Annotated in this window: 54 protein-coding genes and 1 riboswitch (1 of these 55 running past the window's edge); of the genes, 39 read left to right on the top strand and 15 right to left on the bottom strand. The window is 69.7% G+C overall.

The window, feature by feature from the left end:
* Window positions 1-730, bottom strand: a 730-nt coding sequence (locus tag ACIBJG_RS16830; protein WP_399308547.1) for a terpene synthase family protein, incomplete at its 3' end; no start/stop codon positions are given.
* 594 nt (window positions 731-1324) lie between these two features.
* Entirely contained in the window at window positions 1325-2323 is a 999-nt protein-coding gene (locus tag ACIBJG_RS16835) for an alpha/beta fold hydrolase (protein ID WP_399308286.1), read from the bottom strand.
* A gap of 334 nt (window positions 2324-2657) precedes the next feature.
* Between ACIBJG_RS16835 and ACIBJG_RS16840 the strand changes: the two genes are divergently transcribed.
* The 6 genes from ACIBJG_RS16840 (at window position 2658) to ACIBJG_RS16865 (ending at window position 10337) form a co-directional block, all read left to right on the top strand.
* Window positions 2658-3551: a helix-turn-helix domain-containing protein gene (locus ACIBJG_RS16840; RefSeq protein WP_399308548.1), complete on the top strand. Its 894-nt coding sequence runs from the start codon at window positions 2658-2660 to the stop codon at window positions 3549-3551.
* 165 nt (window positions 3552-3716) lie between these two features.
* On the top strand, window positions 3717-4580 hold the full coding sequence (locus ACIBJG_RS16845) for an ABC transporter ATP-binding protein (RefSeq protein ID WP_399308287.1): 864 nt from the start codon (window positions 3717-3719) through the stop codon (window positions 4578-4580).
* A gap of 70 nt (window positions 4581-4650) precedes the next feature.
* Complete coding sequence (locus tag ACIBJG_RS16850; RefSeq protein ID WP_399308288.1) at window positions 4651-5715, top strand: iron-siderophore ABC transporter substrate-binding protein; 1065 nt, start codon at window positions 4651-4653, stop codon at window positions 5713-5715.
* Window positions 5712-7844, top strand: coding sequence for an iron ABC transporter permease (locus tag ACIBJG_RS16855; RefSeq protein WP_399308289.1), 2133 nt, complete (start codon window positions 5712-5714; stop codon window positions 7842-7844). Before ACIBJG_RS16850 ends, ACIBJG_RS16855 begins: the two co-directional genes overlap by 4 nt.
* 73 nt (window positions 7845-7917) lie before the next feature.
* Window positions 7918-9057 carry a peptidase C39 family protein gene (locus ACIBJG_RS16860; RefSeq protein ID WP_399308290.1) on the top strand — a complete coding sequence of 380 codons (1140 nt, stop codon included), beginning with the start codon at window positions 7918-7920 and terminating at the stop codon, window positions 9055-9057.
* Window positions 9058-9119: 62 nt separating this feature from the next.
* Window positions 9120-10337, top strand: a complete 1218-nt coding sequence (locus ACIBJG_RS16865; RefSeq protein WP_399308291.1) for a GNAT family N-acetyltransferase — start codon at window positions 9120-9122, stop codon at window positions 10335-10337.
* Window positions 10338-10383: 46 nt separating this feature from the next.
* On the opposite strand, the gene ACIBJG_RS16870 is transcribed toward ACIBJG_RS16865, so the two are convergent.
* The 4 genes from ACIBJG_RS16870 to gcvT form a co-directional block, all read right to left on the bottom strand.
* A complete protein-coding gene (locus ACIBJG_RS16870) occupies window positions 10384-11766 on the bottom strand; it encodes an L-serine ammonia-lyase (protein WP_399308292.1) in 1383 nt (460 codons plus the stop codon).
* A gap of 156 nt (window positions 11767-11922) precedes the next feature.
* Window positions 11923-13182, bottom strand: coding sequence for a serine hydroxymethyltransferase (gene glyA / locus ACIBJG_RS16875; protein ID WP_399308293.1), 1260 nt, complete (start codon window positions 13180-13182; stop codon window positions 11923-11925).
* Window positions 13183-13201: 19 nt separating this feature from the next.
* Complete coding sequence (gcvH, locus tag ACIBJG_RS16880; RefSeq protein ID WP_399308294.1) at window positions 13202-13579, bottom strand: glycine cleavage system protein GcvH; 378 nt, start codon at window positions 13577-13579, stop codon at window positions 13202-13204.
* Window positions 13580-13680: 101 nt separating this feature from the next.
* On the bottom strand, window positions 13681-14796 hold the full coding sequence (gene gcvT, locus ACIBJG_RS16885; RefSeq protein WP_399308295.1) for a glycine cleavage system aminomethyltransferase GcvT: 1116 nt from the start codon (window positions 14794-14796) through the stop codon (window positions 13681-13683).
* A 145-nt stretch (window positions 14797-14941) separates the two neighbouring features.
* Window positions 14942-15034, bottom strand: a riboswitch (glycine riboswitch).
* A gap of 169 nt (window positions 15035-15203) precedes the next feature.
* Between gcvT and ACIBJG_RS16890 the strand changes: the two genes are divergently transcribed.
* From ACIBJG_RS16890 to ACIBJG_RS16940, 11 genes are all read left to right on the top strand, one after another.
* A complete protein-coding gene (locus ACIBJG_RS16890; RefSeq protein ID WP_399308296.1) occupies window positions 15204-15890 on the top strand; it encodes an AAA family ATPase in 687 nt (228 codons plus the stop codon).
* 103 nt (window positions 15891-15993) lie between these two features.
* Window positions 15994-16764: an enhanced serine sensitivity protein SseB gene (locus tag ACIBJG_RS16895; protein WP_399308297.1), complete on the top strand. Its 771-nt coding sequence runs from the start codon at window positions 15994-15996 to the stop codon at window positions 16762-16764.
* A 166-nt stretch (window positions 16765-16930) separates the two neighbouring features.
* The gene (locus tag ACIBJG_RS16900; RefSeq protein ID WP_399308298.1) at window positions 16931-17737 is read left to right on the top strand and encodes an enhanced serine sensitivity protein SseB C-terminal domain-containing protein; all 807 of its coding nucleotides are present in this window, start codon (window positions 16931-16933) and stop codon (window positions 17735-17737) included.
* Window positions 17738-18157: 420 nt separating this feature from the next.
* The gene (locus tag ACIBJG_RS16905) at window positions 18158-19156 is read left to right on the top strand and encodes an ABC transporter permease (RefSeq protein WP_359314104.1); all 999 of its coding nucleotides are present in this window, start codon (window positions 18158-18160) and stop codon (window positions 19154-19156) included.
* Between the two features lie 117 nt (window positions 19157-19273).
* The gene (locus tag ACIBJG_RS16910) at window positions 19274-20992 is read left to right on the top strand and encodes an ABC transporter substrate-binding protein (RefSeq protein ID WP_399308549.1); all 1719 of its coding nucleotides are present in this window, start codon (window positions 19274-19276) and stop codon (window positions 20990-20992) included.
* 142 nt (window positions 20993-21134) lie between these two features.
* Window positions 21135-22145, top strand: a complete 1011-nt coding sequence (locus tag ACIBJG_RS16915) for an ABC transporter permease (RefSeq protein ID WP_399308299.1) — start codon at window positions 21135-21137, stop codon at window positions 22143-22145.
* Window positions 22142-23236: an ABC transporter ATP-binding protein gene (locus ACIBJG_RS16920; protein ID WP_399308300.1), complete on the top strand. Its 1095-nt coding sequence runs from the start codon at window positions 22142-22144 to the stop codon at window positions 23234-23236. The genes ACIBJG_RS16915 and ACIBJG_RS16920 overlap by 4 nt, the downstream gene beginning before the upstream one ends.
* Before the next feature lie 50 nt (window positions 23237-23286).
* Window positions 23287-24501: a dipeptide ABC transporter ATP-binding protein gene (locus ACIBJG_RS16925; protein WP_399308550.1), complete on the top strand. Its 1215-nt coding sequence runs from the start codon at window positions 23287-23289 to the stop codon at window positions 24499-24501.
* An 18-nt stretch (window positions 24502-24519) separates the two neighbouring features.
* A complete protein-coding gene (locus tag ACIBJG_RS16930) occupies window positions 24520-25179 on the top strand; it encodes a trimeric intracellular cation channel family protein (protein WP_399308301.1) in 660 nt (219 codons plus the stop codon).
* Window positions 25180-25462: 283 nt separating this feature from the next.
* Complete coding sequence (locus tag ACIBJG_RS16935; protein WP_399308302.1) at window positions 25463-26329, top strand: thioesterase family protein; 867 nt, start codon at window positions 25463-25465, stop codon at window positions 26327-26329.
* A 37-nt stretch (window positions 26330-26366) separates the two neighbouring features.
* Entirely contained in the window at window positions 26367-27356 is a 990-nt protein-coding gene (locus ACIBJG_RS16940; protein WP_399308303.1) for a helix-turn-helix transcriptional regulator, read from the top strand.
* Here ACIBJG_RS16940 and ACIBJG_RS16945 read toward each other — a convergent pair.
* Window positions 27304-28167, bottom strand: a complete 864-nt coding sequence (locus ACIBJG_RS16945) for an alpha/beta fold hydrolase (protein WP_399308304.1) — start codon at window positions 28165-28167, stop codon at window positions 27304-27306. The genes ACIBJG_RS16940 and ACIBJG_RS16945 overlap by 53 nt on opposite strands.
* A 10-nt stretch (window positions 28168-28177) precedes the next feature.
* Window positions 28178-28831, bottom strand: coding sequence for a TetR family transcriptional regulator (locus ACIBJG_RS16950; RefSeq protein ID WP_399308305.1), 654 nt, complete (start codon window positions 28829-28831; stop codon window positions 28178-28180).
* An 87-nt stretch (window positions 28832-28918) separates the two neighbouring features.
* On the opposite strand from ACIBJG_RS16950, the gene ACIBJG_RS16955 reads away from it, so the two are divergent.
* The 3 genes from ACIBJG_RS16955 (at window position 28919) to ACIBJG_RS16965 (ending at window position 30977) form a co-directional block, all read left to right on the top strand.
* Entirely contained in the window at window positions 28919-29161 is a 243-nt protein-coding gene (locus tag ACIBJG_RS16955) for a hypothetical protein (protein WP_399308564.1), read from the top strand.
* Window positions 29158-29505 (top strand): DUF4190 domain-containing protein, encoded by a 348-nt coding sequence (locus ACIBJG_RS16960; protein WP_399308306.1) that lies wholly within the window; start codon window positions 29158-29160, stop codon window positions 29503-29505. The genes ACIBJG_RS16955 and ACIBJG_RS16960 overlap by 4 nt, the downstream gene beginning before the upstream one ends.
* 302 nt (window positions 29506-29807) lie before the next feature.
* Entirely contained in the window at window positions 29808-30977 is a 1170-nt protein-coding gene (locus tag ACIBJG_RS16965) for a cysteine desulfurase family protein (RefSeq protein ID WP_399308307.1), read from the top strand.
* Window positions 30978-30995: 18 nt separating this feature from the next.
* Here the strand turns inward: ACIBJG_RS16965 and ACIBJG_RS16970 are convergent, their stop codons facing one another.
* Complete coding sequence (locus tag ACIBJG_RS16970; protein ID WP_399308308.1) at window positions 30996-31673, bottom strand: N-acetylmuramoyl-L-alanine amidase; 678 nt, start codon at window positions 31671-31673, stop codon at window positions 30996-30998.
* Between the two features lie 61 nt (window positions 31674-31734).
* Between ACIBJG_RS16970 and mnmA the strand changes: the two genes are divergently transcribed.
* The 5 genes from mnmA (at window position 31735) to ACIBJG_RS16995 (ending at window position 39019) form a co-directional block, all read left to right on the top strand.
* Window positions 31735-32865: a tRNA 2-thiouridine(34) synthase MnmA gene (gene mnmA, locus ACIBJG_RS16975; RefSeq protein ID WP_399308309.1), complete on the top strand. Its 1131-nt coding sequence runs from the start codon at window positions 31735-31737 to the stop codon at window positions 32863-32865.
* Between the two features lie 112 nt (window positions 32866-32977).
* Window positions 32978-34246 (top strand): ATP/GTP-binding protein, encoded by a 1269-nt coding sequence (locus ACIBJG_RS16980; RefSeq protein ID WP_399308310.1) that lies wholly within the window; start codon window positions 32978-32980, stop codon window positions 34244-34246.
* Complete coding sequence (locus tag ACIBJG_RS16985; RefSeq protein WP_399308311.1) at window positions 34243-35076, top strand: RloB family protein; 834 nt, start codon at window positions 34243-34245, stop codon at window positions 35074-35076. Before ACIBJG_RS16980 ends, ACIBJG_RS16985 begins: the two co-directional genes overlap by 4 nt.
* Before the next feature lie 108 nt (window positions 35077-35184).
* Window positions 35185-37779, top strand: coding sequence for an N-6 DNA methylase (locus ACIBJG_RS16990; protein WP_399308312.1), 2595 nt, complete (start codon window positions 35185-35187; stop codon window positions 37777-37779).
* Window positions 37769-39019 carry a restriction endonuclease subunit S gene (locus ACIBJG_RS16995; RefSeq protein WP_399308313.1) on the top strand — a complete coding sequence of 417 codons (1251 nt, stop codon included), beginning with the start codon at window positions 37769-37771 and terminating at the stop codon, window positions 39017-39019. Before ACIBJG_RS16990 ends, ACIBJG_RS16995 begins: the two co-directional genes overlap by 11 nt.
* Here the strand turns inward: ACIBJG_RS16995 and ACIBJG_RS17000 are convergent.
* Entirely contained in the window at window positions 39016-39213 is a 198-nt protein-coding gene (locus ACIBJG_RS17000) for a DUF397 domain-containing protein (protein ID WP_399308314.1), read from the bottom strand. The genes ACIBJG_RS16995 and ACIBJG_RS17000 overlap by 4 nt on opposite strands.
* Before the next feature lie 11 nt (window positions 39214-39224).
* The gene (locus tag ACIBJG_RS17005) at window positions 39225-40079 is read right to left on the bottom strand and encodes a helix-turn-helix transcriptional regulator (RefSeq protein ID WP_399308315.1); all 855 of its coding nucleotides are present in this window, start codon (window positions 40077-40079) and stop codon (window positions 39225-39227) included.
* A gap of 285 nt (window positions 40080-40364) precedes the next feature.
* Here ACIBJG_RS17005 and ACIBJG_RS17010 point away from each other — a divergent pair, with 285 nt between their 5' ends.
* The 3 genes from ACIBJG_RS17010 to ACIBJG_RS17020 all read left to right on the top strand — a co-directional run bounded on the left by ACIBJG_RS17010 (window position 40365) and on the right by ACIBJG_RS17020 (window position 41957).
* Window positions 40365-40853 (top strand): ATP-binding protein, encoded by a 489-nt coding sequence (locus tag ACIBJG_RS17010; RefSeq protein ID WP_399308316.1) that lies wholly within the window; start codon window positions 40365-40367, stop codon window positions 40851-40853.
* Window positions 40854-40919: 66 nt separating this feature from the next.
* A complete protein-coding gene (locus ACIBJG_RS17015; RefSeq protein WP_399308317.1) occupies window positions 40920-41123 on the top strand; it encodes a hypothetical protein in 204 nt (67 codons plus the stop codon).
* Between the two features lie 270 nt (window positions 41124-41393).
* Window positions 41394-41957, top strand: coding sequence for an HD domain-containing protein (locus ACIBJG_RS17020; protein ID WP_399308318.1), 564 nt, complete (start codon window positions 41394-41396; stop codon window positions 41955-41957).
* Here ACIBJG_RS17020 and ACIBJG_RS17025 read toward each other — a convergent pair.
* Together ACIBJG_RS17025 and ACIBJG_RS17030 are read right to left on the bottom strand one after the other, a co-directional pair.
* Complete coding sequence (locus ACIBJG_RS17025; RefSeq protein WP_399308319.1) at window positions 41945-42412, bottom strand: NUDIX hydrolase; 468 nt, start codon at window positions 42410-42412, stop codon at window positions 41945-41947. The two genes, ACIBJG_RS17020 and ACIBJG_RS17025, sit on opposite strands and share 13 nt — an antisense overlap.
* Window positions 42399-43172, bottom strand: coding sequence for a helix-turn-helix domain-containing protein (locus ACIBJG_RS17030; protein WP_399308320.1), 774 nt, complete (start codon window positions 43170-43172; stop codon window positions 42399-42401). The genes ACIBJG_RS17025 and ACIBJG_RS17030 overlap by 14 nt, the downstream gene beginning before the upstream one ends.
* A 96-nt stretch (window positions 43173-43268) precedes the next feature.
* On the opposite strand from ACIBJG_RS17030, the gene ACIBJG_RS17035 reads away from it, so the two are divergent.
* The 7 genes from ACIBJG_RS17035 (at window position 43269) to ACIBJG_RS17065 (ending at window position 51336) form a co-directional block, all read left to right on the top strand.
* Window positions 43269-43961: an HAD family hydrolase gene (locus ACIBJG_RS17035; RefSeq protein ID WP_399308321.1), complete on the top strand. Its 693-nt coding sequence runs from the start codon at window positions 43269-43271 to the stop codon at window positions 43959-43961.
* 107 nt (window positions 43962-44068) lie between these two features.
* On the top strand, window positions 44069-44971 hold the full coding sequence (locus ACIBJG_RS17040; protein ID WP_399308322.1) for a radical SAM protein: 903 nt from the start codon (window positions 44069-44071) through the stop codon (window positions 44969-44971).
* Complete coding sequence (locus ACIBJG_RS17045; RefSeq protein WP_399308323.1) at window positions 44964-45605, top strand: hypothetical protein; 642 nt, start codon at window positions 44964-44966, stop codon at window positions 45603-45605. The genes ACIBJG_RS17040 and ACIBJG_RS17045 overlap by 8 nt, the downstream gene beginning before the upstream one ends.
* On the top strand, window positions 45523-46176 hold the full coding sequence (locus ACIBJG_RS17050; protein ID WP_399308324.1) for a class I SAM-dependent methyltransferase: 654 nt from the start codon (window positions 45523-45525) through the stop codon (window positions 46174-46176). Before ACIBJG_RS17045 ends, ACIBJG_RS17050 begins: the two co-directional genes overlap by 83 nt.
* Window positions 46177-46196: 20 nt before the next feature.
* Window positions 46197-46784 (top strand): class IV adenylate cyclase, encoded by a 588-nt coding sequence (locus tag ACIBJG_RS17055; RefSeq protein ID WP_399308325.1) that lies wholly within the window; start codon window positions 46197-46199, stop codon window positions 46782-46784.
* Between the two features lie 207 nt (window positions 46785-46991).
* Window positions 46992-50552 carry a type I restriction endonuclease subunit R gene (locus ACIBJG_RS17060; RefSeq protein WP_399308326.1) on the top strand — a complete coding sequence of 1187 codons (3561 nt, stop codon included), beginning with the start codon at window positions 46992-46994 and terminating at the stop codon, window positions 50550-50552.
* 49 nt (window positions 50553-50601) lie between these two features.
* Window positions 50602-51336 carry a M48 family metallopeptidase gene (locus tag ACIBJG_RS17065; RefSeq protein WP_399308327.1) on the top strand — a complete coding sequence of 245 codons (735 nt, stop codon included), beginning with the start codon at window positions 50602-50604 and terminating at the stop codon, window positions 51334-51336.
* A 105-nt stretch (window positions 51337-51441) separates the two neighbouring features.
* On the opposite strand, the gene ACIBJG_RS17070 is transcribed toward ACIBJG_RS17065, so the two are convergent.
* Together ACIBJG_RS17070 and ACIBJG_RS17075 are read right to left on the bottom strand one after the other, a co-directional pair.
* Window positions 51442-52242 carry an alpha/beta fold hydrolase gene (locus ACIBJG_RS17070; protein ID WP_399308328.1) on the bottom strand — a complete coding sequence of 267 codons (801 nt, stop codon included), beginning with the start codon at window positions 52240-52242 and terminating at the stop codon, window positions 51442-51444.
* 106 nt (window positions 52243-52348) lie between these two features.
* Complete coding sequence (locus ACIBJG_RS17075; protein ID WP_399308329.1) at window positions 52349-52684, bottom strand: DUF427 domain-containing protein; 336 nt, start codon at window positions 52682-52684, stop codon at window positions 52349-52351.
* Window positions 52685-52761: 77 nt separating this feature from the next.
* Between ACIBJG_RS17075 and ACIBJG_RS17080 the strand changes: the two genes are divergently transcribed.
* The 4 genes in view from ACIBJG_RS17080 to ligA are tightly spaced (at most 59 nt apart) and all read left to right on the top strand, a layout consistent with a single transcriptional unit that may run on beyond the window.
* Window positions 52762-53301 (top strand): TIGR00730 family Rossman fold protein, encoded by a 540-nt coding sequence (locus ACIBJG_RS17080; protein ID WP_399308330.1) that lies wholly within the window; start codon window positions 52762-52764, stop codon window positions 53299-53301.
* 38 nt (window positions 53302-53339) lie between these two features.
* Window positions 53340-54029 (top strand): SDR family oxidoreductase, encoded by a 690-nt coding sequence (locus tag ACIBJG_RS17085; protein ID WP_399308331.1) that lies wholly within the window; start codon window positions 53340-53342, stop codon window positions 54027-54029.
* 59 nt (window positions 54030-54088) lie between these two features.
* A complete protein-coding gene (locus ACIBJG_RS17090) occupies window positions 54089-55114 on the top strand; it encodes a methionine synthase (protein WP_399308332.1) in 1026 nt (341 codons plus the stop codon).
* A 30-nt stretch (window positions 55115-55144) separates the two neighbouring features.
* Window positions 55145-56870, top strand: the 5' portion of a protein-coding gene (ligA, locus tag ACIBJG_RS17095) for an NAD-dependent DNA ligase LigA (RefSeq protein ID WP_399308333.1). Its footprint extends 485 nt past the window's final position; 1726 of the gene's 2211 nt are visible here — the first part of the coding sequence; its start codon is at window positions 55145-55147; the stop codon falls past the right edge of the window.

A 56870-nucleotide genomic window follows, 5' to 3' on the forward strand; every position in this document is an offset into this window, starting at 1 on the left:
CGGCTTCCTGGAGTGTGCCGCCGCGGTCCCGCTGGATGAGCCGGACGGTGTTGTGTTCGTATCCGAGCACGGCCTCCTTCTCGAAGGAGCAGATGTCGTTGCAGAGCCCTGAGTGGTCGGCCACCGCATTGCGCAGGGCTATATAGGCGGGAAGGCTCCGGGCGGATTCCGGCAGGTCGATTCCTGCCGTGATTTCGTGCAGATCGAGAAACGGCTGCATGGCCACCGAATCACGGCGGTGCTTCACGAAGTCGGCCGTGCTCGGAACGTGCCCGGCGGCCCGGTCGACGGCCTCCGCGTAGTACGTCCACAGCCAGGCGGCCGTGTCGCGGCGGAACTGCCGGACCCAGCGCGGCGACCTGTCCGTACAGGTGCGGACCAGTAGTTCGTCCAGGGCGTTCTCCATGGGGCCGACCGGCGCCCGCGCCCCGTCGAGTACGTCGACGAGGCGGGCGATCGCGCTCTCGCACAACTGCGGGTCGCGGCCGGCCGGGCCGTCGTCGAACTCGTCGTCGACGAGGAAGGCCCAGAACAGCCACTGGCAGAAGAGGTCGAGATGTTTCTGCGAAGCCTCCGGGAATATCAGGGATATCCAGAGTTCGGGGCGGGTCCGGATCATCTTCTTGTGGGCCACCGGTGACAGGACGAGATCACTGGCCGCCGCCCATTCCCAGGCGGCTTGTCTGGTCTGCTCGACTCCCGGATGACATCCCGCGCTCTCGAACGGCATGTGGAATTCTGGAAGCGCCAACTTGCTCATGGTGCACCTCGTCTGAACGGTACGAACAGGGAAGGGGGATGCGCGAAAAGGCCGCGCACGCACAGGCCGGAGCGGCAGACGGTGAACGCGAGGTTGTCGATCGGCGCTTCGACAAATCCGTGTCATCGCAGGACAGTTGCCCGCACCGGTGTAGCGAAGGGGCGGTACGGCCCTGATCCGGCGGCGGCGATCGCCGCAGGAGTGGATCAGGGCCGGCGGGGCGGACGGTCGCAGCGGGCAACCCATGGCGCTCCTGGCGCGCCATGGCCGGGCCGGACGGCCGGATCCCGCCGGGGAAGCGTCACGGGAGGGGCGGCTGTCATCGCTGTCCTCTTTCTTCCGCAGGCCCAGGGCAGCGGACCGCCTGACGTGCACGGCGATCGCGTCACCACTCGTCACGACCAGTGAACTCCCAGTATGCAGAGGAGGGAACCCGCTGGTGACCGAAAATGTGTGTTCACCATGAACAGCTGCTCAGTTATGAGCAGTTGGTGCACTCCTGGGTTGACCGGGGCGGGGGTCGCAGTCGTGGATCTGGCCGATTAGCCTCCGGGCGGGGCGGGTTCAGCCCGGAAGCGAGCCGAGCCAGTGGGTCAGGATCCGGTTGACCTCGTCGGGCCGCTCCTGCTGGATCCAGTGACCGCAGCCGTCCAGGATGTGGGAAGCGGCCAGGCCCGGCAGCGTCGTCGGATACGCGGCGAGGGCGTCGGCCAGCCAAGTGGTGGAGGCGTCCAGGGAGCCGCCGAGGAAGAGCGAGGGCTGGGTGACGGGCGCGCCGTCGAAGTCGGCGAGATCCTCCCAGTCCCGGTCCATGTTCCGGTAGCGGTTGAGCGCGCCGCTCAGGCCCGTACGCTCGAACTCGCCCGCGTAGAAATCGAGTTCCTCGTCCCCGAGCCAGCCGGGACGGCCTGTGGGGAACCGCTCGCGCAAGGTCCCGCCGCGGTGGGCGAAGTGCGGGTCCGGGGCGTCGGGTGCGGGCATGGTGTCGGCCGAGAGCGCGGCGTAGAAGCCGGCGAGCCAGCCACGGACGTCCGGCTCGATCTCGGCCTCGGCCCGCCCGGGCTCCTGGAAGCGCGAGACGTAGAACTCCTCGTCCCCGCCCATCCCCGCGAAGACCTCGCTGGGCCGCGGACCGCCGCGCGGGCTGTACGGCACGCTGAGCAGCCCGACCGCCCGGAAGACGTCCGGCCTGACGAGGGCGGAGTTCGCCGCGATCGTCGCCCCCCAGTCGTGGCCGACCACCACCGCGCTCCGCTCGCCGAGCGCGTGCACCACGGCGACGTTGTCCTCGACCAGTTCGAGCATCCGGTACGCGGCGACGTCCCCGGGCCGGGAGGAGCGGCCGTAACCGCGCACGTCCACGGCGACGGCCCGGTATCCGGCGGCGGCCAGCGCCGGCAGCTGGTGGCGCCAGGAGTACCAGGACTCGGGGAATCCGTGCACCAGCAGCACCAGGGGCCCCGTGCCCTGTTCCACCAGGTGGATCCGGCCGGCCGGTGAGGGCACCAGGTGGTGGGTGAGGTCGGGGGAGCGGTCGGGGGAGCGGTCGGTCGGATGGGGCATGGTTCCTCCTCGGCTGTGGGCCGGCGCCCGTCCGTGGTCGTGCGCCCGGCGCCGCCCACGATCATGGGACGCCCACGCATCCCGTGCGAGTCCGTTTGCCGCTTCGGCAAACGGAGCACCGGCGCTTCGAGGCCGGCCGGGATGCCGCGGGCGGCCCGGCGCGGAGAGCCGCCCTCGCCGCCGGACGCTTCCCGGTACACGAGGGACGTGCTGTTCCGGGCTGTCCGCGCACGACGGTTCGCAGCGCGTCCGGCCCCGGCCGGCCCTTCGGCGAGCTCGTCCATCGCTGCCGGCGACCGGCGCCGACCAGGCTAAACTCGTCCGCATGGTCCGAATGGTCCGATCGTCCCGCGGTGAGGCGAACCCCGGGATGTGGCGGCGCGAGGCGGGCACCGTGGTGCGCCGGGACGTGGCGCCCCCGGAGCGGACGGTAGCCTCCGGTGCCATCGTCGCCGAGTTCCGGATCGTCCCCGCTCCCACGGAATGGGCGTCGCACGCGCATCCTCTGCATGAGCTCGTCTGGGTGCGCGGGGGGACGCTGACGTCCCGGGTGGGTGACCGCGTCTTCACCGTGTTCGAGGGGCAGGGGCTGTGGATGCCTGCCGGAGTGGTGCACGCGGGCCGGGCGACGGCGGGTGCGCAGTTCCACGACGCCTTCTTCGCCCCCGACTGCACGCCGATCGCGTTCGGAGAGCCGAAGGCGATCGCGATGACGCCGTTGCTGGAGTCGCTGCTGACTCATCTGTCCCGTACGGATCTCGACGCGGCGGCCCGGCGGCGGGCCGAATCCGTCGTGTTCGACGTGATCCGGCCCGCGGAGCACCAGCTCGCGTTGCAGCTTCCCGGCGACCCCCGGATCGACGCGATCGCCGAGGCACTGCTGGGCGATCCCGCCGACGGCCGTTCACTGGAGGAATGGGCGCGGCAGCTGGGGAGCAGCGACCGCACGATCACCCGCGCGTTCCGCCGGGCGACAGGTCTCTCCTTCGCGCAGTGGCGGCAGATGCTGCGTGTGCACCGGGCGCTGGTGCTCCTCTCCGAGGGCTTCGATGTGATGTCGGTCTCCGAGAGCCTCGGCTACGCGCAGCCCAGCTCCTTCATCGCCGCCTTCCGGCGCGTCATGGGAACCACGCCGGGCGCGTTCTTCGACGGGGCCGACGCGGCAGACGGGGCGAACGCGGCGGACCGGGATGTCCGGAATTCCGTATCGGGTGGCTGGAACGCCTGATTGTCGGCGTGGCAAACGGGACGTACTCTTCTTCGAGTTAGGTAACCCTTAGTTGTGGCTCGCCGGGCACGGTGCTGTCCGTGCCCGGAAGAGTGTGCGGCCTGTCCGGTGAAGGCCGGACGGGGGTGCCGCAGTCCGCGCCCCTGCGATCATCCGGATCCCTTCATGTTCACAAGCCTCTTCCGGCGTGCCGGAAGGCCCCCGGCGGGCCCCGCCACCCCGGTGGCCGCGCTCAACGGGCACGACCTGGTGCTGCACTACAGCGGCAAGCCGGTCGTCCACGGTGTCTCGGTCGCCCTGGAACCCGGCCGGGCGACCGCCCTGGTGGGGCCGAACGGCAGCGGGAAGTCCACGCTGCTGCGCGCGCTCTCCCGGCTGCATCAGGTGAACGGCGGCCGGGTGACGCTCGGCGCCCCCGAAGGACAGGCCGCGCGTGACGCGGCCCTGCTCACCTCCCGCGAGTTCGCCCGCGAGGTCACCCTGTTCTCGCAGTCGAGGCCCGCGCCCCAGGGGCTGACGGTCGCGGAGGTCGTGGCGTTCGGACGCCACCCCTACCGGCGCGGCTTCGCCGGGCCGACCGCCGAGGACCGCGGCGCCATCGACCACGCCATGGGTGTCACCGGAGTACGGGACATGGCGGGCCGGCAGGTCGGGGAACTCTCCGGCGGGGAGATGCAGCGGGTCTGGCTCGCTGCGTGCCTGGCCCAGGACACCGGCGTCGTGCTGCTGGACGAGCCGACCAACCACCTGGACCTGCGGTATCAGTTCGAGACCCTCGACCTGGTGCGGGATCTCGTCGAGGAGCACGGCATCGCGGTCGGGATCGTGTTGCACGACCTCGACCAGGCATCCCGTGTCGCGGACACCCTGGTGCTCATGCGCGCCGGCCGTGTGCACGCGGCCGGCGCGCCGGCCGACGTCCTCACCGCCGAGAACATCGGCGAGGTCTACGACATCCGCGTCGAAGTCGGCGTCGATCCCCGCACGGGCCGGCTGCGTATCGACCCACTCGGACGCCACCTCGCCTGACGAGGCCGGCACACCTTCCGGAGCAGGCCGTTCGCCGCTCCGACGAACCGTCTCAGAAAGAGAACCCTTCATGAACCGTGCACGTTGCCTGGCGGCTTCGGCCTCCACCGGGCTCGCCCTCCTCGCCGTGACGTCCTGCGGTACGACCGATGTCGACAAAGTCACGTCCAGCAGCAGCGCCGCCGCCTCTCCCGCGTCGAAGAGCTGTACGGACGACACCACGACCACCTCGACGAAGCCGGTCTCCTTCAAGGACGGCGTCGGCCGTCAGGTGAAACTCGACAAGCCCGCCAAGCGGATAGCGGTCCTGGAATGGCAGCAGGTCGAAGACGCGCTGACCCTGTGCGTCACCCCCACCGCCGTCTCCGACGCGAAGGGCTACAGCACCTGGGTCAGCGCGGAGAAGCTGCCCAGTGGGGTGACGGACATCGGCACCCGTGAGGAGCCCGACCTCGACACCCTCTACGCGGCCAAGCCCGATCTCATCGTCGTGGAGGCGTTCGACGCCAAGGACGAGACGATCAAGAAGCTGGAGAAGAGAGGCGTCCCCGTGATGGCCACGCGGGGGGCGAACCCGAAGGACCCGATCGGGAACATGCGGGAGGTGTTCAGCATGATCGGCGAGGCGACGGGACGCACCGAGCGGGCCGACCAGGTCCTGGGGGAGTTCGACCAGCACCTCGCGACGGCGAAGCAGAAGGTCGCCGACGCCGACCTGCCGACGAAGGACTTCGTGTTCTTCGACGGATGGCTCGAGGCCGGCAACCTCACCGTGCGCCCCTACAGCGACGGCGCCCTGTTCACCGAGCTCGGCAAGGAACTCGGCATGACGCCCGCGTGGACCAACAGCGTCAACAAGAAGCACGGTGACGGGGGTGTCGACCCCGACTACGGCCTCGCGCAGACGGACGTCGAGGGACTCGTCGCGGTGGGCGACGCCAACATCTTCTACGCCAACGACGAAGGCGCCGGCGGATACGTCGAGGCGCTGCAGAAGAACCCGATCTGGAAGACCCTCCCGGCCGTCAAGGAAGGCCGCGCCCACGCGTTCCCGGCGCGGGTGTGGGGCGCCGGCGGTCCGCGCTCCAACGAGCAGGCGATCGACGCCTACGTCGACGTACTCGACAAGAAGTGAGCACCGTACGCACCGCGTCACCGGAAGCAGCGTCACCTGAAGCAGCGTCACCTGAAGCGGGGGCGCTGCCGCGTGCGGAACGCGGCGGCGGCCCCGCCGGGGCGGCCGTCCTGGCCGTCCTCCTCGTCGCGACCGTCCTGGTGGGCCTGTGGCACCTGACCCAGGGGACGTCGGGCGTCGGCGTCGGCGACCTGGTGCGCCATCTCGCCGGGGAACGCGACAACGCCGGCGGAGCGCCGGTCGGCGAGATCCTCACCGGCTCACGCCTGCCGCGCCTGTTCGCGGGCGTGGCGGTGGGCTTCGCCCTCGGCTGCGCCGGCACGCTGCTCCAGTCCGTCACGCACAACACGCTCGCCTCGCCGGACACCCTCGGGGTCTCGGCCGGGTCCTACTTCGCCGTCACGATCGTCGCCGCCTTCGGCCTCGCCGTCCCGCTGTGGGCGTCGGGCGTCATCGCCTTCGCCGGCGGCCTGGTCGCGGCGGCACTCGTGCTGCTTCTCGCGGGCCGGGCCGCGGGCACCGCGGGCACCCGCCTCATCCTCGCCGGATCGGCGATGGCGATGGCCCTGGACTCCGCGACCGGGATGCTCCTCATCCTGTTCAACCAGAACACGACCGGCCTCTACGCCTGGGGGAGCGGTTCACTGGCCCAGGTGAACATCGACGCGTCGGTGCGCGCCGTCCCCGTCGTCGTCGTGGTGCTGTGCGTCGCCCTGGCACTGTCCCGGCGGCTGGACGTGATGAACCTGGGCGACGACGCCGCATCCACCCTCGGCGTGCCGATCCGGAGCACCCGCATCATCGCCGTGGTCTGCGCGGTACTCCTGACCAGCACCTCGGTGACCCTCGCGGGCCCGATGGCCTTCGTCGGTCTCGGCGCCCCCGTCCTGGCCCGGCTGATCGCGGGGCGGGTCCGCGCGCTGCGCCGCCACCTGCTCCTGATCCCCGTGGCCGGCCTGCTCGGCGCGCTGCTCATCCTGCTCGCGGACGCGGTTCTGCGTGCGGTGCAGGGGGCGGACGGGGCTGCCTCCATCCCCACCGGTGTGCCGACCGCGCTGCTCGGCTCCGTCGTCATCGTCGTCCTCGCGCTGCGACTGCGGGACACGGGCGGGCTCCGGCAACCCCCGCGCGCACGGGTCGCCGCGCGCTCCCGCCGCGCGTACCTCCTCGTCGTGTCCGGCTCGGTGGCGCTGCTGGCCGTGGCGGTTCTCGTGGCGGTCCTGGCGGGGAGCCTCTGGCTGCAGACGGGGGACGTCGTCCTCTGGGTCCAAGGCGCCGCCCCGGACCTGATCGGCCAGGCGCTCGACGACCGGGTGCCGCGCGTGACTGCCGCGGTGCTCGCCGGTGCGGCGCTCGGACTGGCCGGATGCGTCGTGCAGAGCACCGTACGCAATCCGCTCGCGGAGCCCGGGGTGCTCGGCATCTCGGCGGGCGCCGGGCTGGGTGCGGCGAGCGTCGCCACGTCGGGGCTGGGCGGCGGACAGCCGGTGCTCATCGCCGTCGCCGTCGCGGCCGCACTCGCCACGTTCGCGGTGATCGCCCTGCTGGCCTGGCGGGGTGGCTTCCTGCCCGACCGGTTCGTACTGATCGGCATCGGCATGGGGTACGGCCTCAGCTCCGTGACCACGTTCCTGCTGCTGCGCGCCGACCCGTACAACACGCCCCGGATCTTCACCTGGCTCTCCGGCACGACCTACGGACGTACGTTCTCCGACGTCGTACCGGTCGCGGTGGCCCTTGCGCTCGCCCTTCCCGTACTGCTGTCCATGCGCGGCCGGCTCGACCTGCTCGCCGTCGACGAGGACACCCCGCGCATCGTCGGCGTCAGGGTGGAGCGCACCCGCCTGTCCGCACTGGCGATCGCCGCGGTGCTCGCGGCGCTCAGCGTGATCGCCGTCGGCGTCGTCGGCTTCGTGGGACTCGTCGCCCCGCACCTCGCCCGTTCACTGGTGGGCGCCCGGCAGGGCCGCGCGATCCCGGTCGCGATGGTGCTCGGCGGACTGCTGGTGTGCGTGGCGGACGCTCTCGGCCGCACGCTCGTCGCCCCTGCCCAGGTGCCGGCGGGCCTCATGATCGCGCTGGTCGGCGCACCGTACTTCGTCTGGGTGCTCCGGCAGTCCCGCGCATGACCCCGGACCGCGCATGACCCCGGACGAGCCCGCCGACAGGCCACCACCACCGCGCACCTTCAGGAGCACTCGAATGCCGTCCCCGCAGGAAACGCCCGTGCAGCCCGTGAAGAGCATCGTCGTGCCGTACGACCCCGACACCGCAGCGGTCCGACTGGCGCGGCTCGGACACCACGACGTGTCGGAGCGCTGGCGCTCGGCCGACCGCTCCGCCCACGCCCCGCACATCGTGGCCGTTCCCGGTGACGACGGGGAGGACTGGACGGCCGCCGCGCTCGTGACCGCCCGCCCGGGCACGGCCTATCTGAAGATCGTCGACGCCGTCGGCGACGTGCCGGCGGCCGTCGGGGCCGTCGTCGCCCACGCACGCCGTCGGGAGCTCGCCCAGCTGAAATGGGAAGGATGGACGGCAAGCCCCGAGGACGCCGCCACCGCGGGCTTCTCTGCCCTGAGCCCCCCGCTCACGCAGTCGGAGGGTGCGGCCGGACCGGCTGCCGGTTACGTGCGCTGGTTGCGCGGGGGCGTGGTGACCGCGCCCCCGTACTACGGGCAGACCACACACTTCACCTGCGGCGCCGTCACCGCCCTGGTCGCGCAGGTGCACGCCGGGGCGCTGCCGCGGGAGGCCCTAGACCGCCGGGCGGAGCTGACGCTGTGGCGCGACGCGAACAACTTCATGGCGTGCGAGCCCGTCGGCCTGGGTGTCGCCCTGCGCCGAGCCGGGACGTCGTCCCAGGTCACGGTTCACCTCGACACGGACCGGCCCGTCCTGCTCGACCACTACTCTTCGAGCGACCAGGAGTGGCGTGCCCTGCTCCAGCGCGCGTCCCGTACGGACGCTGAACGCATGGGCGTCCCGATCGACCCACGCCACCTCTCCCTGGCCGAGGTCCGGGACGCGATCGGCCGGCAGGAGCACGTACTGCTCCTGCTCTCGCTCGCCGGGATGCAGGGGTTCGACGTGCCGCACTGGGTGCTCTGCCACGGCGTCGTCCCCGGCGCCGTCGTGATCGACGACCCCTGGGCCAACGTGGCGACGGGAGACACCTGGGTCGACGCCCACCTCCTGCCGGTGCCGGACCCGTCGCTCGACACGATGTCGACGATGTCGCCGGAGGGCTTCCGCGGGGCCGTGACCATCGGCCACCCGCATGGGCGAGACGCGCCCCCCACCGCTCAGGCCGCTCAGCGTTCGCCCTGTTCAGAGGGCTAATCTGCCCTGTCACCCGACACCACGACCCGGGGTGCCGGCACTCCGAGGAGGAAACGGCAGCAATGGAGATCCGTTCCACGACCGATGAGGACCTGGAGGTCTTCGTCGACACGGTCCACGCGGCATTCGGGCACTTCCCCGAAACCCCGATCGCGGACGGCGGGCGCTGGTGGTCGGCGCTGGAGATGGACCGCGGGCTGCTCGCCGTGGCACCGGACGGCAGGCCCGTGGGCACCGCCGCCGCATACTCCTTCGAGCTCACCCTGCCCGGCCGGATACCCGTCCCGGTTGCCGGAGTGACCGCCGTCGGCGTCCTGCCCTCGCACCGGCGGCGTGGCGTGCTCAGCGCGATGATGCGGCAGCAGCTCACCGAGGTGCGGGCCCGGGGCGAGTTCCTCTCCGTACTGCTGGCCTCGGAGGCCCCGATCTACGGCAGGTTCGGATACGGCCCGGCGACCTCCACGGCCCGGCTGACGGTGCCGCGCCACAAGGCGGCCCTCGCCGTTCCCCGGGCGCACGCGGCTACCGGCTCCGACAGCGGCTCGGTCGAGGTACTGCGGCGTGCCGACTGCGGCGAGATCCTGGAGGCGGTCTACGACCGGTACCGCCGCGCCCAGCCCGGCGCACTCTCCCGCCCGCACCGCTGGTGGGCCCTGGGCGCGGGGCACGCCCCGATCTCGCCGGCGCCGCGCTATGTCGCCGTCCACCGGGACGCCGACGGCGCTGCGGACGGGTACGCCAGCTACTCCATCGGCGAGCAGAGCACCTTGACGGTGGACGAGACCATCGCCGTCGACGACGCGGTCTTCACTGCCCTGGCCCGGTTCGTACTCGGACATGACCTGGTCTCCCAGGTCGTGTTCCGGCATGTCCCGCACGATCACCCGCTGCGCTGGCAGCTCGCCGACCTCCGGGCCGGCGAGGTCGGCGGCCACGCCGACTGGCTCTGGGTGCGTCTTCTCGACATCCCGCGTGCGCTGACCGCACGTGGCTGGTCTACGGACGGTGAACTCGTCCTGGACGTCGACGATCCCTTCCTGGGCGAGCACGGCCGCTACCTGCTGACGATCCGCGACGGCAAGGCCGACTGCCTCCCCACGGACCGGCAGCCCGACCTGTCCCTGGATGTGCGCGACCTGGGCTCGGTCTACCTGGGCGGCACCACCCCGAGCACGCTCGTGCGCGCCGGACACATCCGGGCTCATCACCCGGGTGCCGCCGCCCTCGCGGACGCGCTCTTCGCCACCGAGCGTGCCCCGCACTGCCTGCACTGGTTCTGACCGCGGCCCGCTGAACGGCCGCTGCCCCGGCGCCGCTCAGCGCCTGCTAGCACTCGATGATGTTCACCGCGAGCCCGCCGCGCGCGGTCTCCTTGTACTTGACGCTCATGTCGGCGCCCGTCTCCTTCATGGTCTTGATGACCTTGTCGAGGGAGACCTTGTGGCTGCCGTCGCCGCGCAGCGCCATCTTCGCCGCGGTGACGGCCTTCACCGCCGCCATGCCGTTGCGCTCGATGCACGGGATCTGGACGAGGCCGCCGACCGGGTCGCAGGTCAGGCCCAAGTTGTGCTCCATGCCGATCTCGGCGGCGTTCTCGACCTGTTCCGGGGTGCCGCCCAGGACCTCGGCGAGCGCGCCCGCGGCCATGGAGCAGGCGGAGCCGACCTCGCCCTGGCAGCCGACCTCGGCGCCGGAGATGGAGGCGTTCTCCTTGAAGAGCATGCCGATGGCGCCGGCCGCCAGGAGGAAGCGGACGATGCTGTCGTCCTTCTCCGCCTCGGTGGCGCCGCCGGCCGCGAAGTTCATGTAGTAGTGCAGCACCGCCGGGATGATGCCGGCCGCGCCGTTCGTCGGGGCGGTGACGACGCGGCCGCCCGCGGCGTTCTCCTCGTTGACCGCCATCGCGTAGAGGGTGATCCACTCCATCGCGTGGGTCTGCGGGTCGCCCTCGGCGCGCAGCTGGCGGGCGGTGTTCGCCGCGCGGCGGCGGACCTTGAGGCCGCCGGGGAGGATGCCCTCGCGGGCCATGCCGCGGGAGACGCACGCCTGCATGGCGCGCCAGATGTCCAGCAGGCCGGAGCGGATCTCGTCCTCGGTGCGCCAGGCGCGCTCGTTCTCCAGCATCAGGGAGGAGATCGACAGGCCGGAGTCCCGGGCGAGGCGCAGCAGCTCGTCGCCGGTGCGGAAGGGGTGCTTCAGGACGGTGTCGTCGAGGACGATCCGGTCCTCGCCCACCGCGTCCTCGTCGACGACGAAGCCGCCGCCGACCGAGTAGTACGTCTTCTCCAGGAGCGGGGCGCCCTCGTGGTCGTACGCGAAGACGGTCATGCCGTTGGCGTGGTACGGCAGCCTCTTGCGGCGGTGCAGGACCAGCTGCTTGTCGGCGTCGAAGGCGATCTCGTGCATGCCGAGGATGTTGATCCGGCCGGTGGAGCGGATGGCGTCCACCCGGTCGTCCGCCGTCTCGACGTCGACGGTACGGGGGGACTCGCCCTCCAGGCCGAGCAGGACGGCCTTGGGGGTGCCGTGGCCGTGGCCGGTGGCGCCGAGCGAGCCGAAGAGTTCGGCGCGTATCGAGGCGGTGTGGGCCAGCAGGCCCTCGTTCTTCAGCCGGCGCGCGAACATACGGGCCGCGCGCATGGGGCCGACCGTATGGGAGCTGGACGGGCCGATGCCGATCGAGAACAGGTCGAAGACCGAGATGGCCACGGGGTGACTCCTAAGGGGTTGGTAGACGCCGTTGTCTGCCGGGTGGTGCGGTACGGGCAGGGTGGGCCCGAAGAGCGGGGACAAGGGATGGGGCACCGCGCTCACTGTTCAGTGTGCGTGGTGCCCCTGCCCAAAGTGCAAATTGCGCCGGTTCGGCTACTTCACACCGGGGTACAGCGGGAACTTCTCGGCGAGCGCGACGACGCGGGCCTTCAGGTCGTCCGCGTCGTACGACGGCTTCAGCGCCGACGCGATGATCTCGGCGACCTCGGTGAAGTCCGCCGCCTGGAAACCGCGGGTGGCGAGCGCCGGCGTGCCGATCCGCAGACCCGAGGTGACCATGGGCGGCCGCGGGTCGTTGGGGATGGCGTTCCGGTTGACCGTGATGCCCAGCTCGTGCAGCCGGTCCTCGGCCTGCTGGCCGTCCAGCTCGGAGTTGCGTAGGTCGACGAGGACCAGGTGCACGTCCGTACCGCCGGACAGGACGGAGACGCCGACCTCGGTGACGTCCGGCTGCACCAGACGCTCGGCGAGGATGCGGGCGCCGTCCAGGGTGCGCTGCTGGCGCTCCTTGAACTCCTCGGTCGCGGCGACCTTGAACGAGACCGCCTTGGCCGCGATCACGTGCTCCAGCGGACCACCCTGCTGACCCGGGAAGACCGCCGAGTTGATCTTCTTGGCGAGCTCCTGGGTGGAGAGGATCACACCGCCGCGCGGACCGCCGAGGGTCTTGTGCGTGGTGGTCGTGACGACGTGGGCGTGCGGCACCGGGTTGGGGTGCAGGCCCGCGGCGACCAGACCGGCGAAGTGCGCCATGTCGACCATCAGGTACGCGCCGACCTCGTCCGCGATGCGGCGGAAGGCGGCGAAGTCCAGCTGGCGGGGGTAGGCGGACCAGCCGGCCACGATCAGCTTCGGCTTGGACTCCTTGGCGAGGCGCTCGACCTCGGCCATGTCCACGGTGCCGGTCTCGTCGACGTGGTACGGGACCACGTTGTAGAGCTTTCCGGAGAAGTTGATCTTCATGCCGTGGGTCAGGTGACCGCCGTGCGCCAGGTTCAGGCCCATGATCGTGTCGCCCGGCTTCAGCAGCGCGAACATCGCGGCGGCGTTGGCCTGCGCACCGGAGTGCGGCTGCACGTTCGCGGCCTCGGCGCCGAAGAGCGCCTTGACGCGGTCGATCGCGATCTGCTCGACCACGTCGACGTGCTCGCAGCCGCCGTAGTAGCGGCGGCCGGGGTAGCCCTCGGCGTACTTGTTGGTCAGGACGGAGCCCTGGGCCTCCATGACGGCGACGGGAGCGAAGTTCTCCGAGGCGATCATCTCGAGGGTGGACTGCTGACGGTGGAGCTCGGCGTCGACAGCGGCGGCGACGTCCGGGTCCAGCTCGTGGAGGGAGGAGTTGAGAAGCGACATCAGGTGGTCCCTTGGGGTCTCAGTTGCCGGAGAACGCGGTGTACTCGTCGGCGGAGAGCAGGTCCTCCGGCTCTCCCGCGACGCGTACCTTGAACAGCCAGCCGCCTTCGAACGGGGCGGAGTTCACCAGCGACGGGTCGTCCACGACGTCCTGGTTCGCGGCCGTGACCTCGCCGGTCACCGGCGAGTACAGGTCGCTGACCGACTTGGTCGACTCCAGCTCGCCGCAGGTCTCGCCCGCGGTCACCGTGTCACCGACCTCGGGGAGCTGGGCGTAGACGACGTCACCGAGCGCGTTGGCCGCGTACTCCGTGATGCCGATCGTGGCCACGCCGTCCTCGACGGCCGACAGCCACTCGTGCTCCTTGCTGTACCGCAGCTGCTGGGGGTTGCTCATGACCTGAATTCTCCTGTACGCGGGGGAGTGCTGATGAACGATGGTCTTACGGTGTGAGACAGGACTGCGTCACGTACGCAGCGCCGGGTCCGCTCGCGGTTCTACTTCTGCCGCTTGTAGAACGGCAGCGCCACGACCTCGTACGGCTCGTGGCTGCCCCGGATGTCCACGCCGACGCCCTCGGTGCCGGGCGTGGCGTGCGCGGCGTCGACGTACGCCATGGCGATCGGCTTGCCGAGCGTGGGCGAGGGCGCGCCCGAGGTGACCTCGCCGATGACCTGGCCGTCCGCGACGACCGAGAACCCGGCGCGCGGCACCCGGCGGCCCTCGGCCACCAGGCCGACAAGCTTGCGGGGCGGGGCGGTCTCGGCGCGCTCGGCGGCGGCCTCCAGCGCCTTGCGGCCGACGAAGTCGCCCTCCTTCTCGAACTTCACGACCCGGCCCAGACCGGCGTCGAACGGCGTCAGCGCCGTGGTCAGCTCGTGCCCGTACAGCGGCATGCCCGCCTCCAGGCGCAGCGTGTCGCGGCAGGAGAGCCCGCACGGGATCAGGCCATGGGAGGCGCCCGCCTCGGTGAGGGCCTTCCACAGCTGCTCGGCGTGCTCGGGGGCGACGAACAGCTCGAAGCCGTCCTCGCCGGTGTAGCCGGTACGGGCGATCAGCGCGGGGACCCCGGCGACCGTGCCGGGCAGGCCGGCGTAGTACTTCAGGCCGTCCAGGTCGGCGTCGGTCACGGCGGCCAGGATGGCGGGGGACTCGGGGCCCTGGACGGCGAGCAGCGCGTACGCGTCGTGGTCGTCGCGCACCTCGGCGTCGAAGCCGTCGGCGCGGGCGGTCAGCGCGTCCAGCACGAGCTGGGCGTTGCCCGCGTTGGCGACCACCATGTACTCGGTCTCGCCCAGGCGGTAGACGATCAGGTCGTCCAGGATGCCGCCGTCCTCGGCGCAGATCATGGTGTAGCGGGCGCGGCCCACGGAGACGGTGCCGATGTTGCCGACGAGCGCGAAGTTCAGCAGCGCCACGGCCTCGGGGCCGGTGACGGTGATCTCGCCCATGTGCGAGAGGTCGAAGAGCCCGGCCTTCGTACGGACGGCGTTGTGCTCGTCGCGCTCACTGGCGTAGCGGAGCGGCATGTCCCAGCCCGCGAAGTCGGTCATGGTCGCGCCCAGCGAACGGTGCAGGGCATCGAGTGCTGTGAGGCGGGGGGCAGTGCTCATGGATAAGGCTCCCAGGGCATGACGACGAGGACGATCCCTCCCCATCTGTCATCGGAACCTGAGAGGTTCGCCGAGAGACCCCACAGGGGTTCGTTCGGCTTGCACCTTGGGTGGAGCCGCAGCGCGGCTCGCTTTTCAGATCTGCCTCATCCACGCGGTACGGGGCCTGAGAGATTCAAGGGAGGATCTTGCTCCTTCGGCGCCCGGCACGGGGCCGGGACTCTCCCGCGCGGATTCGAGCGGCCTTTATGCAGTTGACGGGGTCATCATCGCACGCATTGCGGGAGAGTGGGGGGCCGGTCCCGATGCCGGTTCCCCACGGGTTCCGGCGGGTCGGACGGTTGTGCCGCATTACCTTTTCTTTACACTTCTTGGGCAGGTGTGGGTCAGCCGACAGGGGGATGGCGATGACGTTGCAGCGGTACGCGACGACCGCGGGGGTCGCGCACGGCGCACTGCCCGCGCAGCAGGGTGCGCCGGCCAGGGAGACGGTGGGCCCGCACGCGCCGGTCGTACGGGACCTGCGGGCGCGGGACGGACGCAGTCCGCGCAGCCTGCACTTCGCGGCGGGTGACGTGGTGGTGGTCTCCGGACTGCCCGGCAGCGGGAAATCGACCCTCATCGCACGGGCCGTCTCGGCGCACGCCGTCGACTCCCAGCAGACCAGGGATCGCTGGGCGGCCCTGCTGCCCCGCTTACTCCCGTACGCCCTTTACCGCCCGCTCGTCCGCGTCGCCCACTACGGGGGGCTGTGGCGCATGCTGCGCTCCGGCGCCTCCGTCGTCGTCCACGACTGCGGCACCCAGACCTGGGTGCGCGCCTGGCTGGCCCGTGACTCCCGGCGCCGCGGCCGCACCCTGCACCTCGTGCTGCTCGACGTCACCCCGCAGACGGCGCGGGAGGGCCAGCGCGAGCGCGGGCGCGGAGTCTCCGGGTACGCGTTCGCCCGGCATCGCAGGGCAGTGGGCCGGCTGCTGCGGGACACGGAGTCGGGCCTGCTGCCGCTCGGGTGCGCCTCGGCGGTGCTGCTGGACCGGGAGGCGGCGGGGCTGCTGAAGCGGATCACGTTCGCAGACGCACAGAACGAGGCCTGAAAGAGGGGCGTCCGATGGCTGGACAGCGCGGGTGCGACGGGCCTGCCTTCCGGCGCGCGGCGTTAACCTCTTGCTGCACGACATGGGGTGAGAGAGGGAGACAGTGGACATTCCGGCACAGGGTCAGGCCTTTCCGCAGGGCGGATGGCCGGCGAACGAGCTCGAAGAGGTGCTGAGCGCCTCGATCGGCAGCCCCGAGGCGGGCGGCAGGCTGGTGGAGGTGCTCGGCCGCAGCCACCTCTGGGTGCCCCTGCCCAACGGCGGCTCGCCGGACTCCACCGACCTCGATCTGCCGACGCTGGACATCGAGGGAGCCCCGTACGTCCCCGTGTTCAGCTCCGAACAGCAGTTCCACGCCTGTGTCGGCGTGCGCATGTCGTTCACCGTGGCCCCCGCCCGCGAGTTCGCCCGGGGCCTGCCCCCGCAGCTCGGCCTCGCCGTGAACCCGGACGGCGCGGTCGGCGTGCCGCTGCCGCCGACCGCCGTCGCCGAGCTCTGCCGGACCGGCCGCACCGCGCTGGACGGACCGGCAAGCGGCGGCCGGGTCCGGCTGTACGAGCCGGACTGGCAGGAGGATCCCGTCGACTTCCTCTCCGCCGCGGCCGGGGAGTTCGAGGAGAGCGGCGTCGTGCTGAGCGCCCGCCGCTGCCTGGCCAGCGTCGAGGGCGGCGACCCCGTCCTCTTCGTCGGCGTCGAGTTCTCCACCTGGGACGGAGCCGGGCGCAACGCCCCCATGGACGCCCTGGGGCGGGCCCTGGGGCGCGTCGAGGTGCCGTGGCCGGTCAACCTGGTGCTGCTCGACGTGACCCAGGACCCGGTCGCCGACTGGATGCGCGCACAGGTGCGGCCCTTCTACCGGCGCGCCGCCGAGTAGCGGTGGGGCGGCGGGCCGGGGGCCGACGGCTCCGGCCCGTGGAGTCAAGTCGGTGTCAGGGCCGCCGCATAAGCTGGTTTGATGGCTGGTGCTCGGCACCGTGCCGCCCCGAGAGCCCCGGGAGCGGCGGGCCGACACGTTGGATCGAAGAGGGGCGGAACCCAGGGTGAGTGCGTCAGGCACCGCGGAGGCCGGGCAGGTCGAGCACATGCTGCGCCAGGTGACGCCCGGGCGCTACGACGCGTACGAGGCACTCCTCCAGGCGCTGGCGGCCGACCGGGTCTGGATGCTGCTGTGGCACGGCCGGGCCGGCTCGCCCGACGCCCAGTACGGCAACATGGAGATCGACGGCCTCGGCTACGCCCCGTGTGTCACCTCCGCCCAGGAGCTCTCCGCCAGCGGCTGGAACCGGGACCACGAGCTCGTGGGCGGTCGCGACATCGCCCGCGCCCTGTTCCCCGACCGCTGGGGCATCTGGCTGAATCCGCACGCCCCGGGCGGCGGCGTGGGCATCCCGTGGCTGGACCTGCGCCGGATCGCCACCGGTCTCGACCGGATGCCCGCCGGCCCGTTGCGGATCAGCGACCCCGCCATCGAGATCCCGCAGTTCTACGCCCAGCTCACGCAGAACGCCCACCACACCCCCGCGATCCGCTCGTTGCGCCGCGCCTGGGTGCAGCCCGCGCTCGGCGTCCCGTACCTCGCCATCGGCCTCGACCTGTACGACACGAGCGGGCCCTCCGTCGACGCCGTGCGGGCGATGATGCAGCAGTCCATCGGCACGGTCCCGGAGGGTCTCCCGGTCTCCACGGTCGCGATGGCCGACGAGTACGACCCGGTCACGATGTGGCTGCGCGCCAACTCCCGTCCGTTCTACGACCGCGAGCCGCACGCCCCGGCCGGCCGTGGTGCCGCCGTCGCTCCCGGTTACGGCTACCCGCAGCCCCCCGGCCCCGCCCCGCGCGCCTACTAGGCCCGCCCGGGCCCGGTCCCAAGACCGGACAAACGACTCCCCGACGGACAAGACATCCGCCACGGTCACCCAAATAGCCACCCAATAAGGGTCGTTGGGCGTCATGTCCGTTCTGTTGGATTAGCGGCCGAGTGGTCCGCTCACTCGATCAAGCTGTCCGGATAACGGAAGCTCACTGACCGCATCACGTTTGAGCAAACATTCCCCGTCAGGTCTGGCGGGTGATCGCAACGGCGTTGAAGACTCCCGGCTAGTGGGGATCGTCCGCCCTTTGTACGAGGTTGCACCGGCGGTCATTCCACAGACGCATTCATCGCACCGAAAACATCAGCCGCAGCAAGCACCGCGGCTGACACGCGCCAGGCCGTCACCGCGGCGAGTAGGGGCCGGCCACCGCCGGCGGGAGGGGTCAGAGGCACTGTGACCGCACCGATCGAGACCACCGGTTCGGCTGCCGAGGCGCAGCCGGAGGCAGTACTCACGGGAGTCAAACAGAGCCAGATCGAGGGCCGTTCGCTCGGACAGATCGCCTGGACGCGCTTCAAGCGCGACAAGGTGGCAGTGGCGGGCGGCATCGTTGTCATCCTGTTGATCCTGCTCGCCGTGCTCTCCAAGCCGATCCAGGCCGTCTTCGGCCTGGACCCCAACGAGTTCCACCAGGACCTCATCGACCCGGCGCTGCTCGCACCGAAGGGCGACTGGGGCGGCATCAGCTGGAGCCACCCGCTCGGCGTCGAGCCGCAGTACGGCCGCGACATCATGACCCGCATCATCGAGGGCTCCTGGGTGTCCCTGGTCGTCGCGGTCGGAGCCACCCTGCTCTCCGTGGTGATCGGCGTCTTCATGGGCGTCGTGTCGGGCTTCTACGGCGGCTGGGTGGACACCTTCATCAGCCGCATGATGGACACCTTCCTGGCGTTCCCGCTGCTGCTCTTCGCGATCTCCATCTCGGCGGCGCTGCAGGACGGCGCGTTCGGCCTGGAGGGGCTGCCGCTGAGGATCGCGGTACTGATCTTCGTGATCGGCTTCTTCAGCTGGCCGTACATGGGCCGCATCGTCCGCGCCCAGACCATGAGCCTGCGCAATCGCGAATTCGTCGAGGCGGCGCGGTCGTTGGGCGCCCGCGGCCCCTTCATTCTCTTCCGGGAGCTGCTGCCGAACCTGGTGGCTCCCATTCTGGTCTACTCCACGCTGCTCATCCCCTCGAACATCCTCTTCGAGGCGGGTCTCAGCTACCTGGGTGTCGGAATCGCGCCGCCGCAGTCCTCCTGGGGCGGGATGCTCACCAACGCGATCGACTTCTACCAGAACGACCCGATGTACATGATCGTGCCGGGCGTGGCCATCTTCGTCACGGTGCTGGCGTTCAACCTGCTGGGAGACGGGCTGCGCGATGCGCTCGATCCCCGTAGTAAGTAGTGCCCGGGTGTTCGTCACAACGTCGTGCGACAAGCCACGGCAACCATCGATTGAGGGGAATTTCCTCAGGTGAAGACCAGAAAAACGACAGCGGTGGTCGCCACAGCTGTGGTCCTGATGCTCGGAGCTTCCGCGTGCAACGGCTCCAAGGACGACAACGGCGGCGGCAAGGGCGGCAGCGGCGGTGCCGGTGCCACTGACGCCGGCCTGACCTCGATCGTCAACAAGTCGGACAAGAAGGGCGGGACTCTCAAGCTGGAGATGTCCGACGAGCCCGACTCGCTCGACCCGGGCAACACGTACTACGGCTGGGTGCAGAACTTCGCCCGCCTGTACGGCCGCACCCTGACGTCCTTCAAGCCGGCCGCCGGCAAGGACGGCCTGGAGGTCGTCCCGGACCTCGCCGAAGGTCTCGGCAAGGCGAGCCCGGACGCGAAGACCTGGACGTACACGCTGAAGAAGGGTCTCAAGTACGAGGACGGGACCCCGATCACCTCGAAGGACATCAAGTACGCCGTCGAGCGCTCCAACTTCGCGCCTGAGGCCCTGTCCAACGGCCCGACGTACTTCAAGGCCCACCTCATCGGTGGCGACAAGTACAAGGGTCCGTACAAGGACAAGAACCCGGACGGCATCGCGTCCATCGAGACGCCGGACGACCTCACGATCGTCTTCAAGCTGAAGGACGCCTTCGCGGACTTCGACTACCTGGCAACCTTCTCGTCGACGGCCCCCGTGCCGCAGGCGAAGGACAAGGGCGCCGACTACGTGAAGCACATCGTGTCCTCGGGCCCGTACAAGTTCGAGTCGTACGACGAGGGCCGCGGCGCGACCCTGGTCCGCAACACGAACTGGGACCCGAAGACCGACACGATCCGCCCGGCGCTGCCGGACAAGGTGACGGTCCGCTTCAAGGTCAAGCAGGAGACGGTCGACAACAACCTGCTCTCCGACAACATCACGGTCGACGGTGCCGGCACCGGTGTCGCCCCGGCGACCCAGCCCAAGGTCCTCACCAAGGCCGACCTGAAGAAGCAGACCGACAACTCGTACGCGGGTGCCACCTCGTACATCGGTCTGAACGTCAACGTCGCGCCGTTCGACAACATCCACTGCCGCAAGGCCGTGCAGTGGGGCATCGACAAGGCGTCGATCCAGGCCGCCCAGGGTGGCGACCCCAAGGGTGACGTCGCGACGACCCTGCTGCCGCCGACGGTCCAGGGCTACGAGAAGTTCGACCTGTACGAGTCCGCCGGCCACAAGGGCGACGAGGCCAAGGCCAAGGACGAGCTGAAGCAGTGTGGCAAGCCGAGCGGCTTCGACACCAAGATCTCGGCCCGCTCCGACCGCCCGGCCGAGATGGCCATGGTCACCGCGGTGCAGGCCTCGCTCAAGAAGATCGGCGTCAACGCCGAGATCAAGAGCTTCCCGGCCGGTAAGTACTTCCAGAACTTCGCGGGCAACCCGAGTTACGTGCACGCCAACAAGCTCGGCATGATCATGAGCGCCTGGGGTGCCGACTGGCCGACCGGCTTCGGCTTCCTGGACCAGATCATCAACGGCTCGGCCATCAAGCCGTCCGGTGGTAACAACGTCCAGGAACTGAACGACCCGAAGATCAACAAGCTGCTCAACGAAGGCATCGCCAACACCGACGACGCCGCCCGTGCCAAGGCGTGGGCCAACGTCGACAGGGCTGTCGCCGAAGGCGCCACCGCTGTGCCGCTGATCTACCGCAAGAACCTGCTGCTCCGCCCGGTGTCCGCGACGAACGTCACGGTCACCCAGGCCTACCTCGGCATGTACGACTACGTGCTGATGGGTTCCGCCAAGTAGGAACGGCCCCGCTCCCCGGGCCGCGCACGCGGCCCGGGGAGCGGCCTCCGGACCCCTCAGAATTGTCCCGAAAGGCAGGTGAAGGCACGGTGTCCGACCGCATGGGTCACCCCCGGCGAGCAGATACCGGCGCCGGATAGCTGTGGCTGCGTACATCATCCGACGCGTCTTCGGCGCGGTACTGCTGCTGTTGATCGTCAGCGCAGTCACCTTCGCGATCTTCTTCCTCGTCCCCCGACTGGCCGGGCAGACGATGGACCAATTGGCGGCCCAGTACGTGGGCAAGGACGCCAATCCGCAGTCCATCCTCGCGGTCAAGCAGAACCTCGGCCTCGACCAGCCGCTGTACATCCAGTACTGGCACTTCCTCAAGCAGCTGTTCGTCGGCGCCGACTTCCAGTTCGGTCCCGAGGCCACGCACTGCGGTGTGCCGTGCTTCGGCTACTCCTTCAAGCGTCACGTCGAGGTCTGGCCCGAGCTGACCGCGCGCATTCCGGTCACGTTCTCCCTGGCCATCGGTGCTGCCGTGATCTGGCTGATCAGCGGTGTGGCCATCGGTGTCGTCTCCGCGCTCAAGCGGGGCTCGATCCTCGACCGCTTCTTCATGACCGTCGCACTCGCCGGCGTCTCCCTCCCGATCTTCTTCACCGGCATGCTCGCGCTGGGTGTGCTGACGGTGCAATGGCCGATCTGGGAAGGCGTCAACTACGTCGCGTTCACGGACAGTCCATTCGACTGGGCGTGGAACATGCTGATCCCGTGGTGTTCGCTGGCCTTCCTCTACTCCGCGCTCTACGCCCGCATCACCAGAGCCGGGATGCTGGAGACGATGGGCGAGGACTACATCCGTACGGCCCGCGCCAAGGGCCTCAGGGAGAGCAAGGTCATCGGCAAGCACGGTCTGCGGGCCGCGCTCACCCCGATCGTCACCATCTTCGGCATGGACTTCGGCCTGCTGGTCGGCGGTGCCGTCATCACCGAGACCGTGTTCTCCTTCCCTGGACTCGGCCAGTACGCCATCAAGAGCGTGCAGGAGAACGACCTGCCGATCGTCATGGGCGTGACGCTCGTCGCCGCCTTCTTCATCGTCATCTGCAATCTGCTGGTGGATCTGGTGTACGCCGCCATCGACCCCAGGGTGAGGCTTTCGTGACCGAGGTTTCCAAGGCACAGACCGCGGCGGTGGGCGAGCCCGCCACCGCCGCGCGGGCCGGCAGCGATGACGCCTTCCTCTCCGTACGGGACCTGCGCATCCACTTCAAGACCGACGATGGTCTGGTCAAGTCGGTCGACGGCGTCAGCTTTGACGTGAAACCCGGACAGACCCTCGGCATCGTGGGCGAGTCCGGCTCCGGCAAGTCCGTCACCTCGCTCGGCGTGCTCGGTCTGCACCGCACGGCCCCCAACGCCCGGATCTCAGGCGAGGTCTGGCTGGACGGCGAGGAGCTGATCGGCGCGTCCGACGAGCGGGTGCGCCAGCTGCGCGGCCGCAAGATGGCCATGATCTTCCAGGACCCGCTCTCCGCGATGCACCCGTACTTCTCGGTCGGCGCGCAGATCGTGGAGGCGTACCGCGTCCACAACAAGGTCAGCAAGAAGATCGCCCGCACCCGGGCCATCGAGATGCTCGACCGCGTCGGCATCCCCGAGCCGCACAAGCGGGTCGACTCCCACCCGCACGAGTTCTCCGGCGGTATGCGCCAGCGCGCCATGATCGCGATGGCCCTGGTCAACAACCCGGAACTGCTCATCGCCGACGAGCCGACCACCGCCCTGGACGTCACCGTCCAGGCGCAGATCCTGGACCTGATCCGGGACCTGCAGAAGGAGTTCGGCTCCGCCGTCATCATGATCACGCACGACCTCGGGGTCGTCGCCGAGATGGCCGACGAACTCCTGGTGATGTACGGCGGCCGGTGCATCGAGCGCGGTCCGGCGGAGAAGGTCTTCTACGAGGCCCAGCACCCGTACACCTGGGGTCTGCTCACCTCGATGCCGCGCATCGACCGCGAGCAGACCGAGCGGCTGATCCCCGTCAAGGGCCAGCCCCCGTCGCTGATCAACATCCCCTCCGGCTGCGCCTTCAACCCGCGCTGTCCGTACGCGGACATCCCCAAGGACAACGTCACCCGCACGACGCGTCCCGAGCTGGAACTGGTCGGCGACGGCCACTTCTCCGCCTGCCACATGGCACCGGAGGAGCGGACCCGGATCTGGACCGAAGAGATTGCGCCGAAGCTGTGAGCGAGGCGAGTGATGTGAGCGACGTGAGCGAGAAGAAGGATCCCCCGGTGCTGGAGAAGGACGTGAAGATCCCGGAGCAGGCGACCTCCTCGCGCGAGCCGCTGCTCAGGGTCGAGGGCCTGGTCAAGCACTTCCCGATCCGCAAGGGCCTGCTGGGGCGGCAGAGCACCTCCGTCAAGGCCGTCGACGGCATCGACTTCGAGGTGTACCCGGGCGAGACGCTCGGCGTCGTCGGCGAGTCCGGCTGCGGCAAGTCGACAATGGGCCGGCTCATCACCCGGCTGATCGAACCGTCGGGCGGCAAGGTCGAGTTCGAGGGCCGGGACATCACGCACCTGTCCATGGGCAAGCTGCGGCCGATGCGCCGCGACGTCCAGATGATCTTCCAGGACCCGTACTCCTCCCTGAACCCGCGCCACACGATCGGCACGATCGTCAGCGCGCCGTTCAGGCTCCAGGGCGTCGAGCCCGAGGGCGGTCTCAAGAACCACGTCCAGGAGCTGCTGTCGCTGGTCGGGCTCAGTCCCGAGCACTACAACCGCTACCCGCACGAGTTCTCCGGCGGTCAGCGCCAGCGCATCGGCATCGCCCGCGCGCTCGCCCTGCGCCCGAAGCTGGTCGTCGCCGACGAACCGGTCTCGGCGCTGGACGTGTCGATCCAGGCGCAGGTGGTGAACCTGCTGGACGACCTCCAGGACGAGCTCGGGCTCACGTACGTGATCATCGCGCACGACCTCTCCGTCATCCGCCATGTCTCGGACCGCATCGCGGTCATGTACCTGGGCAAGATCGTCGAGCTGGCCGACCGGAAGTCGCTGTACTCGGCGCCCATGCACCCGTACACCAAGGCCCTGATGTCCGCGGTGCCGGTACCGGACCCGCGGCGGCGCGGGGTGAAGAGCGAGCGCATCCTGCTCAAGGGCGATGTTCCCTCGCCGATCTCGCCGCCCAGCGGCTGCCGCTTCCACACCCGGTGCTGGAAGGCGACGGAGATCTGCAAGACGCAGGAGCCGCCGCTGATCGCGCTGAAGACCGGCCATCAGGTCGCCTGCCACCACCCGGAGAACGCCGAGGACCAGGCGCCGGGCCAGCAGGTGCTGGCCGGGGCCCGGGAAGCGGTCGAGCTGGTCTCGGTCGCGAAGGCGGAGCCGGAGCCGGACGTCGAGGCTGTTGCCGAGCCGGTCGCGGAGGCGGATGTGGAAGCCGACACGGAGCCCGACGCCGCGACACCCTCGGAAAGCTCCGAGGACAGCACCAAGGAGTAGTACCGGCACAATTGCCCGGTGCTCAACGAACTGTTCACGCCCTCCGTCCAGCATGCGCTCGACATCGCCGGGATCTTCGTCTTCGCGATCTCCGGCGCTCTGCTCGCCGTACGCAAGAACTTCGATGTCTTCGGCATCGCGGTGCTCGCCGAGGTGACCGCTCTGGGCGGGGGGCTGTTCCGTGACGTGATCATCGGCGCGGTGCCGCCCGCCGCCTTCACGGACCTCGGCTACTTCACCACCCCGCTGCTCGCCGCCGGCCTGGTCTTCTTCCTGCACCCGCAGGTCGAACGGATCCAGCTCGGCGTCAACATCTTCGACGCGGCGGGCCTCGGGCTCTTCTGCGTCACGGGGACGGTGAAGGCGTACGACTACGGCCTCGGGCTGACCGCGTCCGCGGCGCTCGGCCTGACCACCGCGGTCGGCGGCGGTGTGCTGCGCGACGTGCTCGCCAACGAGGTGCCGTCGCTGCTGCGCTGGGACCGCGACCTGTACGCGGTGCCGGCCATCGTCGGGGCGGCCATGACCGTGCTCTGCATCCGCTTCGACGCGCTCAACGCCGTCACCAGCGGCTGCGCGGTGCTCACGGCGTTCGCGCTGCGGCTGCTGGCGCTGCGCTACCACTGGCGGGCCCCGCGCGCCTACAACCGGCGCTCGGCGACGGCGGACGAGGGCTAGGTCGTGTTTGAGAAGTCCCGTCTGTCTCGCGTGGTCCGGCACGCACGCTCGCCGCGTTGCCGAAATGCCCTAGTAGCTCCTTCCCCAAGCTCTCAACTGCGTTCGAGCAGGGGAGACCCCATCCGAGGGCACCCCGGCGCCTTGCGATCGCACGCACCGGACCACGCGAGACCCGCCCTCCGGGCGGCCGACGCTACTTCTCAAACACTCCCTAGGGCCTGTGTTGTCTCTTCGCACCGAAAAAGCTACCGCTCAGTAATCGCATCGGTGTACGGTGCATTCCATGGCACAGGCAGCAACGCAGGCGGCACCGACCGCGCAGGCATCCATCGGTGACAGCGAGTTCGACCGGGACACCGCCGTCACCCTCCGCGAGGAAGGCGTCTACGACGCCGAGCTCTCCGCGGGCTGGACGATCATCCACGCCGTCAACGGGGGCTACCTGCTGGCCATGCTCGGCCGCGCACTCGGTGAGGCCCTGCCGCACCCGGACCCCTTCTCCGTCTCCGCGCACTACCTCACCGCGTCCGTTCCCGGCCCGGCTGTGATCCGCACGCAGACCGTCCGCACCGGACGTACCCTCTCCACCGGCCAGGCCTCCCTCTTCCAGTACGCCGAGGACGGTGCCGAGGTCGAGCGCATCCGGGTCATCGCCACCTACGGCGACCTGGACGCCCTGACCGACGACATCCGCACGTCGGCCCAGCCTCCGGCCATCCCGCCCCGGGAGCACTGCCTCGGCCCGAGCGACGGCCCCGCCCCGATCCCCGGCAGCTCCGCGATCACCGAGCGGCTCGACATCAAGCTCGATCCGGCGACGATCGGCTGGGCCATCGGGCAGCCGTCCGGCAAGGGCGAGATGCGCGGCTGGTTCGGGCTCGCGGACGGCCGCGACGCCGACCCGCTCTCGCTGCTCCTCACCGTCGACGCGCTGCCGCCGACCTCGTTCGAGCTCGGGCTCAAGGGCTGGACCCCGACCATCGAGCTCACCACCCACATCCGCTGCCGCCCCGCTCCGGGCCCCCTGCGCGTCTCCATCACCACCCGCAACCTGGCGGGCGGCTTCCTGGAGGAGGACGCGGACGTCTGGGACAGTGCGGACCGGCTGGTCGCCCAGTCCCGCCAGCTGGCCCGCGCACCGCGCAGCTGACGCCCCGCACCGGCCGGGTCCGGGGGATGCTGGGCCGGTGAAATCCGACCGGCTGCTCTCGATCCTGCTGCTGCTCCAGACCCGGGGGCTGGTGCCCGCGACCGAGCTGTCCGAGCGCTTCGACGTCTCCGTACGCACCATCTACCGGGACGTCGAGGCGCTCTCAGCGTCCGGCGTACCCGTCTACGCCGAACGTGGCCGCCACGGCGGCATCACCCTGCTGCCGGGGTTCCGCACCGATGTCACCGGGCTGACCGCCGACGAGTCGCGCGCCCTGTTCGTCCTGGCCGCGGACGGCGCCCATGCCGCGCTCGGCCTCGACGAGGCGATCGGCTCGGCCCTGCGCAAGGTGATGGCGGCGCTGCCCGCCCCGCACCGGCCCGCCGCCGAGCTGACCAGTCGCCGGATCCTCGTCGACCCGGTGCGCTGGATGGGCGGCCGGTCCGCCGCCGTCGACATCGGTGACCTGCATGACGCCGTGTTCGCCGACCGGCGGCTGCGACTGCGCTACCGGCACAGCGGTACGCGGACCGCCCGCACCTACACCGTCGATCCGTACGGCCTCGTGGTGAAGGCGGGGGTCTGGTACCTGGTCGCCGACCGTGACGGGGAGCCGCAGCTCTTCCGCGCCGACCGGGTGCGCGAGGCCACGCTCACGGAGGACCCGGTCGTGCGCAGGCCCGGCGTGGAGCTGGCGCAGGTCTGGGAGCTGCTGCGCCGGCAGGTCGAGGAACGGCGGGGCACGGTGACCCTGCGGGTGCGGGTGCACCGCTCCCGGCTGGATCACTTCCTCCGGCTGAACACGGGCGTGCTCACGGGGAATCCGAGCCTCGAGGGCGGGGGTGAGTGGCTGCGGGCCGACCTCGCCGTGGAGTCGGTGGAGTGGGCGCGCTCCCTGCTCTCGTTCGGCCCGAACCTCGAGGTGCTGGCCCCGCCGGAGGCGCGCGCGGTGATGGCCGCGCACGCGGCCGCGGTCATGGCGCTGTACGGGGATCCGGGGCCGGGGGAGTCCGCAGGAAGCGGGTGAGCGCGGCGGTCAGCTCCGCCGGGGCGTCCTCCTGTACGAGATGCCCGGCCCCCTCGATGATCCGCAGCTGACTGCCGGGGACGAGGGCGGCCAGTTCGCGGCCGCGGGCGACCGGGATCCAGGTGTCCTCGGCACCCCAGCAGATCAGTACCGGCAGGGCGAGCTCTCCGTACCGGTGCTGGATCTCGTCGGTGAACCGCTGGTCGTTCTGGCTGATCTGCCGGTAGAAGGCGGCCTGCCCCGCCTCGGTGCGCCAGGGGGCGACGAGCCGGTCCAGGACCGCCGGGGACAGCCCGGGGCCGCTGGCGGAACGCACGTACTCCCGCACCAGCGCCCGGTGCAGCGCGGGCGGCAACTGCCCGAAGACCTCCGGGTGTCCGCCGAGCAGCCGGTACGTGGGGGAGCCCCAGGGTGCCAGTGCCACCGGGTCGACCAGGGCGAGGCGGCGGTAGCGGGCGCCGTGCAGCAGATGGGCGCGCAGGGCGACACAGCCGCCGAAGTCATGGGCGACCACGGTGGGTTCCGGCAGCTCCCAGTGGCCGAGGAGCTCGGTGAGGACCCGGGCCTGGGAGCCGAGCGAGACGTCCTGGCCCTCGAACTGCGCGGAGACGCCGTACCCGGGCAGGTCCCAGACGAAGACCCGGTGGTCCTGGGCCAGCGCCCGGGCCACGCCGCGCCAGACGTACGAGGAGAAGGGCGTGCCGTGCACCAGCACGACGGGCGGCGCCTCGGTCCGGCCCAGGGCGGCCCAGCGGACCTCCCCGGCGGAGCTGTGGAACGTACGGTCCAGGGCCCATGCGTCGTCGCTCATGGCAGGCAGCCTAGGGTGCCCCCGAAGCCGATGAGGAGGATGCGGGCCCGTCCAGCCAGTGCAGGCGGCCGAGAGTGACCAGGCGCAGACGACGCCGGGCGACGCGGGCCACCTCCATGTCGCCGTCCGGACCGGCATCCAGCATGGCGGAGGCGGTGATCACCATGTGGTCGACGTAGAGGCCGCCCAGCATCAGCAGATCCTCCTCGTTCCACCCCCGTGACTCGGGCTCGTCCGCGAGCGCCGCCGCCACCTCCTCGGCGAACCGCCTCAGCTGCGCCGCGATGGCTTCGCGGACCGGGCCGACCCCGCCGTGCTGCTCGCGGGCGATGAAGCGGAAGTGGGCGGGCTGCTCGCGGACATGGCGCGCTATCAGGTCGACGCTGCGGTCCAGCCGGACCTCGCTGTCGCCGGTCTCGGCGAGGATCGCGCCGATCATTCCGTGCAGGCTGCCCAGCGTCTGCTCGACCAGAGCCACGCCGAGCGCGGCGATGTCGTCGAAGTGCCGGTAGAAGGCGGTGGGCGCGACACCCACGGCGCGCGTCACCTCGCGCAGGCCCAGGCTGCTCAGGCTCTGGTGCTCCAGCAGCCCGAGGGCAGCGTCCAGCAGGGCTTGACGCGTCTTCAGCTTCTGGGTCTGGCGGATGCCGGCGGTGTGACTCATGCCATTCAGTAAACAACTGTTCTCCAGGGCGGGGAAGGAGAGCGCGGGTCTAGACTGACAAGTCAGTGAACAGTCGTACTCTCAATCGTGGAAAGGCTGACCATGATCGTCCTCGTCGCCGCCCTGCTCCTGATGGGGATCGTGCTGGGAGCAGTGGTCCAGATTCCGCTTCCGATGTCCCTCGCGCTGGGTGCCCTGATCGGCTGCTGGCTGCTGGTCTTCGCCGTACGCGAACGGACGGGGTGCGCGTCGCCGCTCGCGGTGACCGCCCGCACTTCCGCCAGGACGTCCACCGCACCGCATCCAGACCCGAAGGAGTCCGCACCATGACCCTCACCGCGTTCGCCCGCCGCTCCGAGGCCGCCGCCCGTCCTCCCGTCGGCGACGCCCCCGCCCCGGCCGCCCCGTCGTCGCCGGACGCTCCGGTCAGGCAGCCCACCCGCGACGCGGACGGTCTCGCCGTCGCGTCCTTCGTGGCCGGCCTCCTCGGCCTCCTGGTGATGAACCTGCTGCTCGGCCCGGCGGCCATCGTCATGGCGCTCGTCGCGCTGGCCCGCTCCACCGCCCGTCGCGGCCGCGCCCTGCTCGGGCTGGCGCTCGGCGTCGCCGACCTGGCGATCCTCGCCTTCCTCGTCACCGGAAACGGCGTCGTCGCCTGGAACTTCGGCGGCTGACCGAGCACCGATACCGGCCCGCTCCCGCCGGATCGGGCTCCCGAACGGGGCGGCCCGGACCGTGCCTTCCGGGGTGCGCGGGCCCCGGGACCCGATGCGCCCGCCGTACGCTTGGCCTGCCGTTCGGATCAGGCCGGGCTCGCGGGCTCCGGTGCCGCACCTCGCGGCGTTGTCGTCAGTCAACAACGCTCCGCGTTGCCTCAATCCTCCGCCTTGCGATGCACGGCACCGGAGCCCGCTCCCTGATCCGGCCTGATCCGAACGACAGACCCAGGCCGCAGGCTCGTAGAATCGAGCCCACCATGGCCTACCTCGACCACGCCGCGACCACGCCGATGCTGCCGGAGGCGATCGCTGCGATGACCGCGCAGCTCGCCGCCACCGGCAACGCGTCCTCACTCCACGCCGCCGGGCGCCGGGCCCGCCGTACCGTCGAGGAGTCCAGAGAGACCCTCGCCGACGCCCTCGGCGCCCGCCCCAGCGAGGTGGTTTTCACCTCCGGCGGCACCGAGTCGGACAACCTCGCGGTGAAGGGCCTGTACTGGGCCCGTCGCGACGCCGATCCCCGCCGCACCCGGGTCCTGGCCAGCCCCGTCGAGCACCACGCGGTGCTGGACGCCGTCGACTGGCTCGCCGAGCACGAGGGCGCGACCGTCGAATACCTCCCGGTCGACCGCTACGGCCGCGTCCACCCCGACGCGCTGCGCGAGGCGCTGGCCCGTCACCCCGAAGACGTCGCGATGATCACCGTGATGTGGGCGAACAACGAGATCGGCACCGTCATGCCGGTACGTGAACTGGCCGAGGTCGCACGCGAGTTCGACGTCCCCATGCACGCCGACGCCGTACAGGCCTTCGGGCAGCTCGAAGTCGACTTCGCCCGCTCCGGGCTGGCCGCGATGACCGTGAGCGCGCACAAGATCGGCGGCCCGTTCGGCGTCGGCGCGCTGCTGCTCGGCCGCGAGTACACCCCCGTACCCGTGCTGCACGGCGGCGGGCAGGAACGTCATGTGCGCTCCGGCACCCTGGACGTGCCCGGCGTCGCCGCGTTCGCCGTCGCGGGCAGGATGGCCGCCGACGGGCGGGAGGGCTTCGCCCGGGAGATCGGCGGGCTCCGCGACGAGCTGGCCGCGGCCGTCCTGGCGCAGGTCCCCGACGCGATCCTCGGCGGCGACCCGGCCCCCGGTGGGCGGCTGCCGGCCAACGCGCACTTCACCTTCCCCGGCTGCGAGGGCGACTCCCTCCTGCTGTTGCTGGACGCGCAGGGCATCGAGTGCTCCACCGGTTCCGCCTGCACGGCCGGGATCGCCCAGCCCAGCCACGTCCTGCTGGCCACCGGCACCGATCCGGACCTGGCCCGCGGCACCCTGCGCTTCTCGCTGGGCCACACCTCGACCGAGCAGGACGTCGAGGACGTGGCGCGGGCGATCGGCCCGGCGGTGGAGCGGGCCCGGACGGCGGGGCTCAGCTGACGGCCCCGGGGCCCGGCCTCAGACTCTCGCTGCCCGGACCAGCTTCATGTACCGGTCCCAGTCCCAGTGCTTCCCCGGGTCCGTGTGGTCGGCCCCAGGCACCTCCACGTGCCCGATGATGTGCTTGCGGTCCACCGGGATGTCGTACCTCGCGCATATCGCCGCGGTCAGCCGGGCGGACGCCCCGTACATCGCGGCCGTGAAGCCCTGCGGGCGGTCCACGAAGCCCTCGTGCTCGATGCCCACGCTGCGCTCGTTGTAGTCGCGGTTGCCCGCGTGGAACGCCACGTCCAGCTCCCGGATCATCTGCGTCACATGACCGTCCTTGCGCACCACGTAGTGCGCCGCGGCCCCGTGCCCCGGGTCCTGGAAGACCCGGACCGCGCTGCTGAAGCTGCCCTGGGTGATGTGGATGACCACGCGGTCTATGCCGTAGTCGTCGGGGCGGTCCGCCCGCCGCCAGTTCGCCTCGGAGGCCGCCGTCCATGTCGCCCGGGCGTAGTCCACCTCACCCGGTTTGCGCGGCTTCTCCACCCCGGGCAGCCGCCACCAGGCCCGCTTCAGCTGGTCCCGGGCGAGCGCCGCCGTACCCGCCGCCGTGACGACGCCGCCGATCAGCACCGCGCGCCGGCTGATGCCGCTGCCGGTGCCCGATCCCGCGGCGCCCTTGGCGCCCGCCGTCCCCTTGGTCCCCATGTGACCGACAACGCTTATCCGCGAGCATTCGGTTCCCGTCGCCCCGTACCCTGGTGGAGCTATGACTCAGACTTCCCAGCGCCCCCTCCGCGTACTCGCCGCCATGTCGGGCGGTGTCGACTCCGCCGTCGCGGCGGCCCGCGCCGCCGAGGCGGGCCACGACGTGACCGGTGTGCACCTCGCCCTCTCGGCCAACCCGCAGTCCTTCCGGACCGGAGCCCGGGGCTGTTGCACCATCGAGGACTCCCGTGACGCCCGCCGTGCCGCGGACGTCATCGGCATCCCCTTCTACGTGTGGGACCTGGCGGAACGCTTCCGCGAGGACGTCGTGGAGGACTTCGTCGCCGAGTACGAGGCGGGGCGCACCCCCAACCCGTGCCTGCGCTGCAACGAGAAGATCAAGTTCGCGGCCCTGCTCGACAAGGCCCTGGCACTCGGCTTCGACGCGGTGTGCACCGGCCACTACGCCACCGTTGTCCTCGCCGACGACGGCAGCCGCGAGCTGCACCGCGCCTCCGACATGGCCAAGGACCAGAGCTACGTCCTCGGCGTCCTGGACGAGCGCCAGCTCGCCCACGCGATGTTCCCGCTCGGCGACACCCTCACGACGAAGGGCGAGATCCGGGCCGAGGCCGAGCGCCGCGGTCTCGCCGTGGCCAAGAAGCCCGACAGCCACGACATCTGCTTCATCGCCGACGGCGACACCCAGGGCTTCCTGGCGGACCGCCTCGGCGGCACTGCGGAGGGCGACATCCTCGACGAGTCCGGTACGAAGCTCGGCACCCACGAGGGCGCCTTCGGCTTCACCATCGGCCAGCGCAAGGGCCTGCGCATCGGCCACCCGGCCGCCGACGGCAAGCCGCGCTACGTCCTGGACATCTCCCCGGTGAACAACACGGTGACGGTCGGCCCGGTCGAGGCCCTCGACGTCACCGCCCTCACCGCGATCAAGCCCCGCTGGTGCGGCACCCCGCCGTCCGGCCCCGGCACGTACACCGCCCAGCTCCGCGCCCACGGCGGCGAGACCGAGGTGAGCGCCGAGCTGGTGGACGGGACGCTCAGCGTCGCCTTCACCGAGCCGGTACGGGGCGTGGCCCCCGGCCAGGCGGTCGTGCTGTACGACGGGACGCGCGTGGTCGGGTCGGCGACGATCGCTACGACGGTGCGGCGGGAGACGGTCGCCGCGGGCTGAGGGGCCGGGGCTGGCACGGCCGGTGCCGGCGTCATAGGCTGCCAGTGCGGATCGTCCGCATGCGGTGTACGTACGACGGGGCCAGCCTCCCCGTCCTGTCGGGAGGCCGAGGGTGCTACTGCGTTTCCGGGTGGCCAATCACCGCTCGATCCGCGATGAGTGCGAGCTGTCGCTCATCGGACCGGACCACGGTGACGGCAATGCCCGAGTGACCGGTCTCCGTCACGACGGGCACGACGTGTCGGCTCTGCCGGTGCTGGGCATCTTCGGCTCCAACGCAGCGGGCAAGAGCAACATGCTCAGTGCACTGTCCGACATGCGCCATGCGGTCCGCACGTCGTTCGCCGACTGGACGAAGTCGCCCGGCGTGCCCCGCGAGCCCTTCAAGCTCGACCCCGCGTGCGCGGAGGAGACCAGCCTGTTCGAGGTCGATCTCTCCCTCGGCCGTAGCAGTACCCGCTTCACGTACGGCTTCGAGCTCTCGGACGAGCGCGTCGAGGCCGAATGGCTGCACGCCTACCCCGGGGGCAAGCGGGAGACCTGGTTCGACCGCGAAGCGGGCAGGCCCGACGCGGAGGGCGGGGAGTTCGTCTTCGAGGGCGAGGGCTTCACCGGGAATCGCGAACTCCTCGTGTCCGTCACGCGGCCCGACTCCTTGTTCCTGTCCACCGCCGCCACCCTGAACGACCGCCAACTTTCCGCACTGCACCGCTGGTTCCTGGACAACCTGTGGCTGGTGACACCCGGTGAGGATGTCGGACACCGCACCAAGTGGACCCTGGACCTCATCGAGCAGAACGCGAAGGACGGCTACCGCGAGCGGGTCCTGCACCTGCTGGCCGCCGCCGATCTCGGCGTCACCGGCATGGAGGTCGACCCGGAGACCGGAGCGGTCAGACTCCGGCACCGCACCGGAGACGGAACGGACACCCCGCTGGACTTCCTCACCGAGGAGTCCTTCGGCACCCACGCCTGGTTCGCCTTCCTCGGGCCGATGTTCACCGTGCTCGACAAGGGCGCGGTGCTGCTCGTGGACGAGCTGGACTCTTCCCTGCACCCGACACTGGCGGCGGAGGTCGTACGGATCTTCCAGGACCCGAAGGCCAACCCGCGCAACGCGCAGCTGATCTTCACCACGCACGACGCCACCCTCCTCGGCAGCGAAGTACTGGACCGGCCGCTGGGCCGCGACCAGGTCTGGATCGCGGCCAAGGACCGGTCCGGTGCGACGGAGGTCTATCCGCTGACCGCCGCCCACCCGAAGGACGGCGAGAACCTGGAGCGCGGCTATCTGCGCGGGCGCTACGGCGGGGTGCCCCGCGTCAGCGCGGGCGAGATCGCCCGCGAACTGTCCTGGCAGGAGGAGAAGGCAACAGCGTGAGTACGTCGCGGGGTGGGCAGCAGGGACAGCACGATGCCGAAGGGCAGGCGGACGAGCCGCCCCGGCGGAAGCGTAAGAGCCGCAAGGGCGAAGAGAAGCCCCTCGTGGCCCCCACGCCACCGCCTCCGGCCGATACACGGGCGCAACGGGTGCTGTACGTCGGCTGCGAGGGCGAGTCCACCGAGCCGGACTACCTCAACTACCTCAACGAACGCTTCGGGGACGGCAGCCTCAGCGGTGGACGGCGGTTCAAGATCCAGCCGGTTTACACCAAGAACGGGTACACACCGGCCAGGGCTGTTGCCGCTGCGCAGAGCCGGGCCGGGGAGGACGAGGCATGGGCCCTGTTCGACAGGGACAAGCACCACGACATCGCCGACGCGGTGAAGCTCGCGGCTGAGCAGGGCACGGAGGTCTGCTTCTCGCACCCCTCGTTCGAACTGTGGCTGCTGCTCCACTTCCAGGACTTCGGCGGCCGGCGGAGCGGGAAGAACGAAGACGTGATCGCCGCGCTGAGGAAGGCCGACCCGGCTTTTAAGAAGTTCGATACCAGGAACAACAAGAGCGTCAAGGACAAGCGCCGCACGGCGCTGGACGAGAAGGAGTCGGGTGCAGTCAGCCGGGCACGGCGCATGGTCAAGCAGTGCGAGCACGGCAGGTGCGAGGCCAAGTCCACCCGCAAAGACCGCTACCAGTGGGCCGGCGCCCCTGAGCGCCCCGATCCACTGATCCCGCAATCGGGCCACGCCGCCGACTGCCCGGTCCTCGGCCGTGACCCGTCCACCGACGTCTGGCGGCTGCTGGTGAGCCTCGAAATCGTGGACGCCTGACCGCTCGGGGGAAGCTCGATCCGGTCATCGGTCCGCACCGGATCCACGGGACGTCTACGCTTCCCTGAGCATCCCGATCCCCTCACCGTACGTACGAAGGAATGGCGCGTGGCCAGAATCACCCTGCCCGAGCTCGAACGGCACCTGTATTCGGCCGCCGACATCCTGCGCGGCCGGATGGACGCCTCCGAGTACCGGGACTACATCTTCGGGATGCTCTTCCTGAAACGCGCCTCGGATGAGTTCCAGCCCGAGTGGGAGCGGGTGCACCGCGAGCACCTGGACCGGACGAAGGACGAGACGAAGGCGCTGAAGCGGGCCAACGACCCGGACTCGTACACCCGGGTCTTCTACGTTCCGCCCCGGGCACGCTGGTGGAACGGCCCTCACTTCGACCCTGCGTCCCCGAACAGTCCGGCGCACGGCATCCAGACCCTCACCGACAAGGTCGGCGAGCGGCTCGACCAGGCGATGGTCGCGCTCAGCGAGGGCAACGAGCGCCTCGCCGGTGTGACCACGCACATCAGCTTCAACGAGGTCGTCGGCACGAAGCCCCGCTTCACCGATGCCGAACTGGCCCAGTTGATCCGTCACTTCACGCTCTACCGGCTGCGTAACGAGGACTTCGAGTTCCCCGACATGCTGGGCGCTGCCTACGAGTACCTGCTGGGGGAGTTCGCCGACTCGGCCGGACAGAAGGGCGGGGAGTTCTACACCCCGCGCGCTGTCGTACGCATGATGGTCCGGCTCGTCGACCCGAAGGCCGAGGAGTCCGTCTACGACCCGTGCGCCGGCTCCGGCGGCATGCTGATCGCGGCCCGCGAGCATGTGGAGGAGCACGGCGAGAACCCGACGCTTCTCTCGGTCAACGGGCAGGACAAGAACGGCCCCTCCTGGTCCATGGCCAGCATGAACATGGTGCTGCACGGCATCAAGGAGTTCTCCCTCAAGCACGGGGACACCCTCGCCGAACCGCTGCACTTCCAGCCGGGCACCACGCAGCTGCGCCGGTTCACGAAGGTTCTTTCCAACCCGCCGTTCTCCCTGAACTACGACGCCTCCCAGGTTGCCGAGGCCGACAGGAACCACGGGAAGCGGATGAAGCACTGGGCGCCGGAGGGCGGCAAGAAGGCCGACCTCATGTTCGTCCAGCACATGGTGGCGGTGCTGGAGGAGCGGGGCGTCGCGGCGATCGTCATGCCGCACGGGGTGCTGTTCCGGGGCGGCAAGGAACGCGACATCCGCGAGCAGCTCCTCAGGGACGACTGCATCGAGGCGGTCATCGGCCTCGGTCCGAACCTGTTCTACGGGACGGGTATCCCGGCCTGCGTGCTGGTGCTCCGCCGCCCGCACCGCAAGCACAAGGACCGGGCGGGCAAGGTCCTGTTCATCAACGCCGACCGGGAGTTCACGGTGGGCCGGAACCAGAACGAGCTCCGTCCGGAACACGTCGAGAAGATCGTCACCACGTACGAGCGGTGGCGCCGGATCCCGCGCTACTCGCGCGAGGTCGAGGTCGACGACCTGATGGCGGCGGAGGCCAATCTCAACATCCGCCGCTGGGTGGACAACTCGCCGCCCGCCGAGCCGCAGGACGTACGGGCGCACCTGTACGGCGGGGTGCCGGTGACCGAGGTCGCGGACCGCGCGGAACTGTTCCGCTCGTTCGGCGTGGATGCGACGGAGCTGCTCGCGGTGCGGGACGGCGACCCGGACTACTACGACTTCCTGCCGGAGGGCCCGGACGCGACGGCGGCCCGCATCCCGTGGCTGGCGGAGAAGAAGAAGTCCGAGCTGGACGAGGTGTACGGCACGTGGTGGAAGGCCCACGCGCCGCTGTTCGCGGGGCTTGCGGCGGACCGTGAGCTGATGAAGCTGCGGAGCGGGCTCCTTGACTCATTCAAGCGGGACATCGGTGCCGTCGGCGTGATCGACGAGTTCACCACGGCCGGCATCATCGCCGACTGGTGGGCCACCAACCGCTACGACATGAAGGCGCTGGCTGCGGGCGGGTTCGAGCGGGTGCTGACGGGGTGGGTCGACTCGGTCGAGGCGATCGTCGAGCCGGTGATCCCGGGCGACGACACCACGACCCGTAAGACGACGGTCACGGCACTCGACCGCCGCCGCGCCATGGACCAGCCGGTCGTGCGCGTGCTGATCCCGGAGTTCCTGGACGCGGTGACGGCGGCGGACAAGGCGGTCGCCGAGGCGGATGTGGCGTACAAGACGGCGCTGGAGGCGCTGGCCGAGGCGAAGGGGCCGGAGCCGCTGGACGGGGACGTCGAGGCGGACGAGGGTGCGGACGACGCCGAGCCGGAGGAGGACGCGGCTCCGGTGGCTTCGGCGGAGGAGATTGCCGTGCTGTCCGGTGCGGTCGCGGCCGGAAAGAAGGCTCTGGCGGTTGCCAGGAAGAAGCGGAAGGCTCTGGACGAGGTGTTCCTGCGCCAGCTGCGGGCCGCGCGGGACGTGGTGAGGGCCGCGGAGGAGGGCGGCCCGGAGCGGGTGGTGATGGAGGTGCTGGACGGAGATCTGTCCGGGCGGCTGGACTCGGCTGCGGCGGGGCGGCGGCGGAAGCTGGTGGCGGCGTTCCGGAGGTGGGCGGAGAAGTACGGGGTGTCGCTTTCCGACCTGGAGGCGGAGAGCGATGGGGCTGCTGGCGAGCTGGGAAAGTGGCTGGAGGAGCTGGGCTATGCGCGTTGAGACTGAGCGCAAGCGCGATTTTCTGTCGGCTGGCTGGCGGCGACTGCGACTCGCAGATGCGGGACAGTGGCGGTCGGGCGGGACTCCCAGCACGTCGAACGATGCTTACTGGGGCGGTGATATCCCGTGGATCAGTGGCGCAAGCATGAAGGACTTCCACGTCACCGACTCCGCACGCCGCCTTACCCTGCTAGGCGCCAAGAACGGGTCGCGACTGGCTGAACCGGGTACGACCCTCTTCGTAGTGCGGGGTATGAGCCTCAAGTCGGAGTTCAGGATTGGTGTTGCTGAGCGGCAGGTGGCATTCGGACAAGACGTCAAGGCCTTGATCCCCGCCGACGGCATCGATCCCCATTTCCTTGCTTACGCGATCCGGGTTCGTACGCCGGAGATCCTGAGCATGGTGGAAGAGACCAGCCATGGCACGGGCCGTCTGGACACCGCGCGCCTCAAGGAACTGGAAATCGGCGTCCCGTCGATGGAGGAGCAGCGCCGGATCGTCGCCGTGCACGCCGCCTTCGAGCGGCGGATCAGCGCCCTGGAACAGGCGCTGAGCAAGCTGGACGTTGCGCGTGAGGCTCTGTCTGCCCAAGCTCTGGGCGACAGCCAAGGGGAGGGCTGGCCCTTTCGACCCCTGGATGAGGTAGCCACAGTGGCTGCAGGGGTGACCCTTGGATCCGAGCCGGTTGGTGAGGGGACTATAGAGCTCCCGTACCTTCGCGTGGCAAACGTGCTAGATGGTCGCATCGACACTGTGGAAGTGAAGTCGGTCCGCATTCTCCAGGCGCAGCGCGAGCGGTTCGCTCTTCGCAAAGGAGATCTGCTTCTCACCGAAGGCGGAGACCTGGACAAGCTGGGGCGAGGCGCGGTCTGGGACGGGCGTATCGACGTGTGCTTGTACCAGAACCATGTCTTCCGCGTTCGATGCGGCGCGCGGATGTTGCCGGACTTTCTTGCCTTGTGCACCTCGTCGACCGAGGGGCGGGCCTACTTCCAGCGTGTGGGTAAGCAGACGACCAATCTGGCCTCGATTAACTCGACGCAGGTAAAGAAGATGCCCGTCCCTGTGCCGCCGATTGCGGAGCAGAAGCGATTGCTGGGCCCGATTCATTCGGTACGTAGCCGGATTTCGGTGGTCGAGAGGCATATCGCGAAACTGCGGGTGGTCCAGCAAGGAGCTGTCGAAGACTTGCTTGGCGGGAAGACAAGTACCCTGTCAGTGGCAGGTTGCCCCGACTAGCTGAGGCCACTTTTCTCGGCTTTCAACCCGCGCACGAGTGCGCGCAGCGCAGCCCGGTTTGTCGTCAGGACGGAAGCCGGGCTCTCGCTCTCGCGGAGCACGATGCCCACGGTTTTCGGCCAAGCGGCAACCTCGACGCAGTTGTTGCCGCCCCCGCCGCAGAACGACGAGCGCTGCCAGTCATGTTCGGTCACAGCACGACCCCTTACAGTTCGCGGGCGATCGACCGGATGAGGTCACGCGACTCATCTGGCGGGAGGGCTGATCCCTCCATCAGATCCAAGAGCGAACGGTAGTTCCCCAGGGGCGTTGGTGCATCAACGAAGTGGCCGCCGAACGATGTGTCGAGCTGAACGGTGTCGAGCTGAGCGACTGGCCCCTCGGCGTACAGGATCGACTGGCCGGCGCCGTGGAAGGCACCCGCGCGAAAAGGGATGATCAGTAGGGTCACGTGTGGAAGCTCGGAGGCTTCCATCAGGTAGCCGAGCTGCCTGCGAGCGACTTCGCGTCCCCCGAACTCAAGCCGCAGGGCTGCCTCGTGGATGATGCCGAGGTACGGAGTCGGGGCCTCGCCGGTCATAACAGCCTGACGGCTCATTCGATGGGCCACGCGGAGCTCGACCTCCAGCCTGGGTAGCTGAGGCACCGTGAACTCGAAGATCGCTCGTGCGTGTTCCTCGGTCTGGAAGAGGCCTGGCAGGTGCACGGTCTGAGCCGTCCGGATGCGCGTCGCGAAGTGCTCAATCTCGGAGATGTCCAAGTGGCCTTCCGGGAGCTTGCCCCGGTATTCGTTCCACCAGTGTTTGTTGCGTCGCCCTGCTGCCATCGCCGCGAGGGCGTCGATCAGCGCTGTGTCCCCGCACCCGTAGTGACAGGCGACTTGTCGCACGCGGTCCGCACTCAGGCCAGTACGTCCGGCCTCGATGTTGGACACCATAGTGCGGTCTGATCCCAGGAGTGTCGCGGCTTCCTGGATCGATATGCCCGCTTGTTCACGCATGCGGCGAACTTCAGTCGCCAAGCGGCGCTGACGGCCAGTGGGCGCGTTACGTGGGGCCATGGGTCCTCTCTCGTATCCCTGCATAGTCTCGCAGGCCTTGAGCTCTGCGGCCCAACAGCGGGCACTCACTCACTCATTCGTGGAAATCGACTCACATGTGAGTGATTCTCCCTTAGCTTATGACCTGCGCCATACGCCTCCGGGTACGGAAGCGCACCGATCCACCCTGCCCGCCCGGGAAGCAGGCCAGGACCGGCATTGCCACCGCCACTCGCTGCTTACCAACCGCAACCACCTCTGGCGCAAGCCCACTTCACCCACCCACTCGCACCCCAGGAGGTGCCCGTGAGGACCAAGCCCACCCCCTATGCCCCGCACGCCCCGTACGACGACACCCCGTACGCACTCCACCCCACCCCCATCCCCTTCGCCGACCCCTGGAGCTACGAACTCGTCTTCCCCCACGACCCGCGCGGCCCCCGCATCGCCCGCACGACCCTCCGAGCCGTCCTCGGCGCTCACGAACTGACCGAACTCAGCTATCGCGCCGGGCTGTTGACCTCCGAGCTGACCACCAACTCCGTGCGGCACGCCCAAGGTCACGCCGGCGTGCGGCTCCAGTGGCGGCATCCGGTGCTCAGAGTCAGCGTCTGGGATCTGAGCCCGGACCTTCCCAAGCCCTACAGGCCGGCCGTCGGCGTCGAGGCCGAAGCCGGGCGGGGCATGGCCATCCTCGAACTCGTCGCCGACCGCTGGGGCGGATGTGCCATAGGGGAAGGGGAGTTGGGCTCGGGCGGAAAGACCATCTGGTTCGAGTTGGCGCTCTCGACCTGACCACCGCCCAGCGCGCCCCGCTCGGCTCTCGGTCGCCCCTTTGTCCGGCTGGTCCGGGGAAGCGGCATGGTTTATTCCGCCGCAGGGGAGCGGAATATCGCATACATGTCAAAATTTATGGGCTGGGTGGTCGTCCTTGCCTTGGCGATCTGGAGCGTGTTCGCGTTTCAGTGGCTGGACAAAGGGTGCGATGCCGTAGAGGCGTACACGGCTGTGTTCACGTACGGGACGCCGGAGGGTCTGGAGTTCCTGCCGGCCTGCAACAGTTGAGCGGCGACACGTTCTGACACGAATAGGCGGGTGCGGGCGCACCGGCGAGCTGGTCGGCCGTTCCCGCGCCAATGCCTGGGGCGACCCGCACGGCCTGGAACCTTGTGTGAGCTCGGACCAGGTCGACTCGCCATGAGGTGTTGGCCCCTGGCGAGGAGTCGATCGCCGCTGTGTGCTCCTGGACATCATCTTGTGCAGAGGAGAGTTGCAGTCAAGTCCGGATTCCTGGCGGGCGGCTGACCTTGGTTCCGGCTGGGCATCGAACGAGCCATGGGAGAAACGATGCAGGTGTGGGCGAGGTGTGTAGCCGAGAAGGAGCTCAGTGGCATGCTGCCCCGAAGGTGGGCGCATTCCCAGGGTGTGGCGGCGCGTGCTGCCGGGCTCGGCCCGGTCCTGGCAGGGGACGCCGAGCTGCTGGTTTCTGCTGCGGTGCTGCACGACGTGGGCTACGCGCCCCGGCTCACGGCGACAGGTTTTCACCCGCTCGACGGGGCGCGGTTTCTCCGGGACGAGCACGGGGCCGATGAGCGGTTGGTCAGGCTGGTGGCGAACCATTCGTTCGCGCTGTTGGAAGCCGAGGAACGCGGACTGGCAGAGGTGCTCGTGCGCGAGTTCCCCGTGCCAGAGGAAGCCCGGCTTGTGGATGCGCTTGTCTACTGCGACATGACGACGACGCCCGACGGGGAGCGAACCACTGCCGCTGAGCGGGTGGCGGAGATCGCGAGGCGCTATGGGGCGGACAGTTTGGTGGGGCGTTTCATCCTTCGGGCGGAGCCCGCCATCGTCACCGCCGTGGAGCGGGTGGAAGCGGTGCTGGCGGCTCAGCCCAGGTAAGGGTAGGTGCCGGCGAGGAAGTCACCGATCTGCTGCCGCATGCTGGGGTGGATGTCGTACTGGTCCAGGTCGGATGGCTGGATGTAGCGGACACCGTCGGCTTCGTCGTTGATGGTGGGTTCGCCGCCCACCGGTCGGCCGATGTAGGTGTTCTCGTACTGCTGGCGGATCTCGCCGTCGCTGTAGGCCACGATGTGGTCGGGGTTGGTGTACACGCCCAGGAAGCCGGTGATCTCGGCGATGATGCCGGTCTCTTCCAGGCACTCGCGCACCGCGCACTGAGCCGCAGTCTCGCCGATGTCCTGAGCGCCCCCCGGCAAGGCCCACTGGCCCGTGTCGCGGCGGCGCTGAAGCAGGAGGGCGCCACTCTCGTCGACGACGAGCAGGTTGCTGGCGGGGACGAGCGTGTTCGCCTTCGGGGCCTTGGGATCGTTGTAGTACTCAGTCCTGCCCATGGGACGAGGACACCTCCCGGTCTGGCGTCCAAGGCCGCGCACCGGCCCAGACAGCGTCGAAACTCTGAGCGTAGTTGTCGAACCACCCAACTGAGTCAACCTTCTTGAGATGTAACAGTGGGTTGGCGCTGGCCGGTTGGCCCCAGACGTGCGGATTGATCAGCAGGTCGTTGTCGTAGCGGAACAACGAGGTGTAGAGGGTGGTGTCGTGGAGCCTGACTTCGCATCCGACCTCAGCCATCAGGGGGCGGTAGTAGGTCAGCGAGGCGCGGATCTTGGCCGCGAGAGCGTCGCCGATGCCTTCCTCGTGTCCTCGGATCGCCGCTGCGCGACCATTCGAGTCACCGAAGCAGAGCCGTACTTGAACCCCGGCCGCCGCGCGCTCGGCAAGCATTTTTGCGACATGGGGGTTGGACTGTGCGAAGAAGGTGCCGGAGAAGACGAGGACGCTGATCTGCTCCTGGGCCCCCCGGAGCAGCGAGAGCCACATGTCACGGGGCACGCTCGCGCGGTTCTGGTAGGTCCCGACCAGCTCTATGCCTGACCCGGCGCTGGGCTGTCCGGTACTCGGCACAGGGGCCGGCCATAGGAAAAGTTCCTCCACCCGTAGATGCTGGGCGACCCGGAATCTGTGGCGCGGGTGGGGAACGCGCCCGCCAAGCCATCGGCCGACCGTCTTGGGATCCACCTCGCAGGCTTCGGCGAGTGCCTCGGGCGAGACGCCACGCTGGGCGAGTACGGAGTGCAATCGCTCGTTCACAGTCGCCATCCAAGCTGAGGCGGCTACGAGCGGGCAAGGACGTTACGGGACGTTCCTCGGCCCGAGGCTTCGTCCGCGGAACCTACGCTTCTTGGTATGGAGCTCATCGTCCTGTGGGATATCGACCACACGCTCATCGAAAATTCCGGGGTCAGTAAAGAGATCTACGCCGCTGCCTTTGCCGCGTTGACAGGGGCTGACCCGGCTGAGCCCGCGCGGACGGAGGGACGTACGGATCGCCTCATCATGCGCGACATGATCCAGCGGAACGGCCTGTCCGAGCCCGCCTGGGCTGTTGTCGAGGCGGCCCTTGCCAGCGCGGGGGAGGAGCGCCTTCACGAACTTCGTCGGCGCGGAACGGCGCTGCCTGGCGTGCGCGAAGTATTGAAGGAAGCTTCGGTACGGGAAGGCTGGGTGTCCTCGGTACTCACGGGCAACATCGCGGCCAACGCTCGTGTGAAGGTGGCGGCCTTCGGCCTCGACCCCTTGCTGGATCTGGCTGCCGGCGCCTATGGAGCTGACGCCCTCCTACGTTCCGGGTTGGTCGCCGTCGCCCGCGCGCGAGCCCAACGTCTGCGGGGCGCGCGAAGTGACGTTCCTGTCGTGCTCGTCGGCGACACCCCGAGGGACGTTGAGGCCGCCCTCGACTCCGGATCCAGGATCATCGCGGTCGCCTCTGGCCTGCACGGTGTCGAAGAGCTGGCCGATGCAGGCGCCCACGTAGTGCTGCCCGGCCTGACGGACACCGCGCGCGTGATCGGAATCCTGGAGACTTTCGCGGCGCATTGAAAACGTCCCAGGACGTCCTCGTAGCGTCCGGATACGCGGTGACGCGGTCCGGAGCCATTCCGCAAACATCAGGTCTCCCACCAGGCAACTGCCAGAAGGAGACCCACGTGATCGGGGAAATCACCGGGATCCGAAGGATCCGAATGCTGTACCTCCAGCTCTTGTACCGCTGCAACTTCGAGTGTCTGCACTGCTTCCACGGCGAACGACTCCAGCACGCCGACGCCTTCACCGCAGACGAGGCAATCAACCTCCTGACGCTGATGCGCCAGCAGTACGACACCGAGGCCGTCACCCTGCTCGGCGGCGAGCCGTTCGTCTACAAGAACCTCACCCAGGTCGTCCGGTACGCCAAGCAGGACCTGGGCATGCAGGTCGAGATCTGCACCAACGGCTACCGGATCGAGCGCCGGCTCACCGAGATCGCCCCTCACCTGGACCTGCTGCGGGTTTCGCTGGAGGGCATCGGCTCGACCAACGACCACATCCGCAAGTTCGGGAGCTACCAGAGTGCGCTGAGCGCCCTCGATATCGCCCGGGGACTCGGGGTTCGCACCGGCGCGACCATGACGGTCACCTCCCGCAACATCGACGAGGTTCTCCCCCTGGCGCGCACCCTCCAGCAGTACGGCGTAGAGCAGTTGAAGCTTCACTGCCTCCGGCCGGTCGGCAACGCCGCTGACCACCCTGAGCTCCTCGTCACCGACCCTGTCGCCTACGTCCGCCTCCGGGACCAGCTCCAGGCCGCCGAGCTGACCATCGAGGTAATCGTCGACGAGGACTTGTCCGAGCACGGCGCCCCGGAGATCTGCGCCCGTGCGGGCGGCCCGAAGCAGATCGAGCGGATCGAGGCCGACCCGCGCGGTGCGCTCACCATGTCCTGCAAGGCAGTCGGCCGGGACTCACACGCCTTCTGGTACGACAAGCTCGCCGACCACATCGACCACCGACCGTCAGACAGTGACGAGCTCACTCTCGCTGTCCCGGACGTGGTGTACGGACGTGCCTGACCAGGCACCGTTCGAGAGCCTCGAAGGGCTCCGCGGCACTGGCAAATCAACCCTCGCGCCCATGCTTGCGGCGGCACGCGGCGCCGTGCTGGTCCCGACCGTGCCACCCGCCCACCAGGCTCTGAGGCGCGAGGTGGACCGGCTGGGGAATGCCGAAGCCCGAATGTGCTTCTACCTCTCAGCCCTGTTCACAGCGGCTGATCAGATCCAGCGTTACCTGACCGCCGGCACCCCGGTCATCGTCGAAAGCTACTTCGCACGCTGCCTGGCCAATCACCGTGCTTTCGGAGCCGACCTCTCCGTAGCCCTGCCGGCTGGCCTACCGCAACCGGTCACCTACTACCTCGTCTGCGAAGAAGTTGAACGTCAACGCCGGCTCGCCAGACGCGAGAAGCCCGTCTCCCGTTGGGACGCCCTCGCTGAAATCGCAGCGGATCAGATCACCCACGCCTACACCTCGTTCCAGATGCACCGCGTAGATACCACCGGCCTTAACCCGGACGAGGTACTCCAGACCGTCCTGACCACCAACCTGCAAGGAGAGCAAGCCAGTGCAGGCACCAAGCATGTGGCGGCACACCCTCACCTTCTTCCCGCAGTTCCTCGCCGCGCTGAAGGAGAACGCGGAGCCTGACGCCACCGTGACGGTCATTGGCGCGAGTGACGGCAGACTCGTCGTGCCGCTGGCTGAGGCCGGCTACCGCGTCATCGCCATCGAACGCGACCCGATCGCCCTGCACGGCGGCGAGGTCCAACTTCCGGGTGACAAAATCGGCCACGCAATGGGGCTGATCGACCGGCTGAAACGCGAAGGGCTCTACGAACGGGTCCAGGTTGTAGAGGACGACTTCCTCGCAGCCGAGCCCCCCGCCACGCGTTGTGACGCGGTCTGGACGAGCTGCTCATGGCATTACAGTGCCAACCACCACCAGCCGCTGAGCGAGTTCGTCGACCGCATGCAGCGTCTTGTCCGGCCCGGCGGACTGTTCGGCGCGGAGTTCATGATGCCCCTCACACAACGCCAGCACATGCTTGAGCACTACACATCCCCCGAGAGACTCCGGCAGTACTTCATCGGCGACTGGGACGTCCTGCTCACCCTGCGGACCAACGAATTCGCCGAACAGGCACACGTCGGACAACTGCAGGACCACACCCACCGCATGGGCCTCCTCCTCGCCGCCCGCGCATCCACCCCCTCCTAGAACTACGGGAAGAAGGACACATGAAGCACGAGTACGAGGCGAAGTTCCTCGCCATCGATGTCGACGGTCTCCAGACCAAGCTGACTTCCCTCGGAGCCGTCCAGGCGTTCCCTCGCACGCTCCTCACCCGGAAGATCTTCGAGAACGACGCCCTCGAAGGCGGTGCCTGGATCCGGCTGAGGGATGAGGCCACCCGCTCCACGCTCACGCTGAAGCAGGTCACCGACTCCACGACGATCGACGGCACCACCGAGATCGAAACCGAGGTCTCGGACCTGCACGCTATGGCCGAGATCCTCCGCAACGTTGGCCTGCGCGAGGTCCGCTACCAGGAGAACTACCGCGAGGAATGGCGCCTGGGCGAAGTCGCCTTCGACTTCGATACCTGGCCGGACCTCCCCACATTCGTCGAGATTGAAGGACCCGACGAGGCGTCCGTCCGACAGGCAGCAGATCTCCTCGACCTCGACTACTCGGAAGCTCGGTTCGGCAGCGTCGACGAGATCTACAAGAGCGAGGCAGGCCGGGACATCCTCGCCGAGCCCACTCTCCTCTTCGCCGATGCCGACAAGCAGGATTCGGCCGAGGCAACCGCCCCGAGCGAGTGATGGTGAGTGCGGAGGCGCGTCTGTGAAAGGGGCCGTGACGCTCGGGCCATACTGGGCATCTGCCAGCCGTCACGGCCTTTCCCGCGCTGCAAGCCCATCCCCGTGTCCGCATCCCCTGGTCGATCCGGGCCCCGCCGGTAGAGTTCCGCGTACACCCATACGGGTGCGGGTGGGACGTACGGTGACGGGCGCGCGGGGAGACCAGGCATGGGGCAGCCGGAGTACGACAGGACCGAGAAGCCGCTGACCAGGCAGCTGACCGCAATGGGGTGGACGCACCTCGAAGGCGGCCCGCCGCACGGCACGGTCACCGAGCCGGGCCCTTCCGGGCGGACGAGCTTCGAGCAGGTCGTCTACGCGCAACGGTTCCGGGACGCCGTGGCTCGGATCAACCCCGGCCCGCACGGCAAGACCTGGCTGTCCGACGCCCAGCTGGATCACCTCCTCGCCCGGGTCCGGGGCAAGGCGCCGGGAATCGGAAGCCCGGGAAGAGGTGTTGCGGGCAACCTGGAGGCGACTGATCTCCTGCGCAAGGGGATCCCCTCCCGTACCGTCCCCGGCTGGACCAAAGGCAAGCCCGAGCACATCAAGCTCGTCGACTGGGACAGCGAGTTCGAGCACGGCAACGACTTCCTCGCCGTCTCGCAGTTCCGGGTGGAACGCAAGAACGCCGAACCCGTCATCCCGGACATCGTCCTGTTCGTCAACGGCCTGCCCTGGGTCGTCATCGAGTGCAAGGCCCCCCTGGTCTCCGCCAGGCAGGAACAGCGCGCGGCGCTGGACGCGGCCGTCGAGCAGGTCATCGGCTACGCAGGGGTGGACGCACCCCAGCCCGTCGCGGAGCTTGTGCGCTTCGCCCAGGTGCTGATCGGAACGGACCGGGACCACGCCGAGCTCGGCACCGTCACCGCCGACTCGCTGCACTTCGCCCCCTGGCGCACCACTCTGCCCGCCACCGAGGAACAGGTACGCGAGGAGACCGGCAGGAGCCGCGGCACCGCGCTGAGTGACCAGGACGTCCTGGTGGCCGGTGTGCTGCGGCCGGCCCACTTGCTCTCCCTGGTCCGGGACTTCACCACTCAGGCCGGGAGTGGCCCTCGTACCGTCAAGATCATCGGTCGCTACCCGCAGTTCAAGGCCGTGCACAAACTGGCCCAGCGCCTGCTGGAACGGCGCGGGAAGATCGATGCCGGTGAGCCGGTCGACCAGCGGGGCGGCGTCGTCTGGCACACCCAGGGTTCCGGGAAGAGCCTCACCATGGCCTTCCTCGTACGCCATCTCCGCAGCACATCCGGTCTCAAGCAACACAAGGTCGTCGTGGTGACGGACCGGCTCGACCTGGAGAAGCAGATCCGGGGGAGCCTCGCGGCGAGCAACCAGAAGATCTACCGCGCGTCGAGCGTGCCGCAGTCACGCCGCTACCTCGCGGTGGACGTGCCCGACCTCGTCCTCATCACGCTGCAGAAGGCGCGCAGGGCTGACTCGGAGTACGACGGCCGTGAGGAGAAGCTTCCTGGAGAGGACGACGGCGAAGGTTATCTGTACAACCGCGTCCAGAACCCGAGCCCGGACATCGTCGTCCTGATCGACGAGGCCCACAGGGGCCAGGACCAGTGGCAGCACGCCCGACTGCGCGCCATGCTGCCGAACGCCATGATGGTCGGCTTCACCGGAACCCCGATCCTCAGCGACGACCGGAAGACCACCGAAGACATCTTCGGCCCGTTCGCCGACCTCTACACCCTGCGGGATGCCGAGCGGGACGGCGCCGTGGTTCCGGTGCGCTACGAGGCGTACAGCGTTCCGCTGGAAGTGATCGAGAAGGCGGCGCTGGACGCCGAGTTCGACGAGAAGGTGCCCGAGGACCCCAAGCAGCGCGAGCGCGTCCTGGAGAAGTTCGCGCGACGTAAGGAGATCCTCGAAGCGCCCTCCGTGATCGAGGCGAAGGCCGACTACATGCTGCGGCACTGGGCGAGGAACGCGCTGCCCGACCGCTTCGGCGCCCAGCTCGCAGCCGTCTCACGACTCGCGGCCGTTCGCTACCGGGAGGCCCTCCTCGCGGCACGTGAACGTCTGGTGGCGCGGATCGACGCCCTCGAACCGGCAGACGTCCACGATCCGATGGCAGCCTTCGAGGCGGAAGGGGAAAAGCGTGAGCTGCTGGATCTGGTCGCTCACCGGGAGCTGCTCCGGTCCATCGACGCCGCTGTGGTGATCTCCGAGGCTCAGCCGAACAGCGGGCGCAAGGACCCCGAGGCGTGGAAGTGCTGGACCTCGAAGTCACAGCAGGACGGCTACATCGAGCGCTTCCAGAAGGGGCTCGGTGACCCGTTCGGCGCTGCCGAGGACCCTGCGTGGAAGGTGTCCGCCCACGGGACCTCGGCCTCCGGGCTGGGCACGCCCGGCAAAGCGAGGGAGAAGTGGCACCCGGAGGGGCGGCAGCAGCCGGACGCGCCGGTGAACGAGACAGAGGAACCGGGCGAGGCCCCCATGGCCTTCCTGGTCGTGCAGTCGATGCTGCTCACCGGCTTCGACGCCCCCGTGGAGCAGGTTCTCTACCTCGACCGCGCGCTGTCCGGCGCGGGGCTTCTCCAGGCGGTCGCTCGTACCAACCGCCCGTACCGGAACAAGCGTTGGGGGCAGGTGGTCGACTTCATCGGGATCGGTCCGGAGCTGGCCCGCTCGCTCGGGGAGTACGAGAAGGCGCACCTTCGCGAGCTGTACGGCTACGACGCGTCCGTCGACCACCTCGACAAGAAGACCTTCACGGGCCACCAGCCGGTGCGGGACCGTCTGCTGCTCCAGGCCGACGCGGCTGCCGACGCGCTGCTCGCAGATCTGCGTACCCACGTCTCCGACTTCCTGGACCGGCTGGGCATCACCTCCCTCAAGGTGGAGGAGCAGCGGGAGGACCTGCTGGCCGCGCTTGAGGACCCGTTGCTGCGCGCCGATTTCGACGAGCTCGCCCGTGACTTCCTCAGTGCCCTCAACGCCGTACTGCCGCGCCCCGAAGCCCTGAAGTACGAGGCGTTCGCAGGGCTTCTCGGTGAGGTCCAGTACCTGGTCCGCCGCCGCTACCTCGACGGTCGTGACGACTTCAGCCCGCGACGCTACGGCGCCAAGATCCGGCAGCTCATGGCACGGCACCTGAAGGTGACGGACATCGAGCAGCGCGTCCCGCCCATCGAGCTCACCGCCCCCGACTTCATGGAGCGGGTCAACGCCAACAGCGATGCGCGCACACGGGTTTCGTACATGTCCAGTTCGGTGAAGGTGCGCATCGCGGCCGAGATCGGATCCGACCGAGCCCGGTACACCCGCTTCAGCCGACGCCTCGACGAGATCCTTGAGCAGATGCGGGACGACTTCGAGAAGGCCGCCTCCGAGCTCTCCCGGCTGGTCGGAGACATGAACGAGAACGAGGACGAGGACGCAAGCGCCGGAGGAGACCTCGACCCGTGGACGGAGCGGCCGGTCCACGGACTGCTCGTACAGGAGCTGGAGGAAGGTGCAGTGACTCCGTCGGGTGCTGACCTGACGGCAGCCGCCCGCGCCCTCACCATCGAGATCGCCGGGCATGTGCGCTCACCGGACATCGTGCACCTGGCGGATACCAGGGACCGGGTCCGTAAGCACCTTCGCGGCAGTCTGGAGAGGCATGTCTCCCTGGACTGGGAGGACACCGGCCCGCTCGCCGGACTCCTGGTGGAACTGGCCGTCGAGCGCCGTGACGACTTCCTGCGGTACGGGGAGCGCAATGCACGCTGAGCGAGGGGCCTCGCAGGGAATCCGTGTTGTCGGATGGTAGGAATGCCCCGTGAGTACTCCCGTCCACCAGGCGATCGCGGCACTCCCCGTGCCCGGGGAGTGGACGTGGCAGGTCGTCGTACGGCCCCGACGGCGCACGCTGGGCATCGAGGTCGACGAGAGCGGTGACGTCCTGTTCGCCGTACCGCTGAACGCGGACCCGGCCGCCGTCGCACGGGCCGTACGGACGAGGCTGCCACGCCTGGCACGCGAGGTTCGAGACAGACGGACGAGGCCGGACGAGCCGGCCAAGGAGCTCGTTGGCGGCACGGGCTTCAGTTACCTGGGGCGACGCCACCGGCTGAAGCTCCTCCCCGCCAAAGAGAGCGGCCGCGTAAGGCTGTACCGGGGGTGGCTGGAGCTGCCTAGGCCGCGCACGGCCGACGAAGGCGCACGCCGGATCGCCCAGTGGTACGAGGCGTGCGGCACCCGGTGGCTCGCCGGGCGGCTGCCCTCGTACGCCTCACGTGTCGGACTGCCGGCGCCCCGCGTCCAGGCCCGTGACCTGGGCCCCCGGTGGGGGGCGCTTGGGCAGGACGGCGCCATCACGGTGCACTGGGCGGTGCTGCAACTGCCGCCTTCGTTGGTGGACCTCGTCCTGGTCCACGAACTCTGCCACCTGCGCGCACCCGGTCATGGAGTCGCGTTCCGTCGGCAGCTGAGACTTGTGTTTCCGGATATCGACGCCCGGGAGCAGCTGTTCGGTGATGCCGAACCAGCCCTGTGGCGTGGGGCGATTCGTTGAGCTCGCCTCACTGAGGAACATCATTTGGCCCCGCACGGCAGCGCCCGACCCCTGTACGGGCGCAGCCGCGCGGGGTGCTTCGGCCCCCCGGCCCGCCCGTGTGTCTCAGGACGCCTGGCGTACGTACACGTCCCGGGTGAAGAACTCCGCCAGCACCGGCGCGATCACCTGTGGCGCAAGCTCCCGCGTCTGCCCCGTCAGGGTGCGGTGCCGGCCCCGGGGCAGCGCGTCCGCCAGCAGGCGGGTCGCCGTCCTGGCGGTGGCCGCGCTGGAGCCGCCGCAGACCACCAGGGTCCGCGCCGACACCGAGGCGAACCGGTCGGCCGGGACCGCGCCGTCGCCCAGCACCGCGTCGTCGTACGCGAGGGTGTGTGCCACGGACTCCAGGGTCCGCCACAACGGCGACCTCCGCATCCGGGCGACCATGTCGGCCGCGACCCCCGTCGCGGTCAGGAACAGCTCCACCGCCCCGCCCCGGTCCCCGGCGGACAGCAGCCGGTGCAGCCGGGCCGTGCAGCCGGCCTTGAACGCCAGGCCCGCGGCGCCCGGGGTGTACGGCGGCTCGTGCACCGCGAGCCGGGCGACCGGGAGCCCGGCGGCGTGGGCCTCCAGGGCCAGCGCGCCGCCGGACCCGATGCCGAACACCGAGGGCCGTCCGCCCACCGCCTCCGCGACCGCCGTCAGGTCCTCGATCTCGCGCTCCACCGCATACGGCGAGCTGTCCCCGCTGGCTCCGCGGCCGCGCCGGTCGTACGTGACGACCTCGAAGCGCGGCGCGAGGAGGCGGGCCAGCGGGGCCTCGGTGTCCGCCGTGCACAGCGCCCCGCCCACGAGGATCAACGGCGGTCCCTGGCCCCGGCGCCGGTAGGCGATCAGGGTGCCGTCGCGGGAGAGAGTCTTGTCCATGTGGAGGTGGACTGCGGGGCACCGGGAAACTCATCGCTTTCCGCGAGAACTTTTTGAACGATCTCTTCCGCGCCGCTCAGAAGGGGTGTTGACGTGGTGTTGGCTGTCAGGCCGGCAGAGTCTCGGTGTCGTAGAAGCAGAAGTGGTCCTTGATCGCGGCCACTTCGTCCTTCGGGTCCGGGTAGGCCCAGACGAGGTCGGCCGCCTCCGGGCGCGACCAGTAGGAGGCGTCCCCCTTGAACGGACAGTGGGTGCGGGTCTCCGACGCCGTCAGCAGTTCCGTACGGACATCCGCGGGCGGCAGGTAGTAGCGGACCGGACAGCCCGTCTCGCGCAGCACGAGAGGGCGGCGGCTCTCGGCGAGCAGTACGCCGTCGCGGACCACGCGCACGTGCTCGGTGCCGGGCTCGACGGTGATGCGGTGTCCTCGGGTAGCAGTCATGTTCTGTTCAGCCCTGCCGCCCGCGGGTTTCTTCCCCGGATTCCGCGTTGTCGGTGGCGGGATCTAACGTGGCAGCCATGAAGATCTGCGTTTTCCTCTCCGCCGCCGACCTCGACGACCGCTACACCGTGCCCGCCCGCGAGTTCGCCGAGCTGATCGGCCGTGGTGGGCACACCCTGGTCTGGGGCGGCTCCGAGAGCGGGTTGATGAAGGTCGTCGCGGACGGTGTGCAGGAGGCCGGAGGGAAGCTGGTCGGGGTGTCCGTGGACTTCCTGGCCGCGAAGGCGCGGACCAACGCGGACGAGATGGTGATCGCGCGGGACCTCGCCGAGCGCAAGGCGCTGCTCCTGGAGAAGTCCGACGCGATCGTGATCATGGTGGGTGGTACCGGCACGCTCGACGAGGCCACCGAGATCCTGGAGCTCAAGAAGCACGGCAAGCACACCAAGCCGGTCGTGCTGCTCAACACGGCGGGGTTCTACGACGGTCTGCGCCAGCAGTTCCAGCGCATGGAGGAGGAAGGCTTCCTCCCGCTCCCGCTGACCGACCTGGTCTTCTTCGCCAAGGACGGGGTCGGCGCCCTGGCCTACCTGGAGGAATGGGCCGGCCTGCAGTGATGCGTCGGCCGTGACATGACGGGTGCGACGATGGGGGCATGTCCACTCACCTCATCACCGGTGCCGGTTCCGGCATCGGCGCAGCCGTCGCCCGCCGTCTCACGGAGCGCGGGGACGAGCTCGTCCTGCTGGCCCGTGACGCGGGCCGCGCCAAGGAACTGGCCGCACTCCATCCCGGCGCCCGCACGATCGTCGGCGACCTGTCCAACCCGGACCGGCTCTCCTGGGCCTTCGGCCAGCAGTCGATGCCGGAGCGGCTCGACTCGCTGCTGCACATCGCGGGCGTCGTCGAACTCGGACGCGTCGGCGAGCTCACCCCCAAGGCCTGGCACTTCCAGCTCAACGCCAACCTCATCGCCCCGGCCGAGCTGACCCGCCTCCTCCTGCCCCAGCTCCGGGTCGCCCAGGGCCACGTCCTCTTCGTCAACTCCGGTGCCGGGCTCGCCGCGCACGCCGAGTGGGGCGCCTACGCGGCGAGCAAGCACGGCCTGAAGGCCCTGGCCGACTCGCTGCGCCACGAGGAGCACGAGAACGGGGTGCGGGTGACGTCCGTGTACCCGGGCCGCACCGCCAGCGCCATGCAGGCCAAGGTCCACCAGCAGGAGGGCAAGGAGTACGACCCCGCCCGCTGGATCGACCCGGAGTCCGTCGCCACCACGATCCTGATGGCCCTCGACCTGCCTCGCGACGCCGAGGTCAACGACCTCACCGTGCGTCCCGGCCGCTGAGGTCAGCGCGGGTATCGGCCGCTGACGGTCCCCGCCGGGAACGGCCGTAGGCTTCCCGCGTGAGCGAGAAGAGCAAGTTCAGCGGTTGCCCGGCCACCGGAATCGGATCGATGCCCGGAGGAGACGCACGGGAGGCGGCGAAGACCGTCACCGGATCCTTCGGTGACGGCCAGGGCGTGCCGTACCTGGCGGAACTGCCCGCGCGCGGCCCCGGCGCGGACATGATCGGGCGGACCATCGGGCTGCTCGTAGAGATGTACGGACACGTCGAGCCGAGCGGCTGGCGCATCAGCGACCGGCCGGGGCGCGACACCCGCCGGGCCCGGTCCTGGCTCGGCGAGGACCTCGACGCGCTGGAGGAGTTCACCCAGGGGTACGAGGGCCCGCTCAAGGTGCAGGCCGTCGGGCCGTGGACGCTGGCAGCCGCGCTGGAGCGCCGGAGCGGCGAGGCCGTACTCGGCGACCCCGGAGCCTGCCGCGACCTGGCGGGCTCGCTCGCGGAGGGGCTGCGCAACCACCTCGCCGAGGTGCGGCGCCGGATGCCCGGTGCACGCGTGATCCTCCAGCTCGACGAGCCGTCGCTGACCGGGGTCCTGCTCGGACGGGTCAGGACGGCGAGCGGCTACCGCACCTACCGGGCGGTGGACCGCCAGGTCGTCGAGGACACACTGCGCGAGGTGCTGGGCGTGGCCGGCGACGGAGCCACGGTCGTGCACACCTGCGCCCCCGATGTGCCCTTCGCGCTGCTGCGCCGGGCCGGGGCCGACGGGATCTCCTTCGACTTCTCGTTGCTCACCGAGCGTGAGGAGGAGGCGATCGGGGAAGCCGTCGAGGGCGGCACCCAGCTGTTCCTCGGGGTCGTGCCCGGCACCGACCCGGGCTCGGGCGGATTGTCCGACCCGGGCGGTAGCGTCATGGGTGTCAGGACGCTGTGGCGCAGGCTGGGGCTGAATCCGGGGACTCTGACCGAGTCCGTGGCGATCACCCCCTCGTGCGGTCTCGCGGGTGCCTCGCCCGCGTACGCGCGAGCCGCGCTCGCCCACTGCGCCCGGGCCGCGAAATCGCTCGCAGACAACCCTGAGTAACGGGGCACTGGGTAACGGGAGGACGGGACGATGACCGGCGAACAGCAGACGCCACTGCCGGGCGCACAGGAGACGGCGGTGCCGGCGGAGGCCCGGGAGCGGCACGTGCTCCTCGCCGAGCAGGTCGAGGAGCACCGCTTCCGCTATTACGTGAACGACCAGCCGGTCGTCAGCGACGCGGAGTTCGACCGGCTGATGCGTGAGCTGGAGGCACTGGAGGACGCGCACCCGCCGCTGCGCACGCCCGACTCGCCGACCCAGAAGGTCGCCGGGCCGTACCGGACGCAGTTCACCTCCGTCGAGCACCGCGAGCGGATGCTGTCCCTGGACAACGCCTTCGACGACGAGGAGCTGGCCGCCTGGGGCGAGCGGATCGCCCGGGACGTGGGCGCCACCGGCTACCACTTCCTGTGCGAGCTCAAGATCGACGGCCTTGCGGTCAACCTCACCTACGAGCACGGCCTGCTGACCCGGGCCGCGACCCGGGGCGACGGCCGTACCGGCGAGGACATCACGCCCAACGTCCGCACGATCGCGGAGATCCCGCACCGGCTGAAGGGCGACCGGATCCCGGAGCTCGTCGAGATCCGCGGCGAGGTCTTCTTCCCGATGGAGGGATTCGAGGAGCTGAACGCCCGGCTGGTCGAGGCCGACGACAAGCCCTTCGCCAACCCGCGCAACGCGGCGGCCGGTTCGCTGCGCCAGAAGGACCCCAAGGTCACCGCCACCCGGCCGCTGCACATGGTGGTCCACGGCATCGGCGCCCGCGAGGGCTTCGACATCGACCGCCTCTCGCACGCCTACGAGCTGCTTCACGAGTGGGGCCTGCCCACCGCCAAGTACAACAAGGTGGTGGACTCCCTCGCCGGCGTGCGGGAGTTCATCGCGTACTTCGGCGAGCACCGGCACTCCGTGGAGCACGAGATCGACGGAGTCGTCGTCAAGCTCGACGAGATCCCGCTCCAGGGCCGCCTCGGCTCCACCTCCCGCGCACCGCGCTGGGCGATCGCCTGGAAGTACGCGCCGGAGGAGGTCAACACCAAGCTCGTCAACATCCGCGTCGGCGTCGGCCGCACCGGCCGCGTCACCCCGTACGCCCAGGTCGAGCCGGTCGAAGTGGCGGGCTCCGAGGTGGAGTTCGCGACCCTGCACAACCAGAACGTGGTCCGGGCGAAGGGCGTTCTGATCGGCGACACCGTCGTGCTCCGCAAGGCGGGCGACGTGATCCCGGAGATCCTCGGCCCGGTCGTCGACCTCCGCGACGGCACGGAGAAGGCGTTCGTCATGCCCACGCACTGCCCCGAGTGCGGGACGGAGCTGAAGCCCATGAAGGAGGCGGACGTCGACGTCCGCTGCCCCAACGCCCGCTCCTGCCCGGCGCAGCTGCGGGAGCGGGTCGCCTATCTGGCGGGCCGCAAGTGCCTGGACATCGACCACTTCGGATATGTCGCCGCCGCAGCCCTGACCCGGCCGCTGGAGCCCGCCGACCCGCCGCTGCGCGACGAGGGCGACCTCTTCGGGCTGACCGTCGAGCAGCTGCTGCCCATCCGCGCCTACGTCCGCGACACGGACAGCGGACTGCCCAAGCGGGACCCGAAGACGGGCGAGGAGAAGATCGCGACGGTCTTCGCCAACCAGCAGGGGGAACCGAAGAAGAACGCCCTCTCCATGCTGGAGGCCATCTCCGCTGCGAAGGAGGCCCCGCTGGCCCGGATCCTCACGGGGCTCTCCATCCGCCACGTCGGGCCGGTCGCCT

It is taken from the genome of Streptomyces sp. NPDC050422 (assembly GCF_044458665.1).
Taxonomy (GTDB): domain Bacteria; phylum Actinomycetota; class Actinomycetes; order Streptomycetales; family Streptomycetaceae; genus Streptomyces.

What these genes read in the sequence shown, in the direction of transcription:
- ACIBJG_RS16835 (WP_399308286.1), bottom strand. Translation starts at nt 2,323, where the DNA reads ATGCCCCATCCGACCGACCGCTCCCCCGACCGCTCCCCCGACCTCACC.
- ACIBJG_RS16840 (WP_399308548.1), top strand. Translation starts at nt 2,658, where the DNA reads ATGGTCCGATCGTCCCGCGGTGAGGCGAACCCCGGGATGTGGCGGCGC.
- ACIBJG_RS16845 (WP_399308287.1), top strand. Translation starts at nt 3,717, where the DNA reads ATGTTCACAAGCCTCTTCCGGCGTGCCGGAAGGCCCCCGGCGGGCCCC.
- ACIBJG_RS16850 (WP_399308288.1), top strand. Translation starts at nt 4,651, where the DNA reads ATGAACCGTGCACGTTGCCTGGCGGCTTCGGCCTCCACCGGGCTCGCC.
- ACIBJG_RS16860 (WP_399308290.1), top strand. Translation starts at nt 7,918, where the DNA reads ATGCCGTCCCCGCAGGAAACGCCCGTGCAGCCCGTGAAGAGCATCGTC.
- ACIBJG_RS16865 (WP_399308291.1), top strand. Translation starts at nt 9,120, where the DNA reads ATGGAGATCCGTTCCACGACCGATGAGGACCTGGAGGTCTTCGTCGAC.
- glyA (WP_399308293.1), bottom strand. Translation starts at nt 13,182, where the DNA reads ATGTCGCTTCTCAACTCCTCCCTCCACGAGCTGGACCCGGACGTCGCC.
- gcvH (WP_399308294.1), bottom strand. Translation starts at nt 13,579, where the DNA reads ATGAGCAACCCCCAGCAGCTGCGGTACAGCAAGGAGCACGAGTGGCTG.
- gcvT (WP_399308295.1), bottom strand. Translation starts at nt 14,796, where the DNA reads ATGAGCACTGCCCCCCGCCTCACAGCACTCGATGCCCTGCACCGTTCG.
- ACIBJG_RS16890 (WP_399308296.1), top strand. Translation starts at nt 15,204, where the DNA reads ATGACGTTGCAGCGGTACGCGACGACCGCGGGGGTCGCGCACGGCGCA.
- ACIBJG_RS16910 (WP_399308549.1), top strand. Translation starts at nt 19,274, where the DNA reads ATGCTCGGAGCTTCCGCGTGCAACGGCTCCAAGGACGACAACGGCGGC.
- ACIBJG_RS16935 (WP_399308302.1), top strand. Translation starts at nt 25,463, where the DNA reads ATGGCACAGGCAGCAACGCAGGCGGCACCGACCGCGCAGGCATCCATC.
- ACIBJG_RS16945 (WP_399308304.1), bottom strand. Translation starts at nt 28,167, where the DNA reads ATGAGCGACGACGCATGGGCCCTGGACCGTACGTTCCACAGCTCCGCC.
- ACIBJG_RS16950 (WP_399308305.1), bottom strand. Translation starts at nt 28,831, where the DNA reads ATGAGTCACACCGCCGGCATCCGCCAGACCCAGAAGCTGAAGACGCGT.
- ACIBJG_RS16960 (WP_399308306.1), top strand. Translation starts at nt 29,158, where the DNA reads ATGACCCTCACCGCGTTCGCCCGCCGCTCCGAGGCCGCCGCCCGTCCT.
- ACIBJG_RS16965 (WP_399308307.1), top strand. Translation starts at nt 29,808, where the DNA reads ATGGCCTACCTCGACCACGCCGCGACCACGCCGATGCTGCCGGAGGCG.
- ACIBJG_RS16970 (WP_399308308.1), bottom strand. Translation starts at nt 31,673, where the DNA reads ATGGGGACCAAGGGGACGGCGGGCGCCAAGGGCGCCGCGGGATCGGGC.
- mnmA (WP_399308309.1), top strand. Translation starts at nt 31,735, where the DNA reads ATGACTCAGACTTCCCAGCGCCCCCTCCGCGTACTCGCCGCCATGTCG.
- ACIBJG_RS16995 (WP_399308313.1), top strand. Translation starts at nt 37,769, where the DNA reads ATGCGCGTTGAGACTGAGCGCAAGCGCGATTTTCTGTCGGCTGGCTGG.
- ACIBJG_RS17005 (WP_399308315.1), bottom strand. Translation starts at nt 40,079, where the DNA reads ATGGCCCCACGTAACGCGCCCACTGGCCGTCAGCGCCGCTTGGCGACT.
- ACIBJG_RS17015 (WP_399308317.1), top strand. Translation starts at nt 40,920, where the DNA reads ATGGTTTATTCCGCCGCAGGGGAGCGGAATATCGCATACATGTCAAAA.
- ACIBJG_RS17020 (WP_399308318.1), top strand. Translation starts at nt 41,394, where the DNA reads ATGGGAGAAACGATGCAGGTGTGGGCGAGGTGTGTAGCCGAGAAGGAG.
- ACIBJG_RS17025 (WP_399308319.1), bottom strand. Translation starts at nt 42,412, where the DNA reads ATGGGCAGGACTGAGTACTACAACGATCCCAAGGCCCCGAAGGCGAAC.
- ACIBJG_RS17035 (WP_399308321.1), top strand. Translation starts at nt 43,269, where the DNA reads ATGGAGCTCATCGTCCTGTGGGATATCGACCACACGCTCATCGAAAAT.
- ACIBJG_RS17055 (WP_399308325.1), top strand. Translation starts at nt 46,197, where the DNA reads ATGAAGCACGAGTACGAGGCGAAGTTCCTCGCCATCGATGTCGACGGT.
- ACIBJG_RS17060 (WP_399308326.1), top strand. Translation starts at nt 46,992, where the DNA reads ATGGGGCAGCCGGAGTACGACAGGACCGAGAAGCCGCTGACCAGGCAG.
- ACIBJG_RS17070 (WP_399308328.1), bottom strand. Translation starts at nt 52,242, where the DNA reads ATGGACAAGACTCTCTCCCGCGACGGCACCCTGATCGCCTACCGGCGC.
- ACIBJG_RS17075 (WP_399308329.1), bottom strand. Translation starts at nt 52,684, where the DNA reads ATGACTGCTACCCGAGGACACCGCATCACCGTCGAGCCCGGCACCGAG.
- ACIBJG_RS17080 (WP_399308330.1), top strand. Translation starts at nt 52,762, where the DNA reads ATGAAGATCTGCGTTTTCCTCTCCGCCGCCGACCTCGACGACCGCTAC.
- ACIBJG_RS17085 (WP_399308331.1), top strand. Translation starts at nt 53,340, where the DNA reads ATGTCCACTCACCTCATCACCGGTGCCGGTTCCGGCATCGGCGCAGCC.